This window comes from Pseudomonas sp. F3-2, assembly GCF_038804275.1.
In the GTDB taxonomy this organism is placed as follows: Bacteria; Pseudomonadota; Gammaproteobacteria; order Pseudomonadales; family Pseudomonadaceae; genus Aquipseudomonas.
On record NZ_CP152388.1, the window covers coordinates 914,230 to 971,900 of the forward strand.

Annotated in this window: 50 protein-coding genes and 1 pseudogene (1 of these 51 running past the window's edge); 27 read left to right on the top strand and 24 right to left on the bottom strand. The window is 59.8% G+C overall.

Annotated features, from left to right (window positions below; genetic code table 11):
- Positions 1-278 precede the first annotated feature (278 nt).
- A complete protein-coding gene (yaaA, locus tag AAGQ88_RS04180) occupies positions 279-1,058 on the bottom strand; it encodes a peroxide stress protein YaaA (protein WP_342654518.1) in 780 nt (259 codons plus the stop codon).
- Positions 1,059-1,243: 185 nt separating this feature from the next.
- Here yaaA and AAGQ88_RS04185 point away from each other — a divergent pair.
- The 5 genes and pseudogenes from AAGQ88_RS04185 to moaE form a co-directional block, all read left to right on the top strand.
- Positions 1,244-2,350 (top strand): annotated as a pseudogene (locus tag AAGQ88_RS04185) (polysaccharide deacetylase family protein); the annotation flags it as partial.
- 459 nt (positions 2,351-2,809) lie between these two features.
- Positions 2,810-4,204 (top strand): PhoH family protein, encoded by a 1,395-nt coding sequence (locus AAGQ88_RS04190; protein WP_093462094.1) that lies wholly within the window; start codon positions 2,810-2,812, stop codon positions 4,202-4,204.
- Positions 4,205-4,376: 172 nt separating this feature from the next.
- A complete protein-coding gene (gene moaC, locus AAGQ88_RS04195) occupies positions 4,377-4,862 on the top strand; it encodes a cyclic pyranopterin monophosphate synthase MoaC (RefSeq protein WP_342654519.1) in 486 nt (161 codons plus the stop codon).
- Between the two features lie 2 nt (positions 4,863-4,864).
- A complete protein-coding gene (locus AAGQ88_RS04200; RefSeq protein ID WP_285426515.1) occupies positions 4,865-5,110 on the top strand; it encodes a MoaD/ThiS family protein in 246 nt (81 codons plus the stop codon).
- A 2-nt stretch (positions 5,111-5,112) separates the two neighbouring features.
- Entirely contained in the window at positions 5,113-5,562 is a 450-nt protein-coding gene (moaE, locus tag AAGQ88_RS04205; RefSeq protein WP_342654520.1) for a molybdopterin synthase catalytic subunit MoaE, read from the top strand.
- Between the two features lie 134 nt (positions 5,563-5,696).
- Here the strand turns inward: moaE and rhlB are convergent, their stop codons facing one another.
- Both rhlB and AAGQ88_RS04215 read right to left on the bottom strand, forming a co-directional pair.
- Complete coding sequence (rhlB, locus tag AAGQ88_RS04210) at positions 5,697-7,157, bottom strand: ATP-dependent RNA helicase RhlB (RefSeq protein ID WP_285426507.1); 1,461 nt, start codon at positions 7,155-7,157, stop codon at positions 5,697-5,699.
- Between the two features lie 108 nt (positions 7,158-7,265).
- Positions 7,266-7,922: an alpha/beta hydrolase gene (locus AAGQ88_RS04215; RefSeq protein WP_342654521.1), complete on the bottom strand. Its 657-nt coding sequence runs from the start codon at positions 7,920-7,922 to the stop codon at positions 7,266-7,268.
- Positions 7,923-8,410: 488 nt separating this feature from the next.
- Here AAGQ88_RS04215 and AAGQ88_RS04220 point away from each other — a divergent pair, with 488 nt between their 5' ends.
- The 9 genes from AAGQ88_RS04220 to AAGQ88_RS04260 all read left to right on the top strand — a co-directional run bounded on the left by AAGQ88_RS04220 (position 8,411) and on the right by AAGQ88_RS04260 (position 17,718).
- Positions 8,411-9,442 (top strand): amino acid ABC transporter substrate-binding protein, encoded by a 1,032-nt coding sequence (locus AAGQ88_RS04220; RefSeq protein WP_285426509.1) that lies wholly within the window; start codon positions 8,411-8,413, stop codon positions 9,440-9,442.
- A 65-nt stretch (positions 9,443-9,507) separates the two neighbouring features.
- Positions 9,508-10,689 carry an amino acid ABC transporter permease gene (locus AAGQ88_RS04225; RefSeq protein WP_342654522.1) on the top strand — a complete coding sequence of 394 codons (1,182 nt, stop codon included), beginning with the start codon at positions 9,508-9,510 and terminating at the stop codon, positions 10,687-10,689.
- Positions 10,690-10,699: 10 nt separating this feature from the next.
- Positions 10,700-11,797 (top strand): amino acid ABC transporter permease, encoded by a 1,098-nt coding sequence (locus AAGQ88_RS04230; protein WP_342654523.1) that lies wholly within the window; start codon positions 10,700-10,702, stop codon positions 11,795-11,797.
- A gap of 10 nt (positions 11,798-11,807) precedes the next feature.
- Positions 11,808-12,572 carry an amino acid ABC transporter ATP-binding protein gene (locus AAGQ88_RS04235; protein ID WP_093462069.1) on the top strand — a complete coding sequence of 255 codons (765 nt, stop codon included), beginning with the start codon at positions 11,808-11,810 and terminating at the stop codon, positions 12,570-12,572.
- A gap of 241 nt (positions 12,573-12,813) precedes the next feature.
- The gene (locus tag AAGQ88_RS04240; RefSeq protein ID WP_342654524.1) at positions 12,814-13,644 is read left to right on the top strand and encodes a lipid II-degrading bacteriocin; all 831 of its coding nucleotides are present in this window, start codon (positions 12,814-12,816) and stop codon (positions 13,642-13,644) included.
- 820 nt (positions 13,645-14,464) lie between these two features.
- On the top strand, positions 14,465-15,772 hold the full coding sequence (locus AAGQ88_RS04245) for a CynX/NimT family MFS transporter (RefSeq protein ID WP_342654525.1): 1,308 nt from the start codon (positions 14,465-14,467) through the stop codon (positions 15,770-15,772).
- A gap of 103 nt (positions 15,773-15,875) precedes the next feature.
- Positions 15,876-16,346: a nuclear transport factor 2 family protein gene (locus AAGQ88_RS04250; RefSeq protein WP_342655736.1), complete on the top strand. Its 471-nt coding sequence runs from the start codon at positions 15,876-15,878 to the stop codon at positions 16,344-16,346.
- 48 nt (positions 16,347-16,394) lie between these two features.
- Entirely contained in the window at positions 16,395-16,721 is a 327-nt protein-coding gene (locus tag AAGQ88_RS04255; protein ID WP_285423037.1) for a GIY-YIG nuclease family protein, read from the top strand.
- 64 nt (positions 16,722-16,785) lie between these two features.
- Entirely contained in the window at positions 16,786-17,718 is a 933-nt protein-coding gene (locus AAGQ88_RS04260; RefSeq protein ID WP_285423038.1) for a glutathione S-transferase family protein, read from the top strand.
- A gap of 26 nt (positions 17,719-17,744) precedes the next feature.
- Here the strand turns inward: AAGQ88_RS04260 and AAGQ88_RS04265 are convergent, their stop codons facing one another.
- Positions 17,745-18,095, bottom strand: a complete 351-nt coding sequence (locus AAGQ88_RS04265) for a glutaredoxin family protein (RefSeq protein WP_342654526.1) — start codon at positions 18,093-18,095, stop codon at positions 17,745-17,747.
- 5 nt (positions 18,096-18,100) lie between these two features.
- Positions 18,101-19,102: a nucleoid-associated protein YejK gene (gene yejK / locus AAGQ88_RS04270; RefSeq protein WP_285423040.1), complete on the bottom strand. Its 1,002-nt coding sequence runs from the start codon at positions 19,100-19,102 to the stop codon at positions 18,101-18,103.
- A 352-nt stretch (positions 19,103-19,454) separates the two neighbouring features.
- On the opposite strand from yejK, the gene AAGQ88_RS04275 reads away from it, so the two are divergent.
- Positions 19,455-19,736, top strand: a complete 282-nt coding sequence (locus AAGQ88_RS04275; RefSeq protein ID WP_037014905.1) for an HU family DNA-binding protein — start codon at positions 19,455-19,457, stop codon at positions 19,734-19,736.
- A 98-nt stretch (positions 19,737-19,834) separates the two neighbouring features.
- Here AAGQ88_RS04275 and rlmF read toward each other — a convergent pair whose 3' ends face one another.
- The 5 genes from rlmF to AAGQ88_RS04300 form a co-directional block, all read right to left on the bottom strand.
- On the bottom strand, positions 19,835-20,860 hold the full coding sequence (rlmF, locus tag AAGQ88_RS04280; RefSeq protein WP_342654527.1) for a 23S rRNA (adenine(1618)-N(6))-methyltransferase RlmF: 1,026 nt from the start codon (positions 20,858-20,860) through the stop codon (positions 19,835-19,837).
- Positions 20,861-21,041: 181 nt separating this feature from the next.
- Entirely contained in the window at positions 21,042-23,888 is a 2,847-nt protein-coding gene (locus tag AAGQ88_RS04285) for a valine--tRNA ligase (protein WP_342654528.1), read from the bottom strand.
- Positions 23,889-24,040: 152 nt separating this feature from the next.
- Entirely contained in the window at positions 24,041-24,475 is a 435-nt protein-coding gene (locus AAGQ88_RS04290; protein ID WP_342654529.1) for a DNA polymerase III subunit chi, read from the bottom strand.
- A 7-nt stretch (positions 24,476-24,482) separates the two neighbouring features.
- On the bottom strand, positions 24,483-24,911 hold the full coding sequence (locus AAGQ88_RS04295) for a DNA polymerase III subunit chi (protein WP_285423044.1): 429 nt from the start codon (positions 24,909-24,911) through the stop codon (positions 24,483-24,485).
- Positions 24,912-24,968: 57 nt separating this feature from the next.
- Entirely contained in the window at positions 24,969-26,459 is a 1,491-nt protein-coding gene (locus AAGQ88_RS04300; protein ID WP_285423045.1) for a leucyl aminopeptidase, read from the bottom strand.
- Between the two features lie 303 nt (positions 26,460-26,762).
- Between AAGQ88_RS04300 and lptF the strand changes: the two genes are divergently transcribed.
- From lptF to AAGQ88_RS04315, 3 genes are all read left to right on the top strand, one after another.
- Entirely contained in the window at positions 26,763-27,881 is a 1,119-nt protein-coding gene (gene lptF, locus AAGQ88_RS04305) for an LPS export ABC transporter permease LptF (protein WP_285423046.1), read from the top strand.
- Positions 27,874-28,935: an LPS export ABC transporter permease LptG gene (gene lptG / locus AAGQ88_RS04310; protein ID WP_342654530.1), complete on the top strand. Its 1,062-nt coding sequence runs from the start codon at positions 27,874-27,876 to the stop codon at positions 28,933-28,935. Before lptF ends, lptG begins: the two co-directional genes overlap by 8 nt.
- A gap of 106 nt (positions 28,936-29,041) precedes the next feature.
- Positions 29,042-30,264 (top strand): IS3 family transposase gene (locus tag AAGQ88_RS04315; RefSeq protein WP_342653946.1). Its coding sequence is split into 2 segments (ribosomal slippage): positions 29,042-29,393 and positions 29,393-30,264, totalling 1,224 coding nucleotides; the frame shifts between segments, so codons are not numbered across the junction.
- Positions 30,265-30,316: 52 nt separating this feature from the next.
- Here AAGQ88_RS04315 and AAGQ88_RS04320 read toward each other — a convergent pair.
- The 14 genes from AAGQ88_RS04320 to gap form a co-directional block, all read right to left on the bottom strand.
- Complete coding sequence (locus AAGQ88_RS04320; RefSeq protein WP_285423048.1) at positions 30,317-30,805, bottom strand: RDD family protein; 489 nt, start codon at positions 30,803-30,805, stop codon at positions 30,317-30,319.
- A 97-nt stretch (positions 30,806-30,902) separates the two neighbouring features.
- The gene (locus AAGQ88_RS04325; protein WP_003237709.1) at positions 30,903-31,115 is read right to left on the bottom strand and encodes a cold-shock protein; all 213 of its coding nucleotides are present in this window, start codon (positions 31,113-31,115) and stop codon (positions 30,903-30,905) included.
- Between the two features lie 393 nt (positions 31,116-31,508).
- Positions 31,509-32,630, bottom strand: a complete 1,122-nt coding sequence (gene gcvT, locus AAGQ88_RS04330; protein WP_342654531.1) for a glycine cleavage system aminomethyltransferase GcvT — start codon at positions 32,628-32,630, stop codon at positions 31,509-31,511.
- Between the two features lie 69 nt (positions 32,631-32,699).
- Complete coding sequence (locus AAGQ88_RS04335) at positions 32,700-34,076, bottom strand: L-serine ammonia-lyase (protein ID WP_285423050.1); 1,377 nt, start codon at positions 34,074-34,076, stop codon at positions 32,700-32,702.
- Between the two features lie 209 nt (positions 34,077-34,285).
- Positions 34,286-37,150: an aminomethyl-transferring glycine dehydrogenase gene (gcvP, locus tag AAGQ88_RS04340; protein ID WP_342654532.1), complete on the bottom strand. Its 2,865-nt coding sequence runs from the start codon at positions 37,148-37,150 to the stop codon at positions 34,286-34,288.
- A 10-nt stretch (positions 37,151-37,160) separates the two neighbouring features.
- Positions 37,161-37,544 (bottom strand): glycine cleavage system protein GcvH, encoded by a 384-nt coding sequence (gene gcvH / locus AAGQ88_RS04345; protein ID WP_342654533.1) that lies wholly within the window; start codon positions 37,542-37,544, stop codon positions 37,161-37,163.
- Between the two features lie 291 nt (positions 37,545-37,835).
- Complete coding sequence (locus AAGQ88_RS04350; RefSeq protein ID WP_285423053.1) at positions 37,836-39,344, bottom strand: sigma-54-dependent transcriptional regulator; 1,509 nt, start codon at positions 39,342-39,344, stop codon at positions 37,836-37,838.
- A gap of 229 nt (positions 39,345-39,573) precedes the next feature.
- Entirely contained in the window at positions 39,574-39,924 is a 351-nt protein-coding gene (locus AAGQ88_RS04355; RefSeq protein WP_285423054.1) for a DUF5064 family protein, read from the bottom strand.
- A 52-nt stretch (positions 39,925-39,976) separates the two neighbouring features.
- Positions 39,977-40,408, bottom strand: coding sequence for a YbaN family protein (locus tag AAGQ88_RS04360; protein WP_285423055.1), 432 nt, complete (start codon positions 40,406-40,408; stop codon positions 39,977-39,979).
- 94 nt (positions 40,409-40,502) lie between these two features.
- Positions 40,503-41,102 (bottom strand): biliverdin-producing heme oxygenase, encoded by a 600-nt coding sequence (locus tag AAGQ88_RS04365; RefSeq protein WP_285423056.1) that lies wholly within the window; start codon positions 41,100-41,102, stop codon positions 40,503-40,505.
- Positions 41,103-41,204: 102 nt separating this feature from the next.
- Entirely contained in the window at positions 41,205-43,811 is a 2,607-nt protein-coding gene (locus tag AAGQ88_RS04370) for a TonB-dependent receptor (protein ID WP_342654534.1), read from the bottom strand.
- Positions 43,812-43,932: 121 nt separating this feature from the next.
- The gene (locus AAGQ88_RS04375; protein WP_342654535.1) at positions 43,933-44,838 is read right to left on the bottom strand and encodes a FecR domain-containing protein; all 906 of its coding nucleotides are present in this window, start codon (positions 44,836-44,838) and stop codon (positions 43,933-43,935) included.
- A 157-nt stretch (positions 44,839-44,995) separates the two neighbouring features.
- Positions 44,996-45,511 carry a sigma-70 family RNA polymerase sigma factor gene (locus tag AAGQ88_RS04380; RefSeq protein WP_285423058.1) on the bottom strand — a complete coding sequence of 172 codons (516 nt, stop codon included), beginning with the start codon at positions 45,509-45,511 and terminating at the stop codon, positions 44,996-44,998.
- 235 nt (positions 45,512-45,746) lie between these two features.
- Positions 45,747-46,748: a type I glyceraldehyde-3-phosphate dehydrogenase gene (gap, locus tag AAGQ88_RS04385; protein WP_342654536.1), complete on the bottom strand. Its 1,002-nt coding sequence runs from the start codon at positions 46,746-46,748 to the stop codon at positions 45,747-45,749.
- Between the two features lie 238 nt (positions 46,749-46,986).
- On the opposite strand from gap, the gene edd reads away from it, so the two are divergent.
- The 9 genes from edd to AAGQ88_RS04430 form a co-directional block, all read left to right on the top strand.
- Positions 46,987-48,813 carry a phosphogluconate dehydratase gene (edd, locus tag AAGQ88_RS04390; RefSeq protein WP_093461987.1) on the top strand — a complete coding sequence of 609 codons (1,827 nt, stop codon included), beginning with the start codon at positions 46,987-46,989 and terminating at the stop codon, positions 48,811-48,813.
- Complete coding sequence (locus AAGQ88_RS04395; protein WP_093461984.1) at positions 48,810-49,778, top strand: glucokinase; 969 nt, start codon at positions 48,810-48,812, stop codon at positions 49,776-49,778. The genes edd and AAGQ88_RS04395 overlap by 4 nt, the downstream gene beginning before the upstream one ends.
- A 130-nt stretch (positions 49,779-49,908) precedes the next feature.
- A complete protein-coding gene (locus tag AAGQ88_RS04400) occupies positions 49,909-50,646 on the top strand; it encodes a response regulator transcription factor (protein ID WP_285423060.1) in 738 nt (245 codons plus the stop codon).
- 6 nt (positions 50,647-50,652) lie between these two features.
- The gene (locus tag AAGQ88_RS04405; RefSeq protein ID WP_342654537.1) at positions 50,653-52,113 is read left to right on the top strand and encodes an ATP-binding protein; all 1,461 of its coding nucleotides are present in this window, start codon (positions 50,653-50,655) and stop codon (positions 52,111-52,113) included.
- 164 nt (positions 52,114-52,277) lie between these two features.
- Positions 52,278-53,564, top strand: coding sequence for an ABC transporter substrate-binding protein (locus AAGQ88_RS04410; protein WP_285423062.1), 1,287 nt, complete (start codon positions 52,278-52,280; stop codon positions 53,562-53,564).
- A gap of 164 nt (positions 53,565-53,728) precedes the next feature.
- Positions 53,729-54,637 carry a sugar ABC transporter permease gene (locus AAGQ88_RS04415; RefSeq protein ID WP_093461971.1) on the top strand — a complete coding sequence of 303 codons (909 nt, stop codon included), beginning with the start codon at positions 53,729-53,731 and terminating at the stop codon, positions 54,635-54,637.
- Positions 54,630-55,475: a carbohydrate ABC transporter permease gene (locus AAGQ88_RS04420; RefSeq protein ID WP_093461968.1), complete on the top strand. Its 846-nt coding sequence runs from the start codon at positions 54,630-54,632 to the stop codon at positions 55,473-55,475. Before AAGQ88_RS04415 ends, AAGQ88_RS04420 begins: the two co-directional genes overlap by 8 nt.
- A gap of 2 nt (positions 55,476-55,477) precedes the next feature.
- Entirely contained in the window at positions 55,478-56,638 is a 1,161-nt protein-coding gene (locus tag AAGQ88_RS04425; RefSeq protein ID WP_093461965.1) for an ABC transporter ATP-binding protein, read from the top strand.
- Between the two features lie 137 nt (positions 56,639-56,775).
- A protein-coding gene (locus tag AAGQ88_RS04430; RefSeq protein WP_285423063.1) for a carbohydrate porin crosses the window boundary here: on the top strand, positions 56,776-57,671 show its 5' portion. It continues 460 nt past the right edge of the window; the window shows 896 of its 1,356 coding nt (coding positions 1-896); it begins with the start codon at positions 56,776-56,778; the stop codon falls past the right edge of the window.

Here is a 57,671-nt window from a genome sequence, read left to right on the forward strand (position 1 = left end):
AAATGTTGTTAAATTTTTGAGAAAAATTCTGGGAACTTATTTTCGCCTGAATATTGGCGTCAAAAGGCTGTTTGCGCCACCGTTCGTCAGTCAATCGGGCGTTTAGGGAACTTCATAACCACCCTTTTGAGGGTGTAAATGTTCCGCCAAACGGAATGATCCGATGCGCTGTTAACGCGCACGGCATCTCTTCGGGAGAAATTGGTTCGAGACCGGCGCCGAAATGCGCCGTTTGGGGCGATCAGGAGAGCTCCGGATCGGCGCGCTCCTGTCGGTTGTCAGGCTTGTTGCTCGTCACGCAGGAACACCAGTTTGTCCGCTTTGGACAGCTCTTTGCTGTATCGATAGCCCTGAACATCGAATTGTTTCAGGTCGTCCGGCTTGTCGATTCGCTCCGAAATCACGAAGCGGCTCATCATGCCGCGCGCTTTTTTCGCGTAGAAACTGATGATTTTGTACTGACCGTTTTTCTGGTCACGGAATTCGGTGTCGATCACGCGGGCATTGAGGGCCGGGCGTTTGACCGCTGAAAAATACTCGTTTGAAGCCAGATTGAGCAGCACGTCATCGCCCTGGTCGGCCAGTGCTTCATTAAGCCATTCGCTGATCCGGTTGCCCCAGAATGCGTAAAGATCCTTGCCGCGCGCGTTGGCGAGTTTGGTGCCCATTTCCAGACGGTATGGCTGCATCAGGTCAAGCGGGCGCAGCAGGCCATACAGCCCAGACAGCATGCGCAGGTGTTGCTGGGCGTAATCGAGATCAGCCTGACTGAGGGTCTCGGCGGCCAGACCGGTATAAACGTCGCCTTTGAACGCCAGCAGCGCCTGCTTGGCATTCTCTGGCGTGAAGGCGGGCGTCCAGCTGCCGAAGCGCGCGGCGTTCAGGCCGGCGAGTTTGTCAGACAGATCCATGAGCTCGCTGATCTGCGACGGGGTCAGCTCGCGCAATTGCGTGATCAGTTCCTGAGAGTGATCCAGGTACTGCGGCTGGGTAAATTTCGTGGTGGTCGGCGGCGTTTCGAAATCGAGGGTTTTCGCTGGGGATATCACCATCAGCATGCGGTCGTCTCCTTTGATCGTGACGGCGATTCTAGGGGTTGTGCCCGGATGACTCCAGCTATGGTGATGATAGGTGCGGCGCAGATCAGGTCGGTGTGACCTGCAACCTGCAAGGGCGTCAGCCAATCCGCTATAGTGCTTCGCCGGTTTCGGCCTCTTTATTCAAGGATTGGGAGCACGTCGTTTTGCGCATGCTGTTATTGATTGGCGCCTGCCTGGTAGGACTCAACGCACAGGCGGCGACTGGCGACATCGCGACACTGGATCGCAGTGTCTGGCCTGAAGCGCTTGAAACACCGCAACTGTTCGATGTCGCCTCCCGGGCGCAAATTTTAAGCTTCGCCCATCAACTGCTGGAAAGCGAAAACCTCAGCGATGCTCAGCTCGCGGGGCGGTTGGGCCTGCGGCAAGTCAATTCGCCAACCATCAATCTGATTCGCACCCGTCTGTGGTCGCGCCTGTTCGAAAACTGGAAGGCCGCGGAGAAGTCGTGCGAGGCCGACGCCTCTTTTTGCGTGCTGGTCGATGACGTGCCGATGCTGCGTCAGCGCGCGGCGGAATATAAAGTCGCCGACGACTCGTTCTACGCCGGTTGGGCAGCGCCGGCCGATGCCTTCAGTCAGCGTTATCTGAACGAATTGCTGCGCATGGCAGCGTTGTTTCCGCAGACCAGCAGCGAGATCGAGCGCTATAACTCCGATGAGTTGAGCGGCGAAGAGATGCCTGATCGAACCTTCCTGCTCAACTTCGAGAGCGGTCCGACAGTGGCAGACGGCGCGACCGACTGGCTGGCGGACTTCATGCGTCAGCAGAAAATCAACGCTACGTTCTTCGTCCTGGGCAAGAGCCTGCAGAGCCGTCTGGACGCCTCGTCGCCCCAGGCGTTGCAGAATGTGTACCGGCAACAATGCGTGGGGCTGCAAGGCTGGGAGTACCGCTCACACGCGCACTGGGTCGATTGGCAGGATTCCATCGAGCGTACGGCGGCGCTGGCGCAGCAGGTGCTGCCGGACAACTTCGTGCCGCTGTTCCGCCCGCCCTACGGTCATCGCCGCGCCGACAGCGGGGCGTTCTTTCGCGATCAACAGATTCGCGTGTCGTTGTGGAATATCGATTCTAAGGACAGCTCGGGCCGTATCAGCGTCGAGCAGACTGCCAATCGCGTGTTGACCCTGATGCTGCTGTGGCGGCGAGGCAATATCGTGTTCCACGACAGCACCGACAAGGCGCAGCAAGCCGTGCCTTGGCTGATGGCCAACACCGCGCAAAGCGGCGTGTCGTGGGAGGACTGTCATATTTACCCGCAGCAACTGACGGACGAAGACGATGCGTCGCAAGAGGAGTCCACCGACCCGGATGATGCGCCCACGGACGAACAACCCGCGGATTCGGCGGATCAGGCTGCAGAGCCCGTGGATCAAGGCGAGTAGAGGTTCTGATGAGGAGGCCGGTGGGAATTTTCCGAGGATTTCTTCCCGACCGGACTTCCGACTGTAAACGCGTGTGACCCATCCGCCAAGGGCTATTCGTCACGCCGTGAAATAAACTTGGAAAAGCCATCAAAACGCTTTTTTATGTCATCGGTTTTGCGGTATTACGACAACAGACCGCCGAACCCTGCAACACAGGTGGCGTCACCCAGACCCCACTTTGCGCAATTCTCCCCTGCCCTAAGGGGAGAGCCTCGGCGGCCTTTTCAGCGCAGCATCGCTGTGTGCTGCGTTACCTGGCTACTACAAAGGTGAGCGAGTATGGATGACCACGGACGCACCCCTTCCTCTAACCAGCCAATCCTCTATGTGCTCGATACCAATGTATTGATTCACGATCCAAACGCGCTTCTGAATTTCGAAGAACACCACGTTGCACTCCCCATGACGGTCTTGGAAGAACTGGACAAGCTCAAGGCGGGCAAGCACTCGGTCGCCGCCGAATGTCGGCAGGCGATCCGGTTGATAGACAAGACGCTCGGCGAAGCGACCCCGGAGGAGGTCGAGCAAGGCGTACCGATCGATCGCGGTACAGGTGTTTTCAAGGGTTACCTGTCCATTCTCATGACCAAGCGGCAAGAGCCCAACAGCCTGCTGCCCGACAACCTCAACGACAACATCATCATCAACCAGTTGATCGACCTGCATGCGCGTAAAAAGGACGTGCGTATCGTGCTGGTCACCAAAGACATCAACATGCGCCTGAAGGCGCGCGCCTGCGGCATCGAGGCAGAGGACTACAGCACCGACCAGTTGGTTGATGATGTGTCGATGCTGTCTCGCGGTTATCACACCATGACCGGGTCCTTCTGGGACCGCGTCAGCAAGGTGGACACCCGCCAGGATCATGGTCGCACCTGGCACAAAGTGCAGATGACCGAGCAGATTCCGGCGGTTCACATCAACGAGTTCATCATCGATGAACAAGGTTTCGTCGGTTGGGTAAAAGGCGTCAAGGCCGATGAAATCCTGCTGCTGGACATGCATCAGGAACCGCTGCTGCATCAGGAAGCCTGGGGGCTGAAACCTCGCGATATCTACCAGGGTCTGGCGTTGTTCGCGTTGCTCGACCCCGATATCCATCTGGTCAATCTGTCCGGTGCCGCAGGTTCGGGCAAAACCATTCTGGCGCTGGCTGCGGCCATCGAGCAGACCATGGTCAGCAAGCGTTATCGCCGTATCATCGCAACCCGCAGCGTGCAGGGGCTGGACCAGGAGATCGGCTTCCTGCCGGGCACCGAGGCGGAAAAAATGGAGCCTTGGCTCGGCGCCATCACCGACAACCTGGAAGCGTTGCACATGGATGATGAAAACACCCATGGCAGCGTCGATTACATCCTCAGCAAAGTACCGCTGCAGTTCAAATCCCTTAACTACATTCGAGGCCGCAGTTTCCAGCAAAGCCTGATTCTGATCGACGAATGCCAGAACCTGACGCCGCACCAGATGAAGACGATCATCACCCGTGCCGGCGCAGGCTCTAAAGTGGTCTGCCTGGGCAACCTTGCGCAGATCGACACCCCTTACCTGTCGGCCACCAGTTCTGGCCTGACTTACCTGACGGAGCGTTTCAAGGACTTCCCCAACGGCGTGCACATCACCCTGCAAGGCGTGCCGCGCTCGATCCTGGCTGAATACGCGGAGAGCCATTTGTAGTGATGTCGTATAGTCACGTCACATAACCCCTGTAGGAGCGCGCTTGCCCGCGATCGCGGTGAATCAGTCGCCAATGTCGGCAATGGTCCTCCGCGATCGCGGGACAAGCCACGCTCCTACAGTTTCCGCGTCGCAGGGTTTACAATCGCGACTCCTGTCCAGGAGTCATCCCGTGCTTACCCATCTCGATTCCCAAGGTCGCGCCAATATGGTCGACGTCACTGAAAAAACCGTGACGTCCCGTGAGGCGGTGGCCGAAGCGCGTGTGCGCATGCTGCCCGAAACCCTGCAAATGATCGTCTCAGGCGGTCACCCGAAAGGTGATGTGTTCGCCGTTGCACGCATTGCCGGTATCCAGGCTGCGAAGAAAACCAGCGACCTCATCCCGTTGTGCCACCCGCTGATGCTGACCAGCGTCAAGGTCGAGCTCAACGCTGAAGGCCAGGACGCGGTCCACATCGTGGCGCGCTGCAAGCTTTCCGGGCAGACCGGCGTGGAAATGGAAGCCCTGACCGCTGCCAGCGTCGCCGCTTTGACGATCTACGACATGTGCAAGGCGGTCGATCGTGGCATGGTCATCGAGCAGGTGCGGCTACTGGAAAAACTTGGCGGCAAGAGCGGGCACTTCGTGGCCGATGAAAAGGCGGAGGCGCAATGACCATTCACGTTCAGGTTCAATTCTTCGCGCGTTTTCGCGAGACGCTGGGGACCGAAAGCGAGCAACTGGAAGGCAGCTTTGCCAATGTCGGCGCGATTCGTGAGCACCTGCTCGCCCGGGGCGGGGTGTGGGACGTGCTGGCTGAACAGAACATCATGTGCGCGCGCAATCAGGAACTCTGCTCGCTGACCGAACCCGTCGAGCAGGGTGACGAAGTGGCGTTCTTCCCGACTGTCACGGGAGGCTGAGCATGACCGTCCGCGTGCAGGCCGCGCCGTTCGATCCAGGCGCTGAAGTCAATGCGATGCACGATGCCAATGTCGGCGTGGGCGCCGTGGTGAGCTTCGTCGGCTACGTCCGTGATTTCAACGACGGGCGAGAAGTGGCCGGAATGTTTCTCGAGCACTACCCCGGCATGACCGAAAAAGCGCTGGCCAAGATCGTCGATGAAGCCCGGCAGCGCTGGCCGCTGCTCAGGATCGAGGTGCTGCATCGCATCGGCGAGCTGGCGCCCGGTGAGCCGATCGTCTTCGTCGGCGTCGCGAGTGCTCATCGTCAGGCCGCATTCGAAGCCTGCGACTTCGTCATGGATTACCTGAAAACCCGCGCGCCGTTCTGGAAGAAGGAAAGCACCTCGCAAGGCCCACGCTGGGTGGAAGGGCGTGACAGCGATCACCAGGCGGCGGATCGCTGGAAATGAAGCCGACGCCCTTGAGGCGGCTACAAAACAACGTGGAAGCGAGCTTGCTCGCGAATACGTCGGATCTGTCACCCTTCTGGGGACTGGCCTGAACATTCGCGAGCAAGCTCGCTCCCACAGATTTTTTGTACCGCTTATTCCGCAGCAGGCTGCGCGCGTTGTTTGCGCACTACCGCCCGCAACAATTCGGTCGGTGGCATTTCGCAGCTGATCTTGCGGCCCAGTTTTTCCTCGATCGAAGGCAGCTGGTACGAATCGTCTTCCCCGGCGAAGCTGATCGACACGCCGTCGGCGCCCGCGCGGCCTGTACGACCGATGCGGTGGACGTAGTCGTCCGGCACTTCAGGCAAGGTGAAGTTGATCACGTGGCTGATGCCGTCGATATGAATCCCGCGTCCAGCGACATCAGTAGCCACCAGCACGCGAATCTTGCCTTCACGGAAACCTTCCAGCGTCTTGATCCGCTTGTGCTGAGGCACATCGCCTGACAGCTGCGCGGCGTTGACGCCATCACGCACCAGTCGCTCTTCGATGCGGCGGACTTCGTCCTTGCGGTTGGCGAACACCATCACGCGTTCCCAGCCATTATCGTTGATCAGGTTGAACAGCAACTTGTACTTGTCAGCTGCAGCAACGGCATAGATATGCTGTTCGACGTTATCGCTGGCAACGTTTTCAGCCTCGATCTCGACGATGGCAGGATCGGTGGTCCACTGCTTCGCCAGGTTCATCACGTCTTCCGTGAAGGTGGCCGAGAACAGCAAGGTCTGACGCTCGCCCTTGTGCGGCGTCTGGCGAATGATCTGACGGACCTGCGGAATGAATCCCATGTCCAGCATGCGATCCGCTTCGTCGAGCACCATGACTTCGACCATGTCCAGGTGCACTTCACCACGCTGGTTGAAGTCCAGCAGACGGCCCGGTGTCGCCACCAGAATGTCGCAATGACGGGCTTCGAGCTGTTTGAGTTGCTTGTCGAAGTCCATGCCGCCGACAAACGTCATCACGTTCAGATTGGTGTATTTGGTCAGGGCCGCTGCGTCCTTGGCGATCTGCACCACCAGTTCGCGAGTCGGCGCGATGATCAGCGCACGTGGCTCACCCATGTAACGCTCCTTGGGAGGCGGCGTCTGGGTCAGCTGGGTGATGATCGAAATCAGAAACGCGGCGGTCTTGCCGGTACCGGTCTGAGCGCGGCCGATCGCATCCTTGCCCTTGAGCGTAAAACCCAGGACGCCTGCTTGAATCGGCGTGCAATAAGGGAAACCCAGGTCATGGATGGCGTGCATCAGTTCCGGCGCGAGCGGGAAGTCGTGGAAACGAGTCTTGCCTTCTTGTGGCTCGACTTTGAAGTCTTCGAGATTCCAGGCCGGGACGACAGGCTTGGGCGCTCGTTCGCGACGTGGCCGCTCCGTTTTCGGCCGCGTGTGCGCAGGCTTGCCGGCGGCTTCAGGCTCAGCTTCGGACACGACAGGCGTGGCGGTTTCCCGGTGCGTCGTTTCGGTCGGGGTTCTGGAAGCGGGGAGGGGTGCTGGTGCGAGCTGCTCAGCCTCGCTTTTACCGAACATCTTTTTAAGTGCTTTGAGCACGGTCATCTCATCGATTGATTAAGGAATGTACGCCGGGCAGTGTAAAGCAAGAACCCGGCGCGGCGTAGTGCCATACCAAATCCGCAAGACAATTGGAAGGATCAGGCGTCTGTTTTAGCGCAGCCGATCCCCGAGCCAGACACCTATGTCGGAAATTTCCTGCGGTAACACTTCGTGCCCCATTGGGTATTCCTGCCATGTCGCGGTGACGCCGTGGGCTTTTAGCTGCTCGAAAGCGGTTCTGCCCATCGGGTTGTGGACGACTTCGTCATGGTTGCCATGCAAGCAATACACCGGAATACGTTGCTGGCTGGCGGACAGGCTCATTTCATCGCTGAAGGTCGGCGCGTAGGTCGACAGTGCCAGCACCCCGCCCAGCGGGCCTTGCCAGCGCAGGAAAGCGGTGTGAAGCACCACCGCGCCGCCCTGCGAAAAACCCGCGAGGAAGATGCGCGCAGGGTCGATGCCGCCATCACGTTGTGCCTCGATCAGGCTGAGAATGCGCTGAGCCGAGCCTTCCAGCTGTTCGCGGTCGATCGCGCGGGCCGGACTCATGGCCTTGATGTCGTACCAGCTGGGCATCTCGTAGCCGCCGTTGACCGTCACTGCGCGGGTCGGCGCCTGCGGCAGCACGAACCGCGTGGTCTTCAGCGATTCCTGCAACGCTTCGGCGACCGGCAGGAAGTCAAAGCGATCTGCGCCCAGGCCGTGCAGCCAGATAACGCAGGAATCGGCGGGCTGTTCAGGCTCGATGATCAACGGTTCGCTCATGTGTGCTCCATTTGTGTGCGGCGGCTCTGGCGCGATGCTTTAAGGCAGTGCGCGAGCATTGGCGGATATGAAAGAAGATGTCGCAAGGTTACAAGTTTTGCGCTTGACCTGTCGCTAATTCGACTTTGCCAGCATGGTGGTACGGGCTTTGCTACAAAACCTCCGGAGTGAAGGCGCTCACCTCTGCGGTAACACTGATGCGGCTTTTCAGAGTCAGTCTATCGTTACGTCGCAGGCAACAAGGAGTCCATCGAGCGGGATTCCAGGCACGATCCGCTTTGAACCTCGTGGTTCAAGGACATCATGGGGCTTCAGTCCGTTTGACCCGATCGATTCCGAAGTCTGCACTGGGCAGGCAGCCCTGCATGACCGGAATCGGGTCTTACGTCGCATGACCCAAAAACAAGCCAGCACGGGTCATTAATGCCTCACAAGGGTGCGACGGGGCTAAAAGCTCCTACACAACAAAGAGCAAACTGGAGGTTTGAATGAAGATGTTGAAATCCACCCTGGCTGTAGTGGCCGCCGCGGCAGCACTTGGTATGACCGGTTTCGCTCAGGCGGGCGCCAAACTGGACGCCATCCAGAAGAAAGGCTTCATCCAGTGCGGCGTCAGTGACGGTCTGCCAGGTTTCTCGGTCCCTGACAAAAGCGGCACCATCCAGGGTATCGACGCGGACTTCTGCCGTGCAGTCGCGGCTGCTGTCTTTGGCGACGCCAAGAAAGTCAAATTCAGCCAGCTGAACGCCAAAGAGCGTTTCACCGCGCTGCAGTCCGGCGAAATCGACATCCTGTCGCGCAACACCACCTGGACCAGCTCCCGCGACGCGAGCATGGGTCTGGAATTCCCGGGCTTCGTGACTTACTACGACGGCGTTGGCTTCCTGGCCAACAGCAAGCTGGGCGTGAAGAGCGCCAAGGAACTGGACGGCGCGACAATCTGTATTCAGGCCGGTACCACCACCGAGCTGAACGTGTCGGACTACTTCCGCGCGAACAACCTGAAATACACCCCGATCACATTCGACACCTCCGACGAAAGCGCCAAGTCGCTGGAATCCGGCCGTTGCGACGTGCTGACCTCCGACAAGTCGCAGCTGTACGCACAGCGCTCCAAGCTGGCTTCGCCGAAAGACTACGTCGTTCTGCCTGAAACCATTTCCAAGGAGCCTCTGGCACCCGTCGTGGCCCGTGGTGACGACGAGTGGACTTCTATCGTTCGCTGGGTCGGTTACGCCCTGCTGAACACTGAAGAAGCCGGCATCACTTCCAAGAACGTGGAAGCCGAAGCCAAGGCCACCAAGAACCCAGACGTCGCTCGTCTGCTGGGTGCTGACGGTGAATACGGTCCTCAGCTGAAACTGCCGAAGGACTGGGTCGTCAAGATCGTTGCTCAAGTCGGTAACTACGGCGAAATCTTCGAGAAGAACCTGGGCAAATCCACTGCTCTGGAAATCGAACGCGGTCAAAACGCTTTGTGGAACGCCGGCGGTATTCAATACGCGCCACCAGTGCGTTGATTGACCTGTGCCCGGCTGCGTGAACCGCAGCCGGGTACTTCGTTGCATTTCATCCGGGGCACTCCATGCAAAATCAAATCAGCGCACCAAAGCAGAGGCTATCCCTCAGCGATCCCAAAGTGCGTGCGTGGCTATTTCAGATAATCACGGTTATCGCTGTAGTCGCGATGGGTTGGTATCTGTTCGATAACACCCAAACCAACCTGCAACACCGGGGCATCACCTCAGGTTTTGGTTTCCTTGAAAACAGTGCCGGCTTCGGCATCGCGCAGCACCTGATTCCTTTCAAGGAATCGGACAGCTACGCGCGGGTTTTCCTTATCGGTTTGCTCAACACGCTGCTGGTGACTTTCATCGGCGTGATCCTCGCGACGCTGCTCGGCTTTATCGTCGGCGTGGCGCGTTTGTCCAACAACTGGATCGTCAACAAGCTGGCAACTGTCTACGTCGAAGTGTTCCGTAACATTCCGCCGCTGCTGCAGATCCTGTTCTGGTACTTCGCCGTGTTCCTGACCCTGCCAGGCCCACGGGCGGCGCATGGTTTCCTGGGCTCGTTCTTCGTCAGCAGCCGTGGTCTGAACATGCCTGCGGCGATCACCAATGACGCCACCTGGCCGTTCATGATCAGCATCGTGCTGGCCATCGTCGCGATCGTCATCATGACCAAATGGGCGAACAAGCGCTTCGAAGCCACCGGCGAGCCTTTTCACAAGTTCTGGGCGGGCCTTGCCCTGTTCATCGTGATCCCGGCGCTGTGTGCATTGATCTTCGGTGCGCCCGTGCATTGGGAACTGCCGGAACTCAAGGGCTTCAACTTCGTCGGCGGCTGGGTGTTGATCCCCGAACTGCTGGCGCTGACCCTGGCCCTGACGGTCTATACGGCGGCATTCATTGCCGAAATCGTGCGTTCGGGTATCAAGTCGGTCAGCCACGGCCAGACCGAAGCCGCGCGCTCGCTGGGTCTGCGTCCCGGCCCGACGCTGCGCAAGGTCATCATTCCGCAGGCCATGCGAGTGATCATCCCGCCGCTGACCAGCCAATACCTCAACCTGGCGAAGAACTCCTCGCTGGCGGCCGGTATCGGTTACCCGGAAATGGTTTCGCTGTTCGCCGGTACCGTGTTGAACCAGACCGGTCAGGCCATCGAAGTCATCGCTATCACCATGAGCGTATACCTGGCGATCAGTATCAGCATTTCTCTGCTGATGAACTGGTACAACAAGCGCATTGCGCTGATCGAGCGGTGAGGAAACGCGCATGACATCCCATACTTTCAAACCCGACATGCCGCCGCCGAGTAAAGTGTTCGGCCCGATGGCATGGATTCGCCAGAACCTGTTCTCGAACTGGATCAACACCCTGTTGACCCTGTTCGCGATCTATCTGATCTGGCTGATCGTTCCGCCGCTGTTGAGCTGGACCATTTTCGACGCCAACTGGGTCGGCACCACGCGCGCCGACTGCACCAAGGCTGGCGCCTGCTGGGTGTTCATCGAGCAGCGCATCGGTCAGTTCATGTACGGCTACTACCCGCAAGAGCTGCGCTGGCGGGTGGATCTGACGGTCTGGCTGGCGATCATCGGCGCCGCGCCACTGTTCATTAAGATGATGCCGCGCAAAGCGATCTACGGCCTTTCTTTCCTGGTGATCTACCCGATCGTGGCTTTCTTCCTGCTGCATGGCGGAATTTTCGGCATGACCGAAGTCGCCACCAGTCAGTGGGGCGGGTTGATGCTGACTCTGGTCATCGCCACCGTGGGTATCGCAGGGGCCTTGCCTCTCGGTGTGATCCTGGCGCTGGGGCGTCGCTCCGACATGCCGGCGATCCGCGTGATCTGCGTGACCTTCATCGAGTTCTGGCGCGGCGTTCCGCTGATCACCGTGCTGTTCATGTCCTCAGTGATGTTGCCGCTGTTCCTGCCTGAAGGCATGAACTTCGACAAACTGTTGCGCGCCCTGATCGGCGTGATCATGTTCCAGTCGGCCTATGTGGCCGAAGTGGTGCGCGGCGGCATGCAGGCGATCCCGAAAGGGCAGTACGAAGCCGCCGCCGCGATGGGCCTGGGTTACTGGCGCCGCATGGGCCTGGTGATTCTGCCGCAAGCCCTGAAGCTGGTCATTCCTGGTCTGGTCAACACCGTGATTGCGTTGTTCAAGGACACCAGCCTTGTGATCATCATCGGCCTGTTCGACCTGCTCAACAGCGTCAAACAAGCAGCCGCCGACCCCAACTGGCTCGGCATGGCGACCGAGGGCTACGTGTTTGCAGCCCTGGTGTTCTGGATCTTCTGTTTCGGCATGTCCCGCTACTCCATTCATCTGGAGCGTAAGTTGGACACAGGCCACAAGCGTTAGGAGTTTTGTGATGAGTGAAGTTATCAGTAAGCCTCTGGGCGCCGAAGGCATGATCCGGATGGAAGGCGTACACAAGTGGTACGGCCAGTTCCACGTGTTGAAAGACATCAACCTGAACGTGCGTCAGGGCGAGCGTATCGTCCTGTGCGGCCCGTCGGGTTCGGGCAAGTCGACCACCATTCGCTGCCTCAACCGTCTGGAAGAGCACCAGCAAGGCCGCATCATCGTCGACGGCACCGAGCTGACGTCTGACCTGAAGCAGATCGAGACCATCCGCCGCGAAGTCGGCATGGTGTTCCAGCACTTCAACCTGTTCCCGCATCTGACCATCCTGCAGAACTGCACGCTGGCGCCGATGTGGGTGCGCAAGATGCCCAAGCGCAAGGCTGAAGAAATCGCGATGCATTACCTGGAGCGCGTGCGCATTCCGGAGCAGGCACACAAATTTCCGGGTCAGCTTTCCGGTGGTCAGCAACAGCGTGTCGCCATCGCGCGCGCACTGTGCATGAAGCCGAAAATCATGCTGTTCGACGAGCCGACCTCGGCGCTCGACCCAGAGATGGTAAAAGAAGTGCTCGACACCATGGTGGGTCTGGCCGAAGAAGGCATGACCATGCTCTGCGTGACGCACGAGATGGGCTTTGCCCGTACCGTCGCCAACCGCGTGATCTTCATGGACAAGGGCGAAATCGTCGAACAGGCCGCACCGAACGACTTCTTCGACAACCCGCAAAGCGACCGCACCAAACTGTTCCTCAGCCAGATCCTGCACTGAGTCGACAGCCGCAGCACCAAAAAAACCCGGGCCTGATGCCCGGGTTTTTGATTTAGGAAATGCATCTTTTACCTGAAGCCCTCCGGTGGCGTGACTCAGTTTTCGCTCATGTTGTTAATAAAAGGAACTATCCTACACTTTCTTGCGAGTTTACTTATTTATTGATCTTGCACCTAGATGATTATATTTCATTGCTTCCGGATTGAGGGAGTCATCGATATTTAAAAGGTGTAATATAAATATGAGTAACGTCATTTCTTTACCTCCGATCCATATAAGGGCGGTCGAGCCGGTATTCTCATGCGCTAGCTTAGGTTTGAGCCCGCCTATGCCAAGTCCGGCGATGGCACTCGCAGCGCAGCATCCCCGACGCCTACAAATGATCGCAGCCGGTTATTGGAGGGAAGTGTTTATAAAGCATATGGAAGAGGTGAATCGACAGGTCAGGAATGGTTGGAAATATATGCCAACTGCTGAGCTGGCAATGGATCTGTGGAAGGTTCCTGTTGCTGATAAATATATGTGCGTCAATCCTCACGCCCTATCAAGAGAGGCGATAAGCGCCGCGATAGGCCGATGGGGACGTGGAAAGAAAATATCAGACGCCCGCGAGCTTTCAGGCGGAGTGCTAACTCCTTTTTCTGCATGGTCACATTATCTAGATGGCAATGGAGCTGATGTGGTGACGCGTTTGGATCGTCTCGGACTCAACCTGTCCGCAGCGAAAATTCCTGCGCTGGAGAGTGCCTTTGACTCGGCGATGATAGGCAGTTCCGTAGTGCATCTTCAGAAAATTCCCTACGACACTATGCAAGACTCTTGGATTACCGGAATTTGGCTAGGCCATATTTCACTTCGTATCGAAGGCGTGGTCCATAAGAACCGTGATGGGAGCCTTACATTCAACGGCGTCGCTCGTGCTTATCATGATACTTACGATTTTAACGCAAGTATCCATCGCTCCAAGCTTGGGGAGGCGGCGACGGCAGGAGGGAAATATTTGGGGAGTGCACGAGGAAGACCTTATCAAGTTATCATCCAGGGCGAGCTCCCTATATCCATTCAACGGTGATTTGATCTCTAGTTTGTTCAGAAAAGGGTTGGTATTGAAATGGCAGCGCGGCCGCTAAATGAACGTAGATTTCTAACATCAATTTTTTTACTCAACGTTATTTCATTAGTGCCAGCGTTCAGCATGTTTTGGCACGTGTCACGACCAATTTTCACGGATGACGGCCCTTCGGTAACGTTATTACTGATTGTCACAGCTGTCTCTACGCTTTCTGCGCTTCCACTTTATAGTGGTGCGGCTCTATTGATCATACACCCACGGCGAAACTTGGTTTCACAATGGATTTCCTACCTACTGCTGTTTCTGGTGTTTGCGTGCTGCGCGGGGGCATGCATTTGGTGGGCGAAGCTAGGGATGGACGGGGAGATGGTATTCATAGGGACTGCAGCCGTGTATGCCTGGTTTTCCATCCGGCTCTTACAGGAAATAATTTGGTTGTTCCGAGCTGGAGTCGACAGAGGTGCAGGCAGATAGCAGGATCGCGCAGAATCAGACTCAGCCAGATCCTGCACTGAGTCGAAACGGCAATATCAGAGAACCCGGGCCTGATGCCCGGGTTTTTTGTTTAAGGGGGACGCGAGGCACCGTCTCTTCCCGGCTAAAGCCGGTCCTACAGATGCCGCAGCTTTCCGTAGGACCGGCTTTAGCCGGGAAGGCGTAAGGTGTTACGCCGTAGATCGCAGGGGCGTTAGGGACAGATGGCTCGCAGCCTCAGATTCTGTACCCAATTCTCGTCAAACTTGTGTTCTTTAGCGATCTCCAACAGGATTACGTCTTTGCGCTATGCGCTGTTACACAATCCTGCCCCCACGAGAATCCCATGACGACCAAGGCGCCTGCGGCGAGCGACACGCTATCCCTTTCCCGAAAACATCATGAAACCGTTGAGCTGCTGATCGATGCGGAAGCGGATGACGATCAGGTTCAGCACGAAAAACCGCTGGTGAAGCGACCCTGGCTTTTGCTGCTCGGACTGGTGCTGGTCGCGCTGAATCTGCGCCCTGCGCTGTCGAGCATGGCGCCACTGCTCAGCGAGGTGTCGGAAAGTCTGGGCTTGTCTGCTGCCAAGGCGGGGCTGCTGACCACGCTGCCGGTTCTGTGTCTGGGACTGTTCGCGCCCCTTGCGCCGATCCTTGCCCGCCGTTTCGGCAGCGAGCGGGTGGTGCTGGGAATCTTGCTGACGCTGGCGTGCGGCATCCTCTTGCGCAGCTCGTTCGGCGAAGCAGGCCTGTTCGCCGGCAGCATCATGGCGGGCGCCAGTATCGGCATTATCGGTGTGCTGCTGCCCGGCATCGTCAAGCGCGATTTCGCCAGCCAGGCCGGCACGATGACCGGCGTGTATACGATGGCATTGTGTCTGGGTGCCGCCGTGGCGGCCGGGGCCACTGTGCCGTTGAGCCACGCGTTCGGGGATGGCGTCGGCGACAGCTGGAAATCAGGGCTGGGATTCTGGATCGTTCCGGCGATTATCGCGGCTGTGTTCTGGCTGCCACAGACCCGCCAGCGTCACGGTCAGCATCAGGCGGCCTACCGGGTCAGAGGGCTTTTCCGCGACCGTCTGGCCCGACAGGTCACGCTGTACATGGGCCTGCAGTCGTCGTTGGCCTACATTGTATTCGGCTGGTTGCCCTCGATTCTAATCGGACGCGGCCTGACCGCGACCGAGGCCGGTTTGTTGCTGTCCGGTTCGATCATGGTCCAGCTCATCAGCTCATTGGCCACGCCATGGCTGGCGACGCGGGGCAAGGACCAGCGGCTGGCAATCCTGCTGGTCATGCTCCTCACGCTGGCTGGCCTTTACGGCTGTCTGTATGCGCCGCTCAACCAGCTGTGGTTCTGGGCCGTCGTGCTCGGGCTGGGGCAGGGCGGCACCTTCAGCCTGGCATTGACGCTGATCGTGCTGCGCTCTCGCGATTCCCACGTTGCGGCCAACCTCTCCAGCATGGCTCAGGGCGTCGGCTACACCTTGGCGTCCCTGGGGCCTTTTGCAGTGGGCGTGGTGCATGACTGGACCGGCAACTGGAGCGCCGTCGGCTGGATTTTCGGCCTGATTGGCGTGACGGCAATCGTTGCCGGGATGGGCGCCGGACGCTCGCTCTATGTGAATGTGACCAGCGAAAAAATCTGAGAAGCGGTATTTCCATCACGAATGTCCGTGGCAAAACGGCTCGCTGGCGCTTATCGTGCGAGCTCATTTCCCACGGATGTTCAACCGCATGAGCGAAACCCGCCTGAGTGAACAACACGCAGCCCTGATCAGCCGCTTCTACGAGGCGTTCAATCGCCTGGACGCCGAAGCCATGGCCGCCTGTTACAGCGATAACGTGGTGTTCAGTGATCCGGTGTTCGGCGAGCTGCGCGGGCGGGATGCCAGCGACATGTGGCGAATGCTGACGTCGCGGGCCAAGAACTTCTCGCTGCGTTACGACACTGTGCGGGCCGACGAGCGCACGGGTGGCGCGCATTGGGTGGCGACTTACCTGTTCAGCCAGACCGGTCGCACGGTGATCAACGACATTCAGGCACGCTTCGTGTTTCGCGATGGCAAGATCTGCGAACACCACGATCATTTCGATCTGTGGCGCTGGTCGCGTCAGGCCTTGGGCGCCAAAGGCACTTTGCTGGGATGGACGCCGCTGGTGCAGAACGCCATTCGCGCACAGGCGCAGAAGGGATTGAAGGCCTTTCAGGCTGGCCGCTGACGCTCTGGTAGAATCGCAGCTTTCCTGTCCTCACTGCTTGTTCAGACGATGACCGAAGTCGCGATCCCCATTACCGCTGCCGTTGAAGCCACGGTCACTAAACCGTGGTTCGTTTATCTCGTGCGTGCGGCCAACGGCTCGTTGTACTGCGGCATCAGCACTGATCCCCAACAGCGCTTCATCAAGCACCAAAGCGGGAAAGGCGCGCGCTTTTTCAGTTCCAGTCCTGCGACAGCGCTGGTGTATGTCGAGGCGTGCCGCGACAAGGGCGATGCGTTGCGTCAGGAACGGCTGATCAAAAAGCTGCGCAAGCGGGCGAAGGAAGCGCTGGCCGCCAGCTATATACACAGGGCTGATGCTGCGCCATCAGCCTGAGCGGGTAGGCCATCGCCGCTGCGCCAGCTAAGCTGGTCGTTCACCTTTGCGGATGGACCGAAGCATGTCAGAACTGATCCTGCACCATTACCCGGCGTCACTGTTTTCCGAAAAAGCGCGTCTGATGCTCGGCTTCAAAGGCTTGTCGTGGCGCTCGGTCATCATCCCTCCCATCATGCCCAAGCCGGACGTCACTGCGCTGACCGGCGGTTATCGCAAGACGCCGGTGTTACAGATCGGCGCTGATATCTACTGTGACACCGCGCTGATCGCGCGTCGGCTGGAGCAGGAGAAGTCGTCGCCTGCCTTTTATCCGGAAGGTCAGGAGTTCACAGCGTCGAGCCTCGCAGCCTGGGCCGACTCAGTGCTGTTTCTGCACGCCGTCAGTCTGGTCTTTCAACCCGCGTCGATGGCGGTGCGATTCGCCAAGGCCCCGCCGGAGGTTGTCAAAGCGTTCTCCGCGGATCGCGCATCATTCTTCGAGGGCGGCACCGCGACGCGTATTCCGCTCGAACTGGCCAAGCATCAGTGGCCCACACTCATGGGCCGTTTGCAGCTACAACTGGAGCGCAACGGCGACTTCCTGCTGGGCGCCCCTTCAATTGCCGACTTCGCCGTCGCTCATACGCTGTGGTTCCTGAAACAGACGCCCGTCACCTCACCGCTGGTGGACGACTATCCGGAAATACTGGCCTGGTATCAGCGCGTGATCGGGTTTGGTCACGGCGCGGCCAGTGAGTTGAGCTCTGCCGACGCACTGGAGATCGCCCGCCGCGCTGCGCCGCAGCCGCTGCCGGTGGAAGACTTTATCGACCCCAACGGCTTTGAGGTGGGTCAGCAGGTGAGTGTTTCTGCTGTCGACTACGGCGTGAACCCTGTGCAGGGCGAGTTGGTCTTCAACGGTCGCGAAGAAATCGTCGTGCGTCGTGAGGACGAGCGCGCCGGGGACGTGCATGTGCACTTTCCGCGTTATGGATTCCAGATCAAGGCCGCGTGAGCGCGGCACTCAAAAGTGTATGGCCGTCACTTGAGCGCCGCGAGAATCTCGTCCGGTGAAAAACCTCTGATCAGCGTGCCATTGACGTCGATCAGAGGAATGCCGCGGCCGCCCAACGCCTCATAGGCTTTGCGCCCGGCAGCGTCTTTTTCGATGTCGAACTCGGTGTACGGAATACCCTTGCTGTCGAGGAAGCGTCGGGTCTGTTTGCAGTAGCCACACCAGTCGGTCGCATACAGCGTGACCTTCGCGTTTGCCTGCACCTGCGCAGAGACCGAAGACGCGGGGTGCACGAAGTTCTCGATCTTGCCCCAGTTCTGGTAAACGACAACGACCAGCAGGATCAGCACGAACTTCTTGAGCGTGCGCACGAACATCTTCTTCAGCGCCTCTTCAACTGATCGGTGAGTTGAGTCGGCAGGCCTTTAATGATCAGCGTGCCTTTCTCTTCGTCGTATTCGATCTTATCCCCCAGCAGGTGCGCTTCGAAGCTGATCGACAAGCCTTCGGCGCGACCGGTGAAGCGCCGAAACTGGTTCAGGGTGCGCTTGTCGGCGGGGATCTCTGGCGACAGGCCGTAGTCCTTGTTGCGGATGTGTTCGTAGAACGCGCGCGGGCGATCTTCGTCGATCAGCCCGGACAACTCTTCCAGCGCAATGGGCTCGCCCATTTTGCTCTGGCTGCTGGCGTAATCGACCAGCGCCTTGGTTTTCTCGCGGGTGGATTCTTCCGGCAGGTCTTCGCTCTCGACGAAGTCACTGAAGGCCTTGAGCAGGGTGCGGGTCTCGCCGGGGCCGTCGACACCTTCCTGACAGCCGATGAAGTCGCGGAAGTATTCCGAGACTTTCTTGCCGTTCTTACCCTTGATGAACGAGATGTACTGTTTGGACGCTTTGTTGTTCTGCCATTCGGAAATGTTGATCCGCGCGGCCAGGTGCAGCTGGCCCAGATCCAGATGCCGAGACGGCGTGACATCCAGCGCTTCGTTCACGGCGACGCCTTCGCTGTGGTGCAGCAACGCGATGGCCAGGTATTCGGTCATGCCCTGTTGATAGTGCGCGAACAACACGTGGCCGCCCACCGACAGGTTGGACTCTTCCATCAGCTTCTGCAGGTGCTCGACTGCCACGCGACTGAATGCCGTGAAATCCTTGCCCTCATCCAGATACTCCTTCAACCAGCCACTGAACGGGTGCGCGCCGGACTCGGCGTGGAAGAAACCCCAGGCCTTGCCCTGTTTGGCGTTGTAGCTCTCGTTGAGGTCGGCCAGCATGTTCTCGATGGCCTGGGACTCCGCGAGTTCGGAATCTCGAGCGTGGAGGACTGCGGGCGTACCGTCGGGTTTTTTGTCGATCAGGTGAACGATGGCATGACGGATCGGCATGGATTTCTCGGCTGCTGAAGTGGAACTGAACGGGTGGAAGCCAGGCCCGTGCGAAAGTCGGCAAGTGTACCGCAGACAGGCCTTGGAACGCGCTGTGCGGGCCGAAAACACGGCCCCGGGCCTATTAATATGACTTTTTTGGGGTTGAACCGCGATAAAGCTGACCAAATGGGCAGCAGGGTGCGGATATTTGCTTGGCTCTGTGCTAGTTTTGCCCGGTCTTGCGCACTGAAGCGCGCCAAGCACGCAGTTTGTGGGGTTCTGCCGAACCAAAGACCGATTTCAGCATCTACATTTCGCGTCTGTACACACTCTGCAAACCATTCGAATTTGATAGGGAAGGAACACCACCATGGCTCTGACTAAAGACCAATTGATCGCCGATATCGCAGAAGCTATCGACGCGCCAAAAACCACCGCGCGCAATGCTCTGGACCAATTGGGCCAAATCGTCGCTGACCAACTGGAAAACGGTAGTGAAATTACTCTGCCAGGCATCGGCAAACTGAAAGTCACCGAGCGTCCAGCTCGCACCGGCCGCAACCCTTCGACTGGCGCAGCCATCGAAATCGCTGCCAAGAAAGTGGTCAAGTTCGTACCAGCCAAAGTGCTGACCGACTCGGTCAACAAGTAAGCGAAAACGCTACTTGTGTGAGGAAACCGTGTGACGGAGTGATCCGGACACGGTTTTTTTGTGCCCGGGATTCAGCTAAAAACGGGCTGATATCCAGATCACTTGCCGGCGCTCCAACGCTCGGCCCGCCAGGCAGCCTGCCGCGCCTTGTCGTGGAACGTCCAGGCGACGAACCGGCTTTGCTTCTGTCCCTGCGACATCTCGACCACATGGCTTTCCAGCGCGCCGGTTTTCTTCAGCGTGCTCTGAATCAGCGGCAGGTTCGAGGCCTTTGACACCAGTGTGCTGAACCACAGCACCTGACCTGAAACCTGCGCGCTCTCGGCGATCAATTGCGCGACGAATCGTGCCTCGCCGCCTTCGCACCAGAGCTCAGCTGCCTGACCTCCAAAGTTGAGCACGGGGAGTTTGCGCTTGGGATCAGCTTTACCGAGCGCCCGCCATTTACGCTGACTGCCGCGCAGTGCTTCCTCCTGCGAGGCGTGGAACGGCGGATTGCACAGGGTAATGTCGAAGCGTTCATCGCGTTCGAGCAGCCCTGCGAGGATGTATTTGCGATTGCTTTGCTCACGCACGCCGATCGCTTTGCCCAACTGGTTGGCCTTGACGATGGTGGTGGCCGAGGCGAGGGCGATCTTGTCGATGTCCGACCCCAGAAAATGCCAGCCGTACTCGCTGTGCCCGATCAGCGGATAGACGCAATTGGCGCCGGTGCCCACGTCCAGCGCCTTGATCGCCGCGCCCCGCGGTATCACGCCCTCGTTGCGCTCGGCCAGAAGGTCGGCGAGGAAATGCACGTAATCGGCCCGGCCCGGGATCGGCGGGCACAGATAATCGGCAGGGATATCCCAGTGCGCGATGCCGTAAAAAGCCTTGAGCAAGGCGCGATTGAACACCCGAACCGCCGCCGGATTGGCGAAATCGATGCTCTCCTTGCCGTAGGGATTGGTGATCACGAACTTGCCCAGTTCCGGACTGCTCTTGATCAGCCGAGGAAAGTCGTAATGGCCCTGATGACGATTGCGCGGGTGAAGGCTGGCCTTCTCGCGAGGGGCGGCGGGCTTGGCTGCAGTCGCGGGTTTTGGCGTCCTGCGCGGCGGTTTGGGATGGCGTGGGGTATTCATGGGCAGTCAGTTCTGATGACAGGCACCGCACCCTGTAGGAGCGCGCTTGCCCGCGATGACGTCGGATCGGACATCGCCGTTCTTCAGAAGAACAGCGCTGTCATCGCTGGCCTCATCGCGGGCAAGCGCGCTCCTACAGGATTCTCAGCCAGCCCGGTGATCGGGCTGGCTGATCGGTCGATTACAAACTGGCAATCCGTGCGTGCTGCTCGGCCAGTTTGCTCAGCGCCTGCTCAGCTTCGGTCAGCTTGGCGCGTTCCTTGGCAATGACTTCAGGTGGCGCCTTGTCGACGAACGCCGCGTTTGACAGCTTGCCGCCCACGCGCTGGACTTCGCCTTGCAGGCGCTGGATTTCCTTGTCCAGACGCGCCAGCTCGGCGCCCTTGTCGATCAGGCCGGCCATCGGCACCAGCACTTCCATCTCGCCCACCAGCGCGGTAGCCGACAGCGGCGCTTCGGCACCCGCCGCCAGCACGGTGAACGACTCGAGCTTGGCCAGCTTTTTCAGCAAGTGCTCGTTCTCGTTGAGGCGGCGCTGATCTTCGGCGCTGACGTTCTTGAGGAACAGCTGCAGCGGTTTGCCCGGCCCGATGTTCATCTCGCCACGAATGTTGCGCACGCCCAGCATCAGGCCCTTGAGCCACTCGATGTCGCCTTCGGCAGCGGCATCGATGCGCGACTCGTTCGCCACCGGCCACGGTTGCAGCATGATGGTCTTGCCCTGTGCACCGGCCAGCGGCGCAAGGCGCTGCCAGATTTCTTCGGTGATGAACGGCATGAACGGATGCGCCAGACGCAGCGCCACTTCCAGTACGCGAACCAGCGTGCGGCGGGTGCCGCGCTGACGTTCGACCGGCGCGGTTTCGTCCCACAGAACCGGCTTGGACAGCTCCAGGTACCAGTCGCAGTACTGGTTCCAGATGAACTCGTACAGCGCCTGCGCCGCGAGGTCGAAACGGAATTGATCCAGCTGGCGGGTCACTTCGGCCTCGGTGCGCTGCAGCTGCGAAATGATCCAGCGATCCGGCAGGGAGAGCTCGAATGCTTCGCCGTTCTGACCGCAGTCTTCGCCCTTGTCCAGCACGTAGCGCGCGGCGTTCCAGATCTTGTTGCAGAAGTTGCGATAGCCTTCGACGCGGCCCATGTCGAACTTGATGTCGCGACCGGTGGAGGCCAGCGAGCAGAAGGTGAAGCGCAGCGCGTCGGTGCCGTAACTGGCGATACCCTCGGCGAACTCCTGACGGGTCTGCTTCTCGATCTTCTTCGCCAGTTGCGGCTGCATCATGCCGCTGGTGCGTTTCTGCACCAGTGCTTCAAGCTCGATGCCGTCGACGATGTCCAGCGGGTCAAGGACGTTGCCCTTGGACTTGGACATCTTCTGGCCTTGCCCGTCGCGCACCAGGCCGTGGACGTAAACGGTCTTGAACGGGATCTGCGGCGTGCCGTCCTCGTTCTTCACCAGGTGCATGGTGAGCATGATCATCCGGGCGACCCAGAAGAAAATGATGTCGAAGCCGGTCACCAGCACATCGGTCGGGTGGAAGGTTTTCAGGAATTCGGTCTGCTCAGGCCAGCCCAGCGTGGAGAAAGTCCACAGGCCGGAACTGAACCAGGTGTCGAGTACGTCGTTGTCCTGCTGCAGCGCCACGTCAGGGCCGAGATTGTGCTTGGCGCGTACTTCGGCTTCGTCGCGACCGACGTAAACTTTGCCCGATTCGTCGTACCAGGCCGGAATGCGATGGCCCCACCACAGCTGACGGCTGATGCACCAGTCCTGAATGTCGCGCATCCAGGAGAAGTACATGTTTTCGTACTGTTTCGGCACGAAGGCAATGCGACCGTCTTCCACGGCGGCAATCGCGGGCTCGGCCAGTGGCTTGGTGGACACGTACCACTGGTCAGTCAGCCACGGCTCGATGATGGTGCCGGAGCGATCGCCTTTCGGCACTTTCAGCGCGTGGTCGTCGACGCTGACCAGCAAGCCGGCGGCGTCGAAGGCAGCCACGATCTGCTTGCGCGCCTCGAAGCGGTCGAGCCCTGCGTACTGCGCCGGCAGGCTGCCGTCGATGGCGTCGTTCAGCGTGCCGTCCAGGTTGAACACCTGAGCGGCGGCCAGCACGTTGGCGTTCTTGTCGAAGATGTTCAGCAGCGGCAGGTTGTGGCGCTTGCCCACTTCGTAGTCGTTGAAGTCGTGCGCCGGGGTGATCTTCACGCAGCCAGTGCCGAATTCAGGGTCGCAGTAGTCGTCAGCGATGATCGGAATGCGACGGCCCACCAGCGGCAGTTCGACGAATTTGCCGATCAGCGCCTTGTAGCGTTCATCGTTCGGGTTCACCGCAACAGCGGCATCGCCGAGCATGGTTTCCGGACGCGTGGTGGCCACGATCAGGTAATCCAGACCTTCGGCCGTCTTTGCGCCGTCTGCCAGTGGATAACGCAGGTTCCACAGGCTGCCTCTCTCGTCGTGGTTTTCCACTTCGAGGTCGGAAATGGCCGTGTGCAGTTTGGTGTCCCAGTTGACCAGACGCTTGCCGCGATAGATCAGGCCGTCTTCATGCAGGCGTACGAAGGCTTCTTTCACGGCCTCGGACAGGCCGTCGTCCATTGTGAAGCGCTCGCGGCTCCAGTCGACCGACGAGCCCAGGCGACGGATCTGACGGCTGATGTTGCCGCCGGACTGATCCTTCCACTCCCAGACTTTTTCGAGAAATTTCTCGCGACCCAGATCGTGACGGCTCTGCCCCTGCGCTTCGAGCTGGCGCTCGACCAGCATTTGCGTGGCGATACCGGCGTGGTCGGTCCCTGGCTGCCACAGGGTATTGCGGCCCTGCATTCGGCGGAAGCGGATCAGGGCGTCCATGATCGCGTTGTTGAAACCGTGGCCCATGTGCAGGCTGCCGGTGACATTCGGCGGCGGAATCATGATGGTGTACGAGTCGCCCGCGCCTTGCGGGGCGAAATAATTCTCGGACTCCCAGGTTTGATACCAGGAAGTTTCGATAGCGTGCGGCTGGTAGGTCTTGTCCATGCGCGGCGGGAACCTGATCTGCTTTCAGTCGGAAAAGCCGGGAAGTATAGCTTTTCAAGGCAGCGGCAAGCTACAAGCGCTAAACCGCGACCTTATGAGCGGCGCACATCCCTGCTTTCGATCCCGCCCGGAAGCGGCACCGAGTTGTCAGATCAGGTGTTGTATTGCGAAAGGAGCCGCTCCATCCGCGCATCCAGACGGCGCTTGATTTCGTTCTCGATGTGCGGGGCGAAGTCGTCGATGACGTCTTGCATGATCAGTTGCGCAGCGGCACGCAGTTCGTTGTCGAGGTGCAGCAGGTCGTCCGGATTGGGTTTGCTGGCGACTGGCTCGGCCTGTTCAGGCGTCGGCGGTTCCAGGGCAATGACCGGTTCCGCGCTCAGTGTCGGGATGTCATTGACGTCCGCTTCTTCAGCGGCGACGACCTGGCCGCTGACCACGTCGAACAGCAACGGGATCTGGCCTTCGCCGGAAACGCTGTCGGTGAGCAGGGGAGGTTGCAGGGAATCATCGCCAAGCAACTGCCGGATCGACTCGAGGTCATCGAGCAGGTGCGCGGAATCTTTCAGGTTTTTTGAATTGTCCATCGTGTGCTCAAAGACGCTGCAGTCGGTGATCTTGCAGAGGATAGCCCTGTTCACGGTAGAAGCGGAAACTCTCTCGTGCCGCCAGGCGGATGGCCGGATCCTCGACGACGATCTCGGCCACACGGGCAAAACGTTTGAAAAACTCGGGGATGCGCAGGTCCAGATTGACCAACAGATCCTGATGTTGACCCGGGTCATCGCCGACACCAAGCGCCACCGGAGCGTCCTGATCTTCCTCGATCACGCCGTGGGGCACGAAGGTTTCGCCCTTGAAGCGCCAGAGCCGGGCATCGAGGTCTTCGCGCTGTTGCGCGTCGCTGCAGTGCAAATAGACCCGGTGGCCAAGCCGCCAGGCTTTATCGGTGAGCTTGCAGGCGAAATCCAGGCGCGCGAGTGGATCGGCGCTGGGCAGGATGTAAAAGTCGACTTGGGTCATGAAGGTTCCAGAGCGCAAAAACGTGCCGACCCGGCGGGCCGACACGTTTCAGGGCGCTTATACGCCAGCGCGGTCCAGCAGGTATTGGGTCAGCAGAGGAACCGGACGGCCAGTGGCGCCCTTGTCCTTGCCGCCGCTCAGCCATGCGGTGCCGGCGATGTCCAGATGCGCCCACTCGTAGGCCTTGGCGAAGCGCGACAGGAAGCAGGCGGCCGTGATGGTGCCGCCTTTCGGGCCACCAATGTTGGCGATGTCGGCAAACGGGCTGTCCAGTTGCTCCTGATATTCATCGAACAGCGGCAGTTGCCAGGCACGGTCATCGGCACGCTTGCCGGCTTCCAGCACCTGATTGATCAACGCGTCGCTGTTGCCCAGCAGGCCGGAGGTGTGACCACCCAGCGCAACCACGCAGGCGCCGGTCAGCGTAGCGATGTCGATGACGGCTTGCGGTTTGAAGCGTTCGGCGTAGGTGAGGGCGTCGCACAGCACCAGACGGCCTTCGGCGTCGGTGTTGAGGATCTCGACGGTTTGACCGCTCATGGTCTTGACGATGTCACCCGGACGGGTAGCCGTGCCGCTCGGCATGTTCTCGGCCGCGGCCACGATGCACACCAGATTGATCGGCAATTGCAGTTCCAGCACGGCGCGCAGCGTGCCGAACACGCTGGCAGCGCCGCACATGTCGAATTTCATTTCGTCCATGTTCGCCGCAGGCTTGATGCTGATGCCGCCGGTGTCGAAGGTGATGCCCTTGCCAACGAGCACGAACGGCTTGTCGGCCTTCTTGCCGCCGGCATAGTTCATCACGATCAGGCGAGGTGGCTGGGCGCTGCCTTGAGCGACGGCCAGGAACGAGCCCATGCCCAGATCGGCGATTTTCTTCTCGTCGAGCACGTCGACTTTCAGGCCCTTGTACGCCTTGCCCAGTGCCTTGGCTTCCTCGCCCAGGTAGGTCGGGTGGCACAGGTTCGGCGGCATGTTGCCCAGGTCGCGGGTGAATGCCATGCCGGCGGCGATGGCTTGAGCATGCTTAGCAGCGCGCTCGACTTCAGCGACGTTGGCCTTGGCCGTCAGCAGGGTGACTTTCTTCAGGGCGCGAGGGTCGGCCTTCTGGCTCTTGAACCGATCGAACACGTATTCGCCATCGGCCAGGGTTTCCACCAGCAGGCGGTTCTTGCCATAGATGTCACGGTTTTTCACGGCCAGGTGATCGAGCGCGAATGCTGCGTCGGTGCCGCCCAGGCTCTTGAGCGTGTTCAGCGCGCCGCTGATGATCTTGCGGAACTGGCGATCGCTCAGCTCAGGCTCTTTGCCGGAACCCACCAGCAGAACCCGATCGGACTTGAGGTTGGGCAGGCTGTGCAGCAGCAGGCTCTGGCCCACTTTGCCGGACAGATCGCCGCGCTTGAGAACGGCACTGATTGCGCCGCCGCTCAGCGCGTCGACGGTCTTCGCGATGTCGCTCAGCGTGCGGCCTTCACCGACGGCAACCACCAGCGTGGCGGTCTTCAAGGTTTCTGCACTGACGCTTTTAACAACCAATTCCATGTCGGGGTCCCCGGGTAAACTGTGGGTGATCGCAATAATCGAGTGCGCGGCAGGATGCGCAGGTGTCTCGCATCGCCCTGCCAGCGGCAAGGCCCGCAGTTTGACCTTGCTTGCCAATGCATGACAACCCCGGAGCGCGGCGGGCACCTGCATCGGTTAAAGAAGTATCCGGCGCGCTCAGTGACAGACACACCCAATCACAGGATAATGCCGCATATTTTTTCGGTGATTCGCCGCAGCGCGTCATGGCTGATCCAATTCATTGTCAGGCTGCCTGAGCGTGACAACCCTGGAGTGTCTGGTTTGATTGTCTTCCGTTACCTGTCCCGAGAAGTGCTGGTTACCTTGAGCGCTGTGAGCGCTGTGCTGCTGGTAATCATCATGAGTGGCCGCTTCATCAAGTACCTGGCCCAGGCTGCATCGGGTGCCCTGGACCCGGGCGTGCTGTTTCTGATCATGGGCTTTCGCCTGCCGGGCTTCATGCAACTGATCCTGCCGCTGGGGCTGTTCCTCGGGATTCTGCTGGCTTACGGGCGTTTGTACCTGGAAAGCGAAATGACCGTTCTGGCGGCCACCGGCATGAGTCAGCAGCGCCTGCTGTGGATGACGCTGGCGCCCGCCGCCGTCGTGTCTCTGCTGGTCGCCTGGCTCAGCTTCAGCCTCGCGCCTCAGGGCGCAACCCAGTTTCAGCTGCTGATCAACAAACAGGACGCGATGACCGAGTTCGACACGCTGGTGCCGGGCCGCTTCCAGCTGCTGCGTGACGGCAGCCGGGTGACGTACACCGAGACCATGACGGACGACCGCATCAACCTTGGCGGAGTGTTCATCTCGGAAAAGAAACTGAACGAGAAGAAAGACCACGGCATCACCGTACTGGTCGCCGAGAAGGGCCGTCAGGAAATCAAACCCGATGGCAGCCGTTATCTGATTCTGGACAACGGATATCGCTACGACGGCAACCCTGGGCAGGCCAATTACCGCGCGATCAAATACGACACCTACGGCGCCCTGCTGCCCAAGCCCGAAATCAGCGACGAGATCACCGACCGGGACGCGATCCCTACAAGCGAGTTGCTCAATGGCGAAAACACCCTGCGCAACAAGGCTGAACTGCAGTGGCGCATTTCCCTGCCTATCCTCGTCTTCATCGTCACGCTGATGGCCGTGCCATTGGCCCGGGTGAACCCGCGTCAGGGCCGCTTCCTCAAATTATTGCCGGCGATTCTTTTGTACATGGCCTATCTGACCATCCTCATCGCCGCTCGCGGCGCGCTCGAAAAAGGCAAGATCCCGCTGGGCCTGGGTTTGTGGTGGGTGCATGCGCTGTTCCTGGCCATCGGGCTGGGCCTGCTTTACTGGGAGCCTCTGCGTTTGAAACTGGCGAGCCGCCGCAGCGTGTCGGAGGTGGCTCATGGTTAAGCTCGATCGCTACATCGGCAAAAGCGTCTTCATGGCGATTCTCGCCGTGCTCGGAATCATTCTCGGGCTGGCGTCGCTGTTCGCATTCATCGACGAGATGGCCGACATCAGCGACACCTACACCTTTTGGGATGCCGGCAGCTTCGTGGTGATGACCGCGCCGCGCCGTCTTTATGAAATGCTGCCGATGGCTGCCCTGATCGGCTGCCTGATCGGCCTTGGCGCCTTGGCCAGCAGCAGCGAGCTGACCATCATGCGCGCTGCGGGTGTGTCCATCGGCCGGATTGTCTGGGCGGTGATGAAGCCGATGCTGGTGCTGATGGTGGCGGGGCTGCTGATCGGCGAATACGTCGCGCCGGTCACCGAGGCTCAGGCCCAGGCGGCGCGTTCCCTGGCGCAAGGTACTGGCGATGCGCAGAGCGCGCGTCACGGCTTGTGGCATCGTCAGGGCGACGAGTTCATTCACATCAACACCGTGCAGCCCAATGGCTTGCTGTACGGCGTCACGCGCTACCGCTTTGACGATCAGCGTCACATGCTCAGCGCCAGTTTTGCCAAACAGGCGAACTTCCAGACCGATTACTGGCTGCTCAAGGATGTCTCCACAACGCTGTTCCATGAAGGCCGCACCGAGGTGGTGTCTGCCCCGGAAGAGCGCTGGAACGTCGCATTGAGCCCGCAGTTGCTGAGCACGGTAGTGCTGCCGCCCGAGTCGCTGTCGATGACCGGGCTGTACGGTTACGCACGCTATCTGGCAGATCAGGGCCTGAGCAACGGCCGTTACTGGCTGGCGTTCTACACCAAGATCCTGCAACCGCTGGTGACCGTGGCGCTGGTACTGATGGCCATTTCCTTCATCTTCGGGCCGCTGCGCTCCGTGACATTGGGTCAGCGCGTGTTCACCGGCGTGCTGGTCGGTTTCACCTTCCGGATCGCGCAGGACCTGCTCGGGCCATCGAGCCTCGTGTTCGGGTTCTCGCCGCTGTTCGCTGTTCTGGTGCCAGCGGGTATCTGCGCACTGGCAGGGCTCTGGCTGCTGCGTCGGGCGGGTTGATCGTCAGCGGGCAATGAAAAAGCCGACCTCAGGGTCGGCTTTTTTGTGTCTGATGTCCCGTCCTGAATAAGGTTTACACCTTCTGACCTTTCCTCAGGAGGAACCAATGGATTCGGGAAAAAGGCGCAGTCAGCGTGATTACACGCTGGGCTTTAAATTAGCGGTCGTCGATCAGGTCGAAAAAGGCGAGTTGAGTTATAAAGAGGCTCAACGGCGTTACGGAATTCAGGGGCGTTCGACTGTGCTGGTGTGGTTACGCAAGCATGGGCGCCAAGACTGGAGCCAAGGCGCCTCCATTCGTGCCCAGAGGAGCCGACCGATGGACGACCCGAAGCTGCCGCTGACCCCAGATCAGCGAATCAAGGAGCTTGAAGAAAAGCTCGCCCTTGCCAATCAGAAAGCCCAGTTCTTCGAAGCCGTCGTTGACGTGCTGAAGAATGATTACGGTGTTTCCGTTGTAAAAAAGCGATCCGGCAAGTCCTTTCCCAAGGGCAAATCCAAGGCCTGAGCATCGTCAGGGCTTGCCAGTTTCTGGGCATCTCCCGGCAGGCTTACTACAAGCGAAACCGGGTCTGCGACATGCAAACCAACCACGCCCAGAAAGTACTGGGGTTTGTACTGGAAACCCGACTTCAGATGCCACGACTGGGCACACGCAAGCTGCACGGACTGATGCAAGCCGAGCCTGAACTGGCGCGAACGGTGGGTCGGGATCGGCTATTCGACATCCTGAGAGAAAACCGCCAACTGATTGCGCGCAAGCGCGCCTACCACAAGACCACTGACAGCCATCATCGCTTCCGTCGCCATCCCAACAGGCTAAAACCTGGTCTCGACCAAGTAACAGCCACTGGCCCTGAGCAGGTCTGGGTAGCAGACATCACCTATTTGCCCACCCAGCAAAGCGTCGCGTATGTGAGCCTGGTGACCGATGCTTACTCTCGAAAAATCGTTGGTCATCATGTGCATGAAACCTTGCATGCCGAATCGGTTGCGCAGGCGATGCGCAAGGCATTGAGGGGTAGGAAAACGGATCAGGCACTGGTGCATCACTCAGATCGCGGCTCGCAATACTGCTCGGATCTGTACCAGAAGCTGCATGCCATGCACGGGGTAAGGTGTTCGATGACAGACGGTTATGACTGTTACCAGAACGCACTCGCAGAGCGGGTGAACGGCATATTGAAAACAGAGTTTTTGCTGCATCGCCCGAGAGACTTGGCCGAAGCCAAACGTATGGTCGACGAATCGGTAGATATCTATAACCGCAAGCGGCCCCACCAGGCCTTGAAATACAAAACGCCCGATGCGATGCATCGAGCGTTTTAAGGGTGAAACAGGTGTAAACCTATTTCAGGACTGGACATGAGTGATCGCCTGGCTATTGCTTTCGTTTCGGAATCCGCACCAGCTGCGTCTCGGAATACAGGTCGTGCCAGCAGCGCTTTTGCTTGTCGAACAGGCTCCAGAAAAAACCGAGCCCCACGCACAGCCAGGACGCGATCGCGACGACGAAACGCAGCAGCGCTTGCCAGAGGCTGATACCGGTTCCGTCCGCGTTTTGCACGCGAATGCCCCAGACCTGCATGCCCAGCGTCTGGCCGGCGTGGGTCCAGAACTTGGCGAAGAATGCGAACAGGGCGAACAGCAGAAGCGTGGAGAGCAGGGGATCGCCGTCCAGCGCGCCTGACTCGGACAGCTGACGCAATCTGGCCTCGCCCACGACGCTCATCCAGACCAGCTTGTACAGGAAGGTGATTACCATCAGCAGCGCAACGCACAACAGCGCGTCGTAACAGATGGCGGCCATGCGACGGCCCAGACCGACTGCGGGGAAATCACCCTGTGGGCTTAGCAGGTGCTTGGGCATCTCGGACGCTCGTTCACGGGGAAGCGGGCAGTGTACGAAATCGCAGGCATAAAAAAGCCCCTGATGTCGCCATCAAGGGCTTTTATGCTTTCAGCGATCAGCCTTCAGCTTGTACTTCATCAGCCTGCATGCCTTTCTGGCCTTGCACAGCAACGAAAGTAACTTTCTGGCCTTCTTTCAGGCTCTTGAAGCCGTTGCCCTGAATAGCGCGGAAGTGGACGAACAGATCCGGACCGCTCTCTGGAGTGATAAAACCAAAACCTTTCTCGTCGTTAAACCACTTAACGGTACCGCTCTGACGTGTAGACATTTTCTTATTCCTAGACGCATAAATTAATGACAGTCCCTTTCACACGAAAGAGTACTGGGCTGGTTGCAGGAAGAAGAAACGTAGAGCGGGATGTAGCATTGCTTTTGGCGCTACTGCCCAGGTCACGATCCCAGCGACCTATGCAAACACAGTTGAGAAACTCTACGCTAACTCTCGCAGAAAAAACAAGCCCCGCTGATGCCCGGTTTCAGGGGCTTTGGCCGGTTTTTTGAAAACTTTAACCACATCGAGGGGATCGATAGTTTTTAATATCGAAGCCCCTTGGAAAGTGCATTTTTTTGACAGTTTGATTGCTGTTTGCGCGAGCGCCAGACTGCGGCATGCGAACAGTTGAATGCACTGTTGCGGTGCCGCAGTTTCTTGACGCGCCTGTCAGCCTCGGAAGTAACGTGGCGCAACGAAAGGCATTTTGCTAACGAGCATCGGTACTTTCTTGCCACGAACGATTGCCCAGACCGGTGTATCCAGCGCTGTGAATCCTGCGTCCAGGTAGCCCATTGCCAGTGGTGCGCCGAGGGTCGGTCCGAAGCCGCCGCTGCAGATCGAGCCGATCACTTTATCGTCGGCATCGACAATTTCAGCGCCCTCGCGCACCGGCGTGCGCTCTTGCGGCAGCAGGCCGACACGCTTGCGAGCTGCACCGGTTTGGTGCTGGGCGAAAATTTGATCAGCGCCCGGGAAGCCGCCTGCGCGAGCGCCGTCGGCGCGACGAACCTTGGAAATCGCCCACAGCAGACTGGCCTGAATCGGCGTGGTTTCGGTGTTCATGTCATGACCGTAGAGGCACAGGCCTGCTTCCAGACGCAGCGAATCACGTGCGCCGAGGCCGATTGGCGCGACTTCCGGCTCAGCCAGCAGGCGACGAGCCAGCGATTCGGCCTGATCGGCCGGGACTGAAATCTCGTAGCCGTCTTCGCCGGTGTAGCCAGAGCGGCTCACGTAGCAGTCGATGCCGTCGATCCGCGCGGAGGTGTACTGCATGAAGGTCATCTTCGCGACTTCCGGTGCCAGGCGAGCCAGCGCCGTGACGGCCTGAGGACCTTGCAAGGCCAGCAATGCACGCTCTTCGAACAGCGGCGTGATCTCGCAGCGATTGCCGATGTGCGCGCGAAGGTGAGCGAGGTCTTCGTTTTTGCAGGCCGCGTTGACCACCAGCATCAGTTGCTCGTTACCCAGATTCGCCACCATCAGGTCGTCGAGGATCCCGCCGGTCTCATTGGTGAACATGGCGTAGCGCTGCATGCCCACCGGCAGGTCGATGATGTCCACCGGCACCAGGGTTTCCAACGCACGGGCGGCATCAGCGCCGCTCAGCAGGATCTGTCCCATGTGCGACACGTCGAACAGGCCAGCCTGATCGCGGGTGTGCAGGTGTTCTTTCATCACGCCCGCCGGATATTGCACGGGCATATCGTAGCCTGCGAATTCGACCATCTTGGCACCCAGTTCACGGTGCAGGGCGTTGAGTGGGGTTTTCAACAGTTCAGCGGACATCGATGGCTCCTTGAAAGTGTTTACGTGCGCCGGCCTGAAAACCGAGGGCGCGATGAAATTAGGCGGGTATCAGCACTCGATAATGTTCACGGCCAGCCCGCCACGGGCTGTTTCCTTGTATTTGCTCTTCATGTCGGCGCCGGTCTGGCGCATCGTCCGGATGACTTTGTCCAGCGAGACGAAGTGCTGACCGTCGCCGCGTAACGCCATGCGTACCGCATTGATGGCCTTCACCGAACCCATTGCGTTGCGCTCGATGCAGGGCACTTGAACCAGGCCGCCAATCGGGTCGCAGGTCAGACCGAGGTTGTGTTCCATGCCGATTTCGGCGGCGTTTTCGACTTGCTGAACGTTGCCGCCCAGCACTTCGCAGAGCGCGCCGGCGGCCATCGAGCAGGCGACGCCGACTTCACCCTGACAGCCGACTTCGGCGCCGGAGATCGACGCGTTTTCCTTATAGAGAATGCCGATGGCGGCGGCGGTCAGGAGGAACCGGACGACGCCGTCTTCGTTGGCACCGGTGATGAAACGCATGTAGTAATGCAGCACCGCTGGAATGATGCCTGCCGCGCCGTTGGTGGGCGCCGTGACGACGCGTCCGCCGTTGGCGTTTTCTTCGTTGACGGCCAGCGCGTAAAGATTGACCCAGTCCAGCACGGACAGGGCATCACGCAAAGCGGCTTCCGGGTTTTTGCACAGCTGGCGATGCAAGGCTGCCGCGCGCCGCTTGACCTTCAGGCCGCCCGGCAAGATCCCTTCGTTGCGGCATCCCGCTTCGACGCAGTCCTGCATGACCTGCCAGATATTCAGCAGTCCGGCGCGGGTCTGCGCTTCGGGGCGCCAGGCGGATTCGTTGGCCAGCATCACCTGACTGATCGACAGCCCAGTGCTCGCGCAGTGGGCCATCAATTCCTTGCCGGTCTTGAACGGGTAGGGCAGTGGCGTGCTGTCCTCGACGATACGGTCGGCACCGGCAGCGTCTTCATCGACGACGAAACCGCCGCCCACCGAGTAGTACTCGCGGCTGCGGATCTGCAGGCCGGCGGCGTCGAAGGCGCGGAAAATCATGCCGTTGGGATGGTAGGCCAGCGGCTTGCGAATCATCGCCAGGTGCTGCTTTTCAATGAACTCGATGCTGTGCTCGCCCAGCAGGCTGATCCGCTCGGTGCTGCGAATGCGTTGCAGGCGTTCGGCAACGTGCTCGGTGTCGACGGTGTCCGGATGCTCGCCTTCGAGCCCCAGCAAGACGGCCTTGTCGCTGCCGTGACCTTTGCCGGTGGCGCCGAGCGAGCCATACAGCTCGACCCGCACACTGGCGGTGCCGGAAAGCAGATCGTCACGCCGCAGCCCTTCGGCGAACCGCGCCGCAGCACGCATGGGGCCCACGGTGTGAGAGCTGGAGGGGCCGATGCCAATCTTGAACAGGTCAAACACGCTCAGGGACATGATTGGGCTCCGGTATTGTTTTTATGGTTCTTGCAGGCTGATCGGGCTGGATTCAGTCGCGGGCAAGCTCACTCCTGCAAGGTCGGGGCGTTCGTGCATATCTGCGCGCCACAAATCGTGTAGGAGTGAGCGTGCTCGCGAAGTGATTTCAGCGCCACGCGGGATCTCTTTTGAAAAGGGCCACTGCTCGCACAGTAGCCCCTTATCCGTCACGCGTCCTGATAGCTTTCGATCGAAGGACAGGCGCAGACCAGGTTGCGGTCGCCGAAGACGTTGTCGACACGACCGACCGGAGGCCAGTATTTGCCTTCGATCAACGAGGCGACTGGATATACCGCCTGCTCACGGCTGTACGGATGGCTCCATTCGCCAACCAGCTCGGCCGCCGTGTGCGGTGCGTTTTTCAGCGGGTTGTCTTCTTTGTCCAGCGCGCCACTTTCCACTGCGCGGATTTCCTCGCGAATCTTGATCATCGCGTCGCAGAAGCGGTCCAGCTCTTCTCTGGATTCGCTTTCGGTCGGCTCGATCATCAGCGTGCCCGCTACCGGGAACGACATGGTCGGCGCATGGAAGCCGAAGTCGATCAGGCGTTTGGCGACGTCATCGACGCTGATGCCGCTGGTTTCTTTGAGCGGGCGCAGGTCGAGGATGCATTCGTGCGCCACCAGGCCGCTGCTGCCGGTGTACAGCACGGGGTAGTGCTCTTCCAGGCGGCGCGAGATGTAGTTGGCGTTGAGAATTGCCAGTTGCGAAGCGCGTTTCAGGCCTTCGCCACCCATCATGCGGATGTACATCCAGGTGATCGGCAGAATGCTCGCGCTGCCGAAAGGTGCCGCGCAGACCGCGCCTTCCTTGCGTTCCATCTTGCCGTGACCCGGCAGGAACGGCGCCAGATGAGACTTGACCCCGATCGGGCCGACGCCCGGGCCGCCACCGCCGTGCGGGATGCAGAAGGTCTTGTGCAGGTTCAGGTGAGAGACGTCGCCGCCGAACTTGCCCGGCGCGCAGAGGCCGACCATCGCGTTCATGTTCGCGCCGTCGATGTACACCTGGCCGCCGTTGTCGTGAATGATGCTGCAGATTTCGCGAATGCCTTCCTCGAACACGCCGTGGGTCGAAGGGTAGGTGATCATCAGTGCCGCAAGGTGATCGCGGTGCTCGATGGCCTTGGCGCGCAGGTCTTCGATGTCGACGTTGCCACGTGCGTCGCATGCGGTCACAACCACACGCATGCCCGCCATGTTGGCAGTGGCAGGGTTGGTGCCGTGGGCGGACGAAGGAATCAGGCAGATGTCGCGACGGTCATCGCCACGGCTCTGGTGATACGCGCGGATGGCCAGCAGGCCGGCGTATTCGCCTTGGGAGCCGGCGTTGGGCTGCAGCGAGATCGAGTCATAACCGGTCGCGGCGCAGAGCATTGCTTCCAGCTCGTCCGTCAGTTGCTGATAACCGGCGCTCTGCTCAGCGGGGGCGAAGGGGTGAAGGTTGCCGAATTCGGCCCACGTCACCGGGATCATTTCACTGGCGGCGTTGAGCTTCATCGTGCACGAGCCCAGCGGGATCATGGTGCGGTCCAGAGCCAGGTCCTTGTCCGCCAGACGGCGCAGGTAGCGCATCAGTTCGGTTTCGGAATGATAGCGGTTGAACACCGGATGGCTCAGGATCGGCGACTGACGCTTGAGTTCGGCGGGCAGGCGGGCTTTAACGCTTTCGGCCAGCGAATCGAAATCGGGCAGTGCCTGGCCTTCACCTGCGAACAGTTGCCACAGTACTTCCACGTCGGCTTGCTGGGTGGTTTCGTCCAGCGATACGCCCAGACGATCGGCGTCGACTTCGCGCAGGTTGATCTGCTGAGCGCGCGCCTTGGCATGCAGGTCGGCAGTCTTGGCGCCGGTGTTGAGGGTGATGCTGTCGAAGAACGAAGCCTGCTCAACGTTCAGGCCCAGCGTGCTCAGGCCCTCGGCAAAAATCGCGGTCAGCTGGTGCACACGATTGGCGATGCGGGTCAGGCCGCGCGGACCGTGGTAGACGGCATACATGCTGGCGATGTTGGCGAGCAGAACCTGCGCGGTGCAGATGTTGCTCGTCGCCTTCTCGCGGCGAATGTGTTGTTCACGCGTCTGCATCGCCAGACGCAGTGCGGTCTTGCCGAAACGGTCGATCGAAACGCCCACCAGACGGCCCGGCATGTCGCGCTTGTAGGCATCTTTGGTGGAGAAGTAAGCCGCGTGTGGGCCGCCGAAACCCAGCGGCACGCCAAAGCGCTGGGCGCTGCCGATGGCGACGTCTGCGCCGAATTCGCCGGGTGGCGTCAACAGGGTCAGGGCCAGCAGATCCGCTGCAACGGCAACCAGTGCGTTGGCGGCATGGAAGCGCTCGACCAGGTCGCGGTAGTCGAACACGTCACCGTTGCTGGCCGGGTATTGCAGCAGCGCGCCGAAGAATTCGCTGACGTCGGTCAACTGGCTTTCGTCAGCCACGACAACGTCGATACCCAGAGGCTCGGCGCGTGTGCGCAGGACATCAAGGGTTTGCGGGTGGCAGTGGGCCGACGCGAAGAATTTCTGGCTGGACTTGTTCTTGCTCAGACGCTTGCAGAAGGTCATGGCTTCGGCGGCAGCAGTAGCTTCGTCGAGCAACGACGCGTTGGCGATCGGCAGGCCGGTCAGGTCGCTGATCAGGGTCTGGAAATTCAACAGCGACTCGAGACGACCTTGGGAAATCTCGGGCTGATACGGGGTGTAAGCGGTGTACCAGGCCGGATTCTCCAGCAGGTTGCGCAGAATCGGTGCCGGCGTGTGGGTGTTGTAGTAACCCTGGCCGATGTACGTCTTGAACAGCTGGTTTTTGCTGGCGATGGCTTTGATGTCAGCCAGCGCATCGGCTTCGCTCTGACCTGCCGACAGGCCCAGTACGCTGGTGCCTTTGATGGATTCGGGGATGACGCTGGCGCTCAGGGCTTCCAGCGAGTCAAAGCCGAGCGTGGCGAGCATGGCTTTTTCATCGTCGGCGCGCGGGCCGATGTGGCGTGCGATGAACTCGTTGGCGGTGCTCAATTCGATGCGGTCAGTCATGGCAGTCTCCTCAGGCTTCGGCGTTGGCTTTGATCAGACGGTCGTAGGCGTCCTGATCGAGCAGTTTGCCGACAGCGTCTGCGTCGGAAGGAATAAAGCGGAAGAACCAGCCCTGGCCCAACGGGTCTTCGTTGACCAGCTCGGGATTGGCGTCCAGCGCCGGGTTGACCTCGACGACTTCGCCATTGAGCGGCATGTACACGCCGCTGGCGGCTTTGACCGATTCGACCGTAGCGGCTTCTGCGCCTTTATCGTAGGACGCAAGCTCGGGCAGTTGCACGAAAACCACGTCACCCAGTGCGTCCTGCGCGAAAGCGGTGATGCCGACAGTCACGCTGCCGTCAGCCTCGGCGCGCAGCCACTCGTGATCTTCAGTAAAACGCAACTCGCTCATGAAATCTCCCCAGATGAAATCGCTCGTCGTTGGCGCGAGCATGATGGGTAGCTGCTTAGCAAGTTTGCGGCCAACCTTGCTCGGCGCCTGTAGATCAAGGCTTTCAGCGATTTGTCGCCGACCGCTATCGACGAGGCTGTAGCGAAATCGTTACGGAATCCGGGTGTTTGAAAAGCATTGCAGGATCAAGGCCTTGCTGTGCGCGCATGTGCCTTGAATGGAATGAAATCGTTCCGCTGTTTCGAAACCGTTCCGCACAGCGTGTTACTGCGCATGCCACCGATAAGGGCCTTACGATTTCCCTGTGATCCCGTATTTGCGTAAACGATGGGCAATCGCGGTGTGGGAAGTCTGCAAGCGCGCGGCCAGTTGCCGGGTGGAAGGATAGTGGCTGTAGAGCTTCTCCAGCAGGGATTTTTCGAAATGCTCGACGGCGGCCTCCAGGCTTTCGATTTCGCCGTCGCCCTGGCGCGCAACTGACGTCCCGGCAATGTCCAGATCGCCGATGTCCACCAGCGAGCTTTCGCAAATGGCCGCCGCGCGGAAGATCACGTTCTGCAATTGCCTGACGTTGCCCGGCCAGCGGTTGCCTAACAAGGCCGGATAAGTGGCGGGCGCCAGACGACACACAGGGCGCTGAATCTGCGTGCAGGCCTGTTCCATGAAAAAACGCGCGAGCAGAAGGATGTCCTGACCGCGCTCACGCAATGGCGGGACCTCCAGATTCAGTACATTGAGACGATAGAAAAGGTCCTCACGGAACGTCCCTTCAGCGACCATTTTTTCCAGATCGCGGTGCGTCGCGCTGAGGATGCGCACGTTGACCTGCACTTCCTTGTCGCCGCCAACGCGGCGGAAAGTGCCGTCGTTGAGAAAACGCAGTAGCTTGGCTTGCAGATAGGGCGACATTTCGCCGATTTCGTCGAGAAAGACCGTGCCCTGGTTGGCGAGCTCCATCAGGCCGGGCTTGCCCCCGCGTTGCGCACCGGTGAAAGCGCCTGGGGCATAACCGAACAATTCGCTTTCGGCGAGATTCTCCGGCAGCGCCGCACAGTTGAGCGCCAGAAAAGGCGCGCCATTGCGTGCGCTGACCGCGTGGCAGGCCCGCGCCACCAGTTCTTTGCCGGTGCCGGTTTCACCCTGAATCAGCAGCGGCGCATCGAGGGCGGCCACGCGCTGGGCGCGCGCCTTGAGGGTGCGGATGGGCGCTGAATCGCCAAGCAGCGCATCGAAGCCTTCTGCGTGATCGTGGTGCAGGGCGGACAGGCGTTCGCCAATGCGGCTGGGCAGATACAGTGTGAGCAACGCGCCTGCATCGGTGATCGGCGTCGCATCCAGCAGCAACGCCTCGCCGTTGAGCGTGACTTCGCGCAACGGCAAGCGAAAGCCGTTTTCCAGCAGCGCCGTTTGCAACGCGGGGTCGCCGAACAGCTCACCAATGGGTTCGCCAGCGGGTTCGCGACCATACAGTGCGACGAGCGCAGGGTTGGCGAGCAGCACATGCCCGCCGCTGTCGAGCGCCAGGACCGGATCGGTCATCGCCGCCAGCAACGCGTCCAGCTGCAAGTGACGACGTTGCCCCGGAAGGATGTCCACGACAGTAATCGCCTCCACGCCTCGCACCCGGAACAGTCGGTCCTTGAGTTCTTCGAGCAGTTCGTGGCTCAGGGTCGGCGCGTCGATGTAGACATTCGGCGGCACCATTTCCACGGCATCGAGGTTCAGGTTGCGCGCGCCGAGAATCGCTAGCACTTCCTGGGTGATGCCGACGCGGTCGATGAACGTAACGTGAATGCGCATGGGGAGCGAAGAGGTTCGGGCGATTGAAGGGAGCGATTATGCCAGTAAATGATGGGGTCCCGCCCTACACAGCGGGGCCAGGCGAATCTTCGATGTTCTGAGATCTGTGGGAGCGGGCTTGCTGGCGAAGAAGAAGCTCTGAAATGTACCTGTCGGCCATGGCAGCGTCTTCGCGAGCAAGCTCGTGCCTACAAGGGCGATGCGCGATTCGATGTCAGGCGCTGCCCGGCTATTCCAGATGCTCTGGCTTGACCGCATCGCCTGACTTCATGTCGAGCTTGTCGCGAATGTCCTCGAACATTGCGTCGTACTGTCCGTCCATCGCATGCAGGTCGGCGTCTTTGGGCAGGCCGTGTTTCTGTGCAAGCCGGGAGGCTTCACTGGCGAAGTTGTAGGCCTTGTCTTTCGGCAGATCGAAGGACTCGTTGAAGCCCTTGCCGTTGATATCGCCTTCGAGCGTGAAGTGCATGCCAGGACCTTCGTCGGTCTGCGCGACTTCGTAACGGATATGAATGTCGTAACCGACGTCCTCCGGTTGCAGGGCAGGACGGGCGATGTGCAGATGGCCGGGCTCGAACATGGGGTGCTCCAGCGAAATGTGATGAAGGTTAAGGACAGACCCTGCGGTCTGCTCAGGGTTCATCACGGGCAGGCGTCTTGGCATTGCCGACAGACTGAGCCTCGGGCTCGGGTCGCGACCATATCCATAGATTGACCAGCACCATGCCCGCCACGGCGAAGTAGATCCACCAGTTGTGTTTGAGCAGCACCAGCATCATGACGGCGCAGATCAGCATGGTCACAGTGGCGCTGATCTTGGCGCTGCGTGCGATCAGTTTGCCGTTGCGCCAGTTGGTCAGCATCGGGCCGAAGACCCGGTGGTTTTCCAGCCAGGCACTCAGGCGAGGCGAGCTTTTGGTCGCCGCCCATGCCGCCAGCAGGATGAACTCGGTGGTGGGCAGTCCCGGAATGAAAATGGCGATGATGCCGATCGTCAGACTCACGTAGGCCAGAATGCCAAACAGGATGCGGGACAGTTTGCTGCCTTGGGGTGTGCTGGTCATGGTCTCGGAAACGGCAGGGTAATGATGCAATGCGCGGGAATGCTTCCCGGCAAAGGCGCCTAGCTTAACAGTGCCGGGCGCCAAACGCGCGGGGTCAGGCCGGTTGCGCCGCTGCCGGACAAGCATAGGCGTGCTGCAGCAGCACGTTGAAACGTTCGAAGGCGGCGACGGCGCCGCGATCGATCTGTTCTTCCTGCTCGGGGCTGAAGGGCAGGTCGTCGAGGATCCTGATGAAGCGCTTCCAGCCATCGGCGCGACCACCGGCGGGCTCGCCCAGATGACGTGCGCCAAAGGTGTCGCTCAGGTTCAGCGCCTCGGCGCGCTTGATCAGGAATGCTGCGCCCAGCTTCGACCCTTCGGAAACGAACAGCCAGCCCAGCGCCTGGGCCATGCTGACCGTCGCCACGGCGCCTGACACCGGGGCCGGAATGGGCGCACCCAGGTCATTCAGGTCCGCCCTGGCCTGTTCTGCCCGGCATCGCGCAGGTAAATCGGTGATCAGTTCGATCAGTTGCGGATCGGTGTACAGCGCTTTGAGTTCTTGCTGAAACAGATACTGCGCGCTGAGAAAGCGACTGTAGCTGGCCAGGGTTTCGAACGGCGCATTGGCTTTGACGGCCTTGTCCAGCTGCTCATGCGGGGCGTGGGTGATCTGGTTCAGTCGTTGGGAGCGACGAATCGGGTCGTGGGACATGTGTCTTCCTTGGAATAGAGGCGTTTGTTAACGAGACGAGTGAGTGGCGTTCGAGCGTAAAAAAACAACCGCACCCCTGCAGAGGCGCGGTTGTCATTTCAGTCAGATATCCCACACCAGATTGACCGCGAAGTGGCGGCCCGGCTCGGTCAGACGATCCAGGCTGGACGGCGCAGTCACACCTGCCTCGCCGACGCCGTCGTAGCCACGCACGTCGTCCCAGCGCCAGTATTTCTTGTCGGCCACGTTATAAACGCCGCCATTGACGGTGACGTCATCGGTCACTTTGTAGAAGCCAGTGAGGTCAACGACGCCGAAGCCTGGCGTCCTGAAACCGCTCGACACACCATTCGGGGCGTGGAATTGCGAATCGTCCACGCGGGTCTTGCGCTTGACCAGCGTCCAGCTCACCAGTGCGCCATAGTCGTCCTGGTCATAACCCAGACCGTACACGCCAGTCAGCGGATTGATGCTGTTGAGCGGTTGTCCCGTGTCGTCGTTGCGACCGTAGGCATACGCCAGCGAGCCCTGTGTGTAGAGCCCTTCAGGCGCGCCGAAGCTGTCCAGATTCAGACGGCCCTTGAGCTCCACACCCTTGATGGTGGCGTGCTTGATGTTGTTGGACTGGAAGACCGTAGCCGACGAGGTTGCCGGTTGGATGGCGTCCTCATTGATGAAGTCGCGATACTTGTTATAGAACACCGCCACGTCGAACGAACCCTCGTCGAAGCGGCCCCGCAGACCGGTCTCGTAGCTCCTGCTTTTTTCCGGTTCAAGGTCCGGATTCGGCTCGACGGTATAGTTGCCGCTGACGTTTTCAAAGCGCCCATACAGGCTCTTGGCCGTCGGGGTGCGGAAACCTTCGGCGTACTGGCCATACCAGGTGTAGGCGTCGTCGAACGCGTACGTGATGCCAAGTTTTGGCGACAGGCGATGCCACTTCTTGTCCTTGTCGTTGAACTGGTCGGGATTGGTCAGGTTGTAGGCTTTCAGAAACTCGTCTGTCGCATGCGGTGACAGTGTCGTGTAGTCATAACGCGCGCCGGGCATGAAGGTCCAGCTACCCCATTTTATCTGATCCTGGGCGAACAGGGCGTAGGTGTTCACGGTCGGATCCGGGAAATCGCTGGTCGGCAACAGGCTGTCCGTCGAACTCGTGCTGGGCGCGCCAATGGTGGTGCAGGTGCCCCCGACGGCCGCGCAGGTGGCGTTGCCGCTACGCTCACCGGTGACTTTCTGCTGTTTGAGCGTGGTGCCGTAAGTCAGCAGATGCTCGGTGTCAGCGATGCTGAACGCCTTGTCCAGCTGGGCATCGAAAATCCATTGACGTTCTTTGTAGAACGTATTGCGCGCGCGCCAGACATCCCGGGAGACAGCGCCGGTGAATGGGTTTTTCGGGACGTACCGCTCGAGTGTGTCCTGATCGGTCTTCGCGATCTGGTAGTTCAGGCTCCACTTGATGTTGTCCGCCAGCAGGCTGTCCAGCGCAAAAGCGTTTTCAACGCCGAAGCGCTCGCGGGTCACGACATCGTTGCCTTTACGGGACTGGTAATAGCCCATGCCGCTGCCCTCGTTGAAAGGCCCGCCAACCGCGCTTTTCTGGTTGGTATGGGTATCGTCCTTGAACTTTTCGTAGGTGAAGCCCAGCCGGTCATTGTCGCCATAATTCCAGCCCAGTTTGGCCAGCACGTTGGTCGCGCGTTTGTCTTCCGGGTTGGCGGCGGTGCGGTCCAGCCCGGTGCCGCCATGCTCGCCGTAGGACTCGGTTTCCCGGCCGTTACGCTGGCTGACGTGCAGCATGGCGTCGAAGTCGCCCTCGCGCCCCGCCACGGTCGCGGAGTTCAGCCAGCTGTTGTCCGCTGAGCTGTAGCCGGTTTTCAGGCGTGCGCCGACGTCTTTGCCTGGCTTGATGATGTCTTCCGGATCGAGCGTGTAATAGCTCACCGCGCCGCCAATGGCGTTACTGCCGTACAAGGCAGATGCAGGGCCACGAAGGATTTCCACACGCTTGACGATCTCGGGGTCGACGTAATTGCGATGGGTGTTGGCGTAGGGGCCTGAGAAGTAGTTGTCCGGGACTTCGACACCATCGACCTGAGTTAGAACGCGATTGCCGTCGATCCCGCGGATGTTGTAACCGGTCGTGCCAGCACGCTGCCCCGCACCGCCTACGGACACGCCCGGCTCGTCACGCACCAGATCGCGAATGCTGTTGACGTTCTGCCGGTCCAGGTCGGCGCGATCACGCACGCTGACCGTGTTGGGCACCGAGGCTATCGACTGCGCCTGGCGCGTGGCGCTGATGGTGACCTGATCCAGCGCCAGTGCGCCGCCGGCGCGCCGCTCGAGCACGACGTTGTTGTTGCCCAGGTTGCGGTAGCTCAGATTGCTGCCCGCCAGCAGGCGCTCCAGTGCTTGCTCGGCCGACAAGGTTCCGTTCACGCCGGGCGAGGTGACGTTCTGCGCCAGATCCGCCGAAAGCCCCACCTGCCAGCCCGTGATCTTGCTGAATTCGTTGAGCGCCGAAACCAGCGGTTGTTGCTTGATCGAAAACTGATAGGCGCCGGCCACGCGTGCCGGTTGCTCGGCAGCGGCGGTGGCAGGGCTGTGCAGACTGGCGCCCAGGATGGCGACGGTAAGCAGTGAGAGGGTGGAGTGGCGGGTGGTCCTGGGCGAGTCGGTGGGCGTAGGGGTGAACGTGGACAACATCGATAGCGCTCCCTGTCGTGCGGGTCGTTTATAGTTTTTGCTGAATGATTCAAATAAGAATCAGTTGCATTGGCTATGACTAGACGAACGACGAACGGCTATCGCGTAAAAATAGTTTTGCTCAGTTGAGAATCACCAGCGCCGGCAACTCGTGAAAGCTGGCCGAGGTGATCTGCGCGAGCGAGCGCACCACGTCGACAGGGCTGTCCAGGCGGTAATTACCGGTGACCGCCACACGATCGAGCTTGCTGTTGGTGTTCACGATCCAGCCCGGATAGTAACGGCGCAGCTCGGCCAGTACCTCGCTGAGCGGGCAATTGTCGAAAATCAGGCGGCCCTGAATCCACGCCAGATCCTTGTTCTGATCGACCTTTTCGCGGCGGCCAAAACCCTCCGGGCCGACCTTCAGACTGTCGCCTGCGCCCAGGTTCATCTGCGAATTGCCACGCAGCGCCTGCACGTTCAGTGCGCCGCGCTCGACCTGTATCTGCGCCACACCGTCCAGATAACGAACGGCAAACGCGGTGCTGCTGGCGCTCATGCGTACCGGGCCAGCCTCGACTTCCAGCGGCAAGCCCTTGGCGCCGGGCACTTCGAAAAACGCCTCGCCTTGATACAGACGCGCGACCCGCTGCTGTTCGTCCAGGTCGGAGGAAAACGCAGATCGGGTATTGAGTAGCACCTTCGAACCGTCCGCAAGCTCCAGCCGCTGGCGCTCTCCGGCCACGGTCAGGTGGTCGGCACGCAGGCGCAGGGGCAGATCGCTGAAGTTGAACAGGCCCAGCAACAGAACCGCTGCCGTGGCCAGAGGCAGCCAGTGAGGGCGTACGCGGCGAAGCAGAGACGGTTTTTTCGGCGTCGCGAGGTTCACGGCCGCCGCGAACACTGGCTGAGAATTCCACATGGCTTCGGCCCGGGTGAAGGCTTCGCGATGGGCCGGGTCTGCCGCCAGCCACGCCTGAAAGCGGGCGTGCCCGGCGGCGTCGGCGTTTTCCAGTTCGATCAGCCAGTTCAGGGCCTGGTCCATTGCGCTGTGCTTCAGCGAATCGTCGGCCGGATGCGGGCCTGATGAATGAGAGTCCCTCAAGGGAGCGTCCTCGGATACACGGTGTGGGGCGCAGTGTAGCGCTGGCCAGGCTGGCGAGCCGCCTGTTTCTTATCGGTAACGGGTCAGGCTGTCGTCATCACTGATCGAGCCGGGCTGCGACGCCCAGACAAATCGCCATGATCAGCTTGAGTTCCTTTTGTACGGTGCTGGCCGACACGCCCAGTTGCTCGGCGATTTCCAGATAGCTGGCGCCGTTGAGGCGACTGAGCGTGAATATCTTCTGCTGGCGCGGCGTCAGTTTTTCCAGGCTGGCGTTCAGGCTTTCGAGCAGGCGATTGGCGTGCGCGGCATCTTCGAGCGTCGAGTCCGGTGCTACGACGTTGTGGATATCCGCCAGTGGAACGTCGTCGACGATGGTTCGGGCGTGGATGCGTCGGGCGCGCAGGTGGTCAAGCGCCAGATTGCGTGCGGTCTGGAAAACGAAGGGTTCGAGATGATCGATCGCGCGTTCGCCCAGTGCGCGCGTGACGCGAAGATAAGTTTCCTGCAGCAGGTCTTCGGCGGTACTGGGGTTGCGAACCATGCGCTGCAAAGTGCGCAGAAGAATCGTTCGCCGGGCCAGGAATACATCGTTGAAGTGCGATTGCGTCACGCGGATAACCCGACCAGAAAATCAGCGGATGATAATGCTTATCATCTGCGGGTCTGGCAAGGTGGGAATTCGCAAAGATTTTGTAAAGGGGAGTGACGGTCTTGATCATTTGAAGCGCGCTTGCCCGCTAGGGCGGCGCGTCAGCCGATGCACATGAGGCTGACACGCCGCCGTCGCGAACGCGCGGTCTGCAACAGGTCTATTACGGGGCGGACGTTGCGCCCGGCATCAGGCCTTACTCGGCATTCATCAACGCCAGGCAGTTATCGAGCATACGGTTGGAAAAGCCCCATTCGTTGTCGTACCAGGCCAGCACTTTGAGCAGGCGACCGCTGACTTTGGTGTGGTTGGCATCGAAGATCGACGACAGCGGGTTGTGGTTGAAGTCGTGGGAAACCAGCGGCAGAGCGTTGTAGCCGAGAATCTTCGAGTGCTGGGCCGCTTCTTTCATGATCGCGTTGACTTCATCAGCGGTAGCATCGCGCTTGAGCTGGATGGTCAGGTCAACCAGAGACACATTGATGACCGGCACGCGCACGGCCATGCCGGTCAGCTTGCCCGCCAGTTCCGGCAATACCAGACCCACCGCTTCGGCGGCCCCGGTCTTGCTCGGGATCATCGATTGAGTGGCCGAGCGGGCGCGGTAAGGGTCGGTGTGATAGACGTCGATCAGATTCTGGTCATTGGTGTAGGCGTGAATGGTGGTCATCAAGCCGTTTTCGATGCCCAGCTCGCGGTTCAGCACCTGCGCCACGGGCGCCAGGCAGTTGGTGGTGCACGAAGCGTTGGAGATCACTTGATGAGACTGGCGCAGCACATCGTGGTTAACGCCATAGACCACGGTGGCGTCAGCGCCCTTGGCCGGGGCGGAAATAATGACTTTCTTGGCGCCAGCGGTAATGTGACCGGCAGCCTTGTTGCGATCAGTGAACAGGCCGGTGCACTCGAACACCACGTCGATGTTCTCGGACTTCCATGGCAACTCTTCCGGATTACGGATGGCGCTGACCGAGATACGGTCACCATTGACGGTCAGACTTTCCTTGTCGTGTTCCACAGTGCCATCGAACGGGCCGTGGACTGTGTCGTATTTGAGCAGGTGGGCGTTGATCTCGCTGTCGCCCAGATCGTTGATGGCGACGACTTGCAGGTCCTGGCGGTAACCTTGGGTATAGAGTGCGCGTAGGACGTTGCGGCCGATGCGGCCAAAGCCGTTGATTGCGATGCGGAGAGTCATACACCCGTCCTCAGTGAATTTGTTGTTGGAATTACAAGATTATTCTCATAAAAATAGAAAACAAGCCCTTTTAGTGGCAGTATTTTGTTTTATCTACAAATAGAAACCCGTCGAGCCTTCTCAACTGTCTGAAAATCAAAGCGTTTGCTGAAGCGTTTCTCTCAAGCAGCGTTTTGACCGGCGAGTTCTGAAAGCGCCTGAACGGGTGACCACATCCGCTAGCCTGGAGTTCATGACCATGCATCCCCGCGTCCTTGAGGTAACCGAACGGCTGATCGCTCGCAGCCGTGACACCCGCCAACGCTATCTGCAGCTGATCCGGGGCGCGGCGAGCGACGGACCGATGCGCGGCAAGCTGCAATGCGCCAACTTCGCCCATGGCGTGGCGGCCTGTGGTCCTGAAGACAAACACAGCCTGCGTATGATGAACGCGGCCAACGTCGCCATCGTTTCTTCCTACAACGACATGCTCTCGGCGCATCAGCCTTACGAGCACTTCCCTGAACAGATCAAAAAAGCCCTGCGCGAAATCGGCTCCGTCGGTCAGTTCGCTGGCGGCGTGCCGGCCATGTGCGATGGCGTGACTCAGGGCGAACCTGGCATGGAGTTGAGTATCGCCAGCCGGGAAGTCATTGCGATGGCAACGGCGGTGGCGCTGTCGCACAACATGTTCGACGCCGCGCTGATGCTGGGCATCTGCGACAAGATCGTGCCGGGTCTGTTGATGGGCTCGTTGCGGTTCGGGCACCTGCCGACGATCTTCGTGCCGGGCGGGCCGATGGTGTCGGGCATCTCGAACAAGGAGAAAGCCGACGTGCGACAGCGCTACGCCGAAGGCAAAGCGACCCGAGAAGAGCTGCTGGACTCGGAAATGAAGTCCTACCACGGCCCGGGCACCTGCACCTTCTATGGCACGGCGAACACCAACCAACTGCTGATGGAAGTCATGGGGCTGCACTTGCCGGGCGCCTCCTTCGTCAATCCCTACACACCGCTGCGTGACGCACTGACACGCGAGGCGGCGTTCCAGGTCACGCGTCTTACCAAGCAGAGCGGCGATTTCATTCCGCTGGGGGAGATTGTGGACGAACGTTCGCTGGTCAACTCGATTGTGGCGCTGCACGCGACGGGTGGTTCCACCAACCACACGCTGCACATGCCGGCGATCGCCCAGTCCGCGGGCATTCAACTGACCTGGCAGGACATGGCGGATCTGTCCGAAGTCGTGCCGACGCTGACCCACGTGTACCCGAACGGCAAAGCGGACATCAACCACTTCCAGGCTGCCGGCGGCATGTCGTTCCTGATCCGCGAGCTGCTTGATGCGGGCTTGCTGCACGAGGATGTCAACACTGTCGTGGGGCGTGGCCTGCGCCGCTACACCCAGGAGCCGTTCCTGGACGACGGCAAACTGGTCTGGCGCGACGGCCCGACGCAGAGCCTGGATGAGAACATCCTGCGTCCGATTGCCCGTCCGTTCTCGCCCGAGGGCGGTCTGCGGGTGATGGAAGGCAATCTGGGGCGCGGCGTGATGAAGGTTTCCGCGGTGGCGCTGGAGCATCAGATCGTCGAGGCCCCGGCCAAGGTCTTCGAGGATCAGCAGGATCTGGCCGACGCGTTCAAGGCCGGCGAGCTGGAGTGCGACTTCGTTGCGGTAATGCGCTTTCAGGGGCCGCGCTCCAATGGCATGCCTGAATTGCACAAAATGACGCCGTTTCTGGGCGTGCTGCAGGATCGCGGTTTCAAGGTCGCCCTGATTACCGACGGCCGCATGTCCGGGGCCTCGGGGAAAATCCCGGCGGCGATTCATGTCTGCCCCGAAGCCTCTGATGGTGGCCCGTTGGCACTTGTGCGCGATGGGGACCTCATTCGGGTAGATGGCGTGAAAGGGACGTTGCAAGTTCTCGTCGAACCGGCAGAATTGGCCGCCAGAGAGCCAGCAATCGGTCGTCTTTCTCACAATGTGGGCAGCGGCCGGGAATTGTTCGGCTTCATGCGCATGGCCTTCAGCTCGGCAGAGAAGGGCGCCAGCGCCTTTACTTCGAATCTGGAGACGCTCAAGTGACATTGGCGATGGTGGGTGATATCGGCGGGACGAATGCTCGTTTTGCCATCTGGGAAGACGATCAGCTGCATTCGATCAGGGTTTTTCCGACAGTCGATTACGCCAGTCCCGAGAAGGCGCTGCTGGTCTACCTGCAAGACCTGGAGCTGCAACCGGGCGATGTCGGTTCGATCTGTCTGGCCGTTGCCGGCCCTGTAACGGGCGACGATTTTCACTTCACCAACAGCCACTGGAAGATTAATCGGCAGGCATTCTGTGCGGCGCTGAAAATCGACAGTCTGATCATGGTCAACGATTTCACGGCCATGGCCTTGGGCATGACGCGCCTGCGCGACGATGAATACCTGACCGTGCGCCACGGCAAGGGCGACCCGAAAGGCGCCCGCGTGGTGATCGGGCCTGGCACCGGTCTGGGCGTCGGCACGCTGATCCGCACGGGCGAAGCGCACTGGACGGCAGTGCCAGGCGAGGGCGGTCACGTCGATCTGCCGATCGGCAATCCACGTGAGGCAATGCTGTGGATGCGCCTGATGGCTGAGCATGAGCACGTCAGTGCTGAAACGATTTTAAGCGGCGCCGGTCTGTTGCTGCTGTATCAGGTCAGCTGCGCGCTCGATGAGATCGAACCGCAGCTGAAGTCACCGGCGGCGATCACCTCCGCAGCGCTCAAGGGCGATCCGGTTGCCAGCGCCGTGCTGGAGCAGTTCTGCGTCTTCCTCGGCCGCGTTGCGGGTAACAATGTATTGACCGTGGGCGGGCGTGGAGGTGTGTATATTGCCGGGGGCGTGATTCCGCGGTTCATCGACTTCTTCAAGCAGAGTGGCTTCAACGCCGCATTTGCGCAGAAGGGGTTGATGAAGGATTACTTCAAGGACGTGCCGGTGTGGCTGGTGACGGCCGAATACCCGGGCCTGATGGGCGCCGGGGTGGCGCTGGATCAGGCGCTGGCAAGTCGCCAGCTCTAAGCTCTAAGCTACAAGCTACAAGCTACAAAAAGGAACGCGAACGGCTCTGCTTTTTCTTGAGGCTTGGAGCTTGAGGCTTGTAGCTGCTTCTCTCATAACAACAATTTCAGTGCTTACAAGGACGACCAACGTGAACGCTGTCAGTAAATCGATCCTCGTCGTCGATGACGACGAGGAGATTCGCGAGTTGCTGCAAGCCTACCTGAGCCGCTCGGGTTTTCAGGTGCGGGCAGTGGGCGACGGGGCGCAGTTTCGTCAGGCGTTCAATGACGAGCCGAGCGACCTGCTGATTCTCGACGTCATGCTGCCCGACGAGGATGGCTTCAGCCTGTGTCGCTGGGTCAGGCAGCATCCACGCCAGCCGCATATTCCCATCATCATGCTGACTGCCAGTTCCGACGAGGCCGACCGGGTCATCGGGCTGGAGCTCGGTGCCGACGACTACATGGCCAAACCCTTCAGCCCGCGTGAGCTTCAGGCGCGCATCAAGGCGTTGCTGCGGCGAGCCCAATTCGGCCAGGAGCGCACGGGTGGCGAGGTCCTGGTGTTCGATGAGTGGCGTCTGGACATGGTCAGTCATCGCCTCTTTCACAGCGATGGCGAAGAGGTGATTCTCTCTGGCGCCGACTTTGCGCTGCTCAAGCTGTTTCTCGACAATCCCCAACAGATTCTCGATCGTGACACCATCGGCAATGCCACCCGCGGGCGCGAGCTGATGCCGCTGGAGCGCATCGTCGATATGGCGGTCAGCCGCCTGCGTCAGCGTCTTCGGGATACCGGCAAAGCGCCGCGGCTGATCCGCACGGTGCGAGGCAGTGGCTATCTATTGGCAGCCAATGTGCTGCCACAAGCCAGCAACGGTTACTGATCCTCGATGGTCGTCGAGAAAAAGCGCCGTCTTCCGGTGCCGCGCTCGCTGTTGGGGCGCATGTTGCTGCTGACGCTGTTGGCGGTGTTGCTAGCCCAGACGCTGTCCAGCCTGATCTGGCTTTCGCAGCTGCGGGCGACGCAAATGGAAGGCCTGATCACCAGCGCCCGCAGCCTTGGGTTCTCCATGGCGGCCAGCGTGAGTTATTTCCGGTCTTTACCCGTTGCGTTCCGTCCCCTTGTGCTCGATCAACTGCGCAGCATGGGCGGCACGCGATTCTTCGTTTCCCTGAACGACCGCCCGCTGGAGATGCAGGTGCTGGAACCGACCGTGCGCAAGTCGGCCGTCATCAACGTGGTCGGGCAGGTGTTGCGCCAGAACCTGGGCGCTGACCCGGATATCCTGGTGCGTTTCGTCCGTCCCGAAGACCTGCGTATCTTCAACAGCGGGCTGAAGCTCGACGAGCTGCCACGTTCGTGGGCCCATTACGCGCTGACGCTGGAGCCGGTGAATCCGCCGGTACTGGTGACCCAGATCGAGCTGTCTCCCGGCGAGTGGCTGTACATCGCTTCATTGCTGCCTGAGCCCTACACGATGCTCGAAGAAGAGGGCCTGCCCTCTCAGCAGGTCTGGTTCATTGGCCTGACGAGCATTTTCCTGCTGGTGTTCATCGGGCTGCTGGTGCACTGGCAGAGCGGCCCGTTGAAACGCCTGGCTCGTGCCGCGCGAGACCTGTCACTGGGCGCCGATGTCGAGCCGGTGGTGGAGGGTGGCGGCAGCGAAGTCATCGAAGTGACCCGCGCGTTCAACACGATGCGCGACCGGATCAGCCGTTACCTGACTGAGCGCGGCCAGCTGTTCAGCGCGATTTCCCACGATTTGCGCACGCCGATCACTCGACTGCGGCTGCGGGTCGAGCTGCTCGAAGACGAGAAGATGCAGGCCAAATTCACCCGGGACCTCGACGAGCTGGAGCTGTTGGTCAAAGGCGCGTTGCAGTGCGTGAAAGACACTGACATCCACGAGAACATCGAGCCGGTCGACCTCAATCATGCACTGGACTGCCTGATCGAACCCTACATGGCGCCAGAGGGGGCGGGTCGGGTGACGCTCAAGGGCAAGGCAATGTCGATGTTTTATGGCAAGCCGCTGGCGCTTCGGCGGTGCATGGGGAACCTCATCGACAATGCGATCAAATACGGCGACCGGGCGCACCTGACCATCGAAGACGATGCCGATGCGTTCGTGCTTCACGTGGAGGATGAAGGCCCCGGCGTGCCTGAGCAGCGTCTGGAGCAAGTTTTCGAGCCGCATTTTCGATTGGCCGGCAAGCATCAGCAGGGCTATGGCCTGGGGCTGGGCATCGCACGCAACATCGCCCACAGCCATGGCGGCGAAGTGACGCTGCAGAACATGCGCGAAGGCGGGTTGCGGGTGACGCTGTATCTGCCACGTGGGGTGGAGTGAGCGCCGACCCGGTTCTACAGGTCATACGGGAGGTTTCGTGAATGTCACCATCCTGTGACATTCGCGCATCCCTTCGTTACCGTCCGCTCTAGCCCCTTGGTTAGAATCCATGCAGCGCAAGCACCAAGACTTGCTCATGCATAACAACAAGAAAGGTCAAATAGATGAATTCGATTACCCGTCTCGCTGCACTCATTTCTCTCGCCTCGTTGTTCCCTCTGAGCGCCATGGCCGCTGATTCCAAAGGCACTGTCGAAGTCGTCCACTGGTGGACTTCCGGTGGCGAAAAAGCGGCAGTCGATGTGCTCAAGGCTCAAGTTGAAAAAGACGGATTCACCTGGAAAGACGGCGCTGTCGCAGGTGGCGGCGGCTCGACTGCCATGACCGTTCTGAAAAGCCGCGCCGTTGCCGGCAACCCGCCAGGCGTCGCTCAGATCAAAGGCCCTGACATTCAGGAATGGGCGTCCACCGGTTTGCTCGATACCGACGTGTTGAAAGACACCGCCAAGTCGGAGAAGTGGGACAGCCTGCTCGACAAGAAAGTCTCCGATACCGTGAAGTACGACGGTGATTACGTCGCCGTTCCCGTGAACATTCACCGCGTGAACTGGCTGTGGATCAACCCGGAAGTCTTCAAGAAAGCCGGTATCGAAAAAGCCCCGACCACCCTCGAAGAATTCTACGCCGCAGGCGACAAGCTCAAGAAAGCCGGCTTCATTCCGCTGGCTCACGGCGGTCAGCCTTGGCAGGACAGCACCGTGTTCGAGGCCGTCGTGCTGTCGGTCATGGGCGCAGACGGTTACAAGAAAGCCTTCGTCGACCTGGACAACGGCGCGCTGACCGGTCCTGAAATGATCAAGTCGCTGACCGAGCTGAAGAAAGTCGCCTCCTACATGGACCCGGACGGCAAAGGTCAGGACTGGAACCTGGAAGCCGCCAAAGTCATCAATGGCAAGGCCGGTATGCAGATCATGGGCGACTGGGCCAAGTCCGAATGGACTGCTGCCAAGAAAGTCGCGGGCAAGGACTATGAGTGCGTAGCGTTCCCTGGCACTGACAAGGCCTTCACTTACAACATCGACTCCCTGGCGGTGTTCAAGCAGAAGGATGCCGGCACTGCGGCAGGTCAGCAGGACATTGCCAAGGTGGTGCTGGGCGAAGACTTCCAGAAGGTCTTCAGCATCAACAAAGGCTCGATTCCGGTGCGTAACGACATGCTCGGCGACATGGGCAAGTACGGTTTCGACTCCTGCGCCCAGACTGCTGCCAAGGACTTCCTCGCAGATGCCAAAACCGGCGGCCTGCAACCTAGCATGGCGCACAACATGGCAACCACGCTGGCCGTTCAAGGCGCGTTCTTTGACGTCGTGACCAACTTCATCAACGATCCGAAAGCCGATCCGGCTGATGCGGCGAAGAAGCTGGGCAGTGCGATCAAGGCCGCTAAATAACGCATAGCAGCAAAGTCTGTAGGAGCGCGCTTGCCCGCGATTGCGGTGTGTCAGTCAATGCACCTTTGCCTGACACACCGTATTCGCGAGCATGGTGGACTGCCACCCCGGTCACTCCTACAGAAACGGTCTCTGCATTTCATTTTTCTGTACTGGATTTCACCATGAGTTCTGTTGCTGTGTTCAGCAAAGCCTCGCCGTTCGATGCACTGCAGCGCTGGCTACCCAAACTGGTGCTGGCGCCAAGCATGTTCATCGTATTGGTGGGCTTCTACGGCTACATCCTGTGGACGTTCGTTCTGTCGTTCACCAACTCCACCTTCCTGCCCAGCTACAAATGGGTGGGGCTGGCGCAATACGCGCGCTTGTTCGACAACGATCGTTGGTGGGTCGCGAGCAAGAACCTCGCTGTGTTCGGCGGGATGTTCATCGGCATCAGTATGGTCGTCGGCGTGCTGCTCGCCGTGTTCCTGGATCAGCGCATTCGCCGTGAAGGCTTCATTCGCACCATTTACCTGTACCCGATGGCGCTGTCGATGATCGTCACCGGTACAGCCTGGAAATGGCTGCTCAACCCGGGCATGGGCCTGGACAAATTACTGCGGGATTGGGGCTGGGAAGGCTTTCGTCTGGACTGGCTGATCGATCCGGATCGAGTGGTTTACTGCCTGGTCATCGCGGCCGTGTGGCAAGCGTCGGGCTTCATCATGGCCATGTTCCTGGCCGGCCTGCGGGGCGTCGATCAGTCGATCATCCGCGCAGCGCAGATCGATGGCGCAAGCATGCCGAAAATCTACTGGAAAGTGGTGCTGCCAAGCCTGCGTCCGGTGTTCTTCAGTGCCGTGATGATTCTGGCGCACATCGCAATCAAGAGCTTCGACCTTGTTGCGGCGATGACGGCCGGTGGTCCTGGTTACTCCTCCGACCTGCCTGCCATGTTCATGTATTCCTTCACGTTCAGCCGCGGCCAGATGGGCATGGGCTCGGCCAGTGCAATCCTGATGCTCGGTGCGATTCTCGCGATCCTGGTGCCTTATCTGTATTCGGAGTTGAGGGCCAAGCGCAATGACTAGTCTCGCCGGCAAACCTTCCATCAGCCTGAGCCGCGTTGCGATTTACGCGGTCCTCATCGCGGCTGTCCTGATTTACCTGGTGCCGCTGGTGGTGATGCTGTTGACCAGCTTCAAGTCGCCTGAAGACATCGGCACCGGCAACCTGCTCAGCTGGCCCGCCGAAGTGACCACCATCGGCTGGATCAAGGCCTGGGCCACTGTAAAGGGCTACTTCTGGAACTCGTTCCTGATCACCGTTCCGGCGGTGCTGATCTCCACCGCCATCGGTGCGTTGAACGGCTACGTGTTGTCGATGTGGCGCTTCCGCGGCTCGCAGTTGTTCTTCGGCCTGTTGCTGTTCGGTTGCTTCCTGCCGTTCCAGACCGTCCTGCTGCCGGCATCGTTCACCCTCGGCAAGATGGGGCTGGCCAGCACCACGACAGGGTTGGTGTTGGTACATGTGGTTTACGGGCTGGCGTTCACGACGCTGTTCTTTCGCAACTACTACGTCAGCATTCCGGATGCGCTGGTGAAGGCTGCTCGCCTGGATGGTGCAGGCTTCTTCACGATTTTCCGTCGGATCATTCTGCCGATGTCGACACCGATCATCATGGTCTGCCTGATCTGGCAATTCACCCAGATCTGGAACGACTTTTTGTTCGGCGTGGTGTTTTCAAGTGGTGACTCGCAGCCGATCACGGTGGCGCTGAACAACCTGGTCAACACCAGCACCGGCGTCAAGGAATACAACGTTGATATGGCAGCGGCGATGATCGCCGGACTGCCGACCCTGCTGGTCTACGTGGTCGCAGGCAAGTATTTCGTGCGCGGGCTGACGGCCGGCGCAGTCAAGGGGTAATCATGGCAACGCTTGAACTTCGCAATGTAAACAAGACATACGGGACCGGTCTGCCGGACACCCTCAAGAACATCGAACTGTCGATCAAGGACGGCGAGTTCCTGATTCTGGTGGGACCCTCGGGCTGCGGTAAGTCAACCCTGATGAACTGCATCGCAGGTCTTGAGAACATCACTGGCGGCGCGATCATGATTGGCGACCAGGATGTCAGCGGCATGAGCCCCAAGGATCGCGACATCGCGATGGTGTTCCAGTCCTACGCGCTGTACCCGACCATGAGCGTGCGCGAGAACATCGAGTTCGGCCTGAAGATTCGCAAGATGAGCCAGACGGACATCGATGCCGAAGTCGCCCGCGTGGCCAAGCTGCTGCAGATCGAGCACTTGCTCAACCGCAAGCCAGGTCAGTTGTCCGGTGGTCAGCAACAGCGTGTGGCGATGGGCCGTGCGCTGGCGCGTCGTCCGAAAATCTACCTGTTCGACGAGCCTCTTTCCAACCTCGACGCCAAGCTGCGGGTCGAGATGCGTACCGAAATGAAGCTGATGCACCAGCGTCTGAAAACCACCACGGTCTACGTGACCCACGACCAGATCGAGGCAATGACGCTGGGCGACAAAGTGGCGGTCATGAAGGACGGGATCATCCAGCAGTTCGGCACGCCGAAGCAGATCTACAATGATCCGGCCAATCTGTTCGTTGCCAGCTTCATCGGTTCGCCGCCGATGAACTTCATCCCGCTGCGGCTGCAACGCAAGGACGGTCGGCTGGTGGCGTTGCTCGACAGCGGCCAGGCGCGTTGTGAGCTGCCGATGAACATGAACGACGCGGGCCTTGAAGACCGTGAGGTGATTCTGGGCCTTCGTCCTGAGCAGATCGTGCTAGCGTCCGGCGAGGCTGCGGGGATGCCGACCATTCGCGCCGAGGTTCAGGTTACCGAACCGACTGGCCCGGATACGCTGGTCTTCGTGACCCTCAATGACAGCAAGGTCTGCTGCCGACTGGCGCCAGACGTCGCCCCTGCGGTGGGCGAGACACTGACATTGCAATTCGATCCAGCCAAGGTTCTGCTGTTCGACGCCAAAAGCGGCGAGCGTCTGGGGGCTCTGGGAAAGTCTCAACCGGTTGAAAACATGGGGAACGTCACGCGACTTAATCGCAACTGATCCCGTAAGCAGGAGCACTTCATCAACGAGCACATCTGACAGGCTGATTTCTGCCGTAAAAGAAGCCTGTCAGGCACACGAAGCAAGTGGTTACAACGCTGTTCATAGCTAATAACAATAAAACGAGGATTTAAGGGATGAAGAAGGTACGAAGCAAATCGCTTAACCAGTTTCAGTTGATCGGTGGGTTGTCTGTTCTGAGTGCGCTGACGATTTCCGGAACGGCCTCTGCAATGGAGCCGTTCAAAGCCAGCGAACACTTGACCGGTGACTGGGGTGGTCTGCGCCAGGAGCTGTATGACAAGGGTTACGACTTCCCCATCGAGTATGTTGGCGAAGCCGCCTCCAACCTCAATGGCGGCTACAACGATGACCGCACTGGCCGCTACAGCGATCAGTTCGCGTTTGGTGTGCAGATGGATCTGCAGAAAATCCTCGGTTGGCATGATGCGGAATTCAAGCTGGCGATCACCGAGCGTAGCGGTAACAACATTTCCAACGACCGTATCGGCGACCCGCGCGCCGGCACACTCAGCTCCTCGCAAGAAGTCTGGGGTCGTGGTCAGACCTGGCGTCTGACGCAAATGTGGGTCAAGCAGAAATACTTCGACGGCGCCCTGGACATCAAGGTCGGTCGTTTCGGTGAGGGCGAGGACTTCAACAGCTTCCCATGCGACTTCCAGAACCTTTCGTTCTGCGGCTCACAGGTCGGTAACTACGTGAACACCTGGTACAACTGGCCAGTCAGCCAATGGGCATTGCGCGTGAAGTACAACATCACGCCGGAAGTCTTCGCCCAGATCGGTGTCTACGAGCAGAACCCTTCGTACCTGGAAACCGGCAACAGCTTCAAACTCAGCGGCAGCGGCTCGCAAGGGACCGTGGTGCCTGTGGAAGTGGTCTGGTCGCCAACCGTCAACTCTCTGCCAGGCGAATACCGTCTGGGTTATTACATCAGTAACCCGAGCGCGGACGACCTCTACGAGAACGAAGCAGGTCAGCCTCAAGCCACCAATGGCGGCGACTTCAAGTC

Coding starts and splice junctions, on each gene's coding strand:
- yaaA (WP_342654518.1), bottom strand. CDS start 1,058: ATGCTGATGGTGATATCCCCAGCGAAAACCCTCGATTTCGAAACGCCG.
- AAGQ88_RS04190 (WP_093462094.1), top strand. CDS start 2,810: ATGGATGACCACGGACGCACCCCTTCCTCTAACCAGCCAATCCTCTAT.
- moaE (WP_342654520.1), top strand. CDS start 5,113: ATGACCGTCCGCGTGCAGGCCGCGCCGTTCGATCCAGGCGCTGAAGTC.
- rhlB (WP_285426507.1), bottom strand. CDS start 7,157: ATGACCGTGCTCAAAGCACTTAAAAAGATGTTCGGTAAAAGCGAGGCT.
- AAGQ88_RS04215 (WP_342654521.1), bottom strand. CDS start 7,922: ATGAGCGAACCGTTGATCATCGAGCCTGAACAGCCCGCCGATTCCTGC.
- AAGQ88_RS04220 (WP_285426509.1), top strand. CDS start 8,411: ATGAAGATGTTGAAATCCACCCTGGCTGTAGTGGCCGCCGCGGCAGCA.
- AAGQ88_RS04225 (WP_342654522.1), top strand. CDS start 9,508: ATGCAAAATCAAATCAGCGCACCAAAGCAGAGGCTATCCCTCAGCGAT.
- AAGQ88_RS04230 (WP_342654523.1), top strand. CDS start 10,700: ATGACATCCCATACTTTCAAACCCGACATGCCGCCGCCGAGTAAAGTG.
- AAGQ88_RS04235 (WP_093462069.1), top strand. CDS start 11,808: ATGAGTGAAGTTATCAGTAAGCCTCTGGGCGCCGAAGGCATGATCCGG.
- AAGQ88_RS04240 (WP_342654524.1), top strand. CDS start 12,814: ATGAGTAACGTCATTTCTTTACCTCCGATCCATATAAGGGCGGTCGAG.
- AAGQ88_RS04245 (WP_342654525.1), top strand. CDS start 14,465: ATGACGACCAAGGCGCCTGCGGCGAGCGACACGCTATCCCTTTCCCGA.
- AAGQ88_RS04255 (WP_285423037.1), top strand. CDS start 16,395: ATGACCGAAGTCGCGATCCCCATTACCGCTGCCGTTGAAGCCACGGTC.
- AAGQ88_RS04260 (WP_285423038.1), top strand. CDS start 16,786: ATGTCAGAACTGATCCTGCACCATTACCCGGCGTCACTGTTTTCCGAA.
- AAGQ88_RS04265 (WP_342654526.1), bottom strand. CDS start 18,095: ATGTTCGTGCGCACGCTCAAGAAGTTCGTGCTGATCCTGCTGGTCGTT.
- yejK (WP_285423040.1), bottom strand. CDS start 19,102: ATGCCGATCCGTCATGCCATCGTTCACCTGATCGACAAAAAACCCGAC.
- AAGQ88_RS04275 (WP_037014905.1), top strand. CDS start 19,455: ATGGCTCTGACTAAAGACCAATTGATCGCCGATATCGCAGAAGCTATC.
- rlmF (WP_342654527.1), bottom strand. CDS start 20,860: ATGAATACCCCACGCCATCCCAAACCGCCGCGCAGGACGCCAAAACCC.
- AAGQ88_RS04285 (WP_342654528.1), bottom strand. CDS start 23,888: ATGGACAAGACCTACCAGCCGCACGCTATCGAAACTTCCTGGTATCAA.
- AAGQ88_RS04290 (WP_342654529.1), bottom strand. CDS start 24,475: ATGGACAATTCAAAAAACCTGAAAGATTCCGCGCACCTGCTCGATGAC.
- AAGQ88_RS04295 (WP_285423044.1), bottom strand. CDS start 24,911: ATGACCCAAGTCGACTTTTACATCCTGCCCAGCGCCGATCCACTCGCG.
- AAGQ88_RS04300 (WP_285423045.1), bottom strand. CDS start 26,459: ATGGAATTGGTTGTTAAAAGCGTCAGTGCAGAAACCTTGAAGACCGCC.
- lptG (WP_342654530.1), top strand. CDS start 27,874: ATGGTTAAGCTCGATCGCTACATCGGCAAAAGCGTCTTCATGGCGATT.
- AAGQ88_RS04320 (WP_285423048.1), bottom strand. CDS start 30,805: ATGCCCAAGCACCTGCTAAGCCCACAGGGTGATTTCCCCGCAGTCGGT.
- AAGQ88_RS04325 (WP_003237709.1), bottom strand. CDS start 31,115: ATGTCTACACGTCAGAGCGGTACCGTTAAGTGGTTTAACGACGAGAAA.
- gcvT (WP_342654531.1), bottom strand. CDS start 32,630: ATGTCCGCTGAACTGTTGAAAACCCCACTCAACGCCCTGCACCGTGAA.
- AAGQ88_RS04335 (WP_285423050.1), bottom strand. CDS start 34,076: ATGTCCCTGAGCGTGTTTGACCTGTTCAAGATTGGCATCGGCCCCTCC.
- gcvP (WP_342654532.1), bottom strand. CDS start 37,150: ATGACTGACCGCATCGAATTGAGCACCGCCAACGAGTTCATCGCACGC.
- gcvH (WP_342654533.1), bottom strand. CDS start 37,544: ATGAGCGAGTTGCGTTTTACTGAAGATCACGAGTGGCTGCGCGCCGAG.
- AAGQ88_RS04350 (WP_285423053.1), bottom strand. CDS start 39,344: ATGCGCATTCACGTTACGTTCATCGACCGCGTCGGCATCACCCAGGAA.
- AAGQ88_RS04355 (WP_285423054.1), bottom strand. CDS start 39,924: ATGTTCGAGCCCGGCCATCTGCACATCGCCCGTCCTGCCCTGCAACCG.
- AAGQ88_RS04360 (WP_285423055.1), bottom strand. CDS start 40,408: ATGACCAGCACACCCCAAGGCAGCAAACTGTCCCGCATCCTGTTTGGC.
- AAGQ88_RS04365 (WP_285423056.1), bottom strand. CDS start 41,102: ATGTCCCACGACCCGATTCGTCGCTCCCAACGACTGAACCAGATCACC.
- AAGQ88_RS04370 (WP_342654534.1), bottom strand. CDS start 43,811: ATGTTGTCCACGTTCACCCCTACGCCCACCGACTCGCCCAGGACCACC.
- AAGQ88_RS04375 (WP_342654535.1), bottom strand. CDS start 44,838: ATGGACCAGGCCCTGAACTGGCTGATCGAACTGGAAAACGCCGACGCC.
- gap (WP_342654536.1), bottom strand. CDS start 46,748: ATGACTCTCCGCATCGCAATCAACGGCTTTGGCCGCATCGGCCGCAAC.
- edd (WP_093461987.1), top strand. CDS start 46,987: ATGCATCCCCGCGTCCTTGAGGTAACCGAACGGCTGATCGCTCGCAGC.
- AAGQ88_RS04405 (WP_342654537.1), top strand. CDS start 50,653: ATGGTCGTCGAGAAAAAGCGCCGTCTTCCGGTGCCGCGCTCGCTGTTG.
- AAGQ88_RS04410 (WP_285423062.1), top strand. CDS start 52,278: ATGAATTCGATTACCCGTCTCGCTGCACTCATTTCTCTCGCCTCGTTG.
- AAGQ88_RS04415 (WP_093461971.1), top strand. CDS start 53,729: ATGAGTTCTGTTGCTGTGTTCAGCAAAGCCTCGCCGTTCGATGCACTG.
- AAGQ88_RS04420 (WP_093461968.1), top strand. CDS start 54,630: ATGACTAGTCTCGCCGGCAAACCTTCCATCAGCCTGAGCCGCGTTGCG.
- AAGQ88_RS04425 (WP_093461965.1), top strand. CDS start 55,478: ATGGCAACGCTTGAACTTCGCAATGTAAACAAGACATACGGGACCGGT.